Source organism: Rhodococcus sp. 06-235-1A (assembly GCF_002258785.1).
GTDB lineage: Bacteria > Actinomycetota > Actinomycetes > Mycobacteriales > Mycobacteriaceae > Rhodococcoides.
In genome coordinates this window covers 1-54,874 of the sequence record NZ_NOYI01000027.1, presented here as the reverse complement: position 1 = coordinate 54,874, position 54,874 = coordinate 1, and the positions used below count along the sequence as shown (strand labels likewise).

The following is a 54,874-nucleotide window of genomic DNA, read 5'->3' as shown; positions in this document are numbered from 1 at the left end:
CCTTGGCATCGGCGCGAATGAGCAGCATGACGACGACATTGGCCGCGAGACCGGCTGTCGCAGTGAGGATGAGCGGTACGCCGGGGATTTCGGGAGCATCGCCGATGCGAGAGACCGCCTCGTACATGATGAACGCCGCGACACCCAGCAGTAGAACTGCATTCGCGATGGCAGTGAGCACCTCGGCCCGGTGCCAACCGAAAGTCCTTGCCGCGGCGGCACTTCCCTTGCGGGCCAGCAGAAGCGCGACCAACCCCATGGACATGCCGAGCACGTCGGTGAGCATGTGGCCTGCATCGGCGAGCAGACCGAGCGAACCGATGGCCACGGCCACGGTGGCCTCGACGACGAGGAACACCACCAGAATCGCCAACGCCACGACCATCTTGCGAATGCGGGCCTTGGGCGGCCCCACACCTGTGGACGAGTGACCGCCCACCCCGTGACTGTGCCCGTGACCCGCGCCCATGACTCCCCCTCGCTACCGATACCGACTTCCGGGAGTCACCATATGCGTACATACGCATATGTGCAATGGTGTGCGCTCAGGTCATTCCTCCGGCGGGACGTGCGGATGCTTCACCGTCGGCGGAAGCGTCGCCAACGCAGAAATACGCTTGAGGCCGGCGACCTGCAGCAAGTCGACGATGATCGACCGCAACTGCGCCAACACCACCGTCGCCGACAGGCCGGCGTTGGAGATCAACTCCGGCTTGGCACCGGCCGCGACCGACCGCAGCACTCGTGCTGCCTCCGCCGCATCCGGCTTCTGCCCCGGATCGGCGAGAATCATCTGCCGCAACACCTCCACGGCATGCGCCAGCTTCTCCACCTCGTCGACGACGCGCGGATCGAGAATCTCGTCGTCTCGTACCAGCGTCAGCGATCGCCGAGCGAGCACCCGGATGTTGCGGACGGCATTGTCGATCGGATCGGCCGTCGCCGCGAGGGCCGCCAGGCGATTGCGGTGATTCCAGTACATCGGCGAGATCCGGGCAATTTCCCGGCCTCCCTTGAGGTCGGTCCGCAGAGCATCGATACCCGACTGCGTTGCACGCGCCTTACGCAACGCCTCCTCGATCGGTTTGGGATCGTTCGCCACCAAACCGTCGGCTACCTTCTGCAGCACACTTGCAGCCGTCGCCAACACGCTCGCCGCATCCTTGCGTGCACGCCACACCGGATGTGTCGGAATCAACGCCACGATCGCGATGCCCACCAGACCGCCGACCAACGCGTCGACCATGCGGTTGGGGCCACCCATGTTGCCCGGCGGGATCAGGGTCGCCACCAGAACCGCGGACGATCCGGCCTGCATCGCGATGATCGGACCGCCGTCGAGGAACACCGCGGCCGACATCGCCAACACGACCACCAACGCGATCTGCCACGGCCCGCTACCGATCAGCGAGATGAGCAGATCGCCGACGCCGATGCCCACCGTCACTCCGACGACGAGCTCCGCCGATCGGCGCAGGCGAGCTCCGAGCGATACGCCCAGCGAGACGACCGCGGCGATCGGTGCGAAGAACGGGCTCTCGTGACCGACGATGTCCGTCGCGACGAACCACGCCACACCTGCCGCCAACGCGCACTGAATGATGGGCAGCAGCGACAACTTCAACCGAGCACTGCCCGACTTCAGCCGGGTCCGGCCTCGCGCCCGGCTGGCGCGGGCCCGATCAGCCCAGGCCGAGCGCTTCTGCTGCCTTGGGGTCACAGTCTTCGAGGAGGTCGAGGCAGCGGGCGTACTCGTCGTTCTCGTTGATGTCGCGGGCGGCTTTGGCGAGGACTGCGACGCATCGGAGGAATCCGCGGTTGGGCTCATGGCTGTACGGGACCGGCCCGAATCCCTTCCATCCATTACGACGCAACTGGTCCAGACCTCGGTGATATCCGGTGCGCGCATAGGCGTACGCGGTGATGGTGGCGCCCGACTCGAGAGATGCCTCGGCCAGGTAGGCCCAGGCGATCGACGCCGTCGGATGCGCAGCTGCGACCGTCTCGGGAGCCTCGTGGTTCAGCAGCGCGGATTCGGCCTCGTCGTCGCCGGGCAACAGTGTGGGTTGGGGTCCGAGCAGATCACCGAAAGAAGTCATGGCGCTCATTGTGCCCCTACGTCACCGAATCGTGTCCGAACACCCCCGGTGGCGCTCGCGCCGAGCCGCAGTCACGGTGGATAGGCTGCCAGCTGACGAAATCGAGACCACGTGGGTTTTCGGACGATTCGGTGAACGAGGGAGAATGCATGCCGGACGAGAACAAGAAGGCGTCCTCCGAGGCCGATGCAGCCACCGAGGCCGACGCAGCAACCGAGAAGATCGATCTGGGCAAGAAGAAGCAGGTCGACGATTCCGCAGGAATCCAGACGGAGAAAATCGACCTCGACGCCGAACCCCAGCCGAAGGACAAGCCCGAGACAGAGGACGCGGCGACCGAGAAGATCGCCACAGTTCCAACCGAAACGCCTGCAGCTCCGGCCGCGAAACCGGTCGTCTCGCAGACTGCCAAACCTACCGCGGCCCCGCGTCGCATCCCGCCGCGGGGCCCGTCCGATAGTTTTGCGAAACCCGTTGCAGCAGAACAGAAAATACCGGCAGCAGTGCCTCCACCGGTCGGACCTCGGAAAATCGAGCCGCAGCAGGCCGCACCCAAGCAGGCCGCACCCAAGCAGGCCGCACCCAAGCAGGTCGGGCCCCAGCGCATCGGGCCCGCGCCCGCAGGGCCGGGACAGCCGAGTCACAAGAAGTGGTGGGCGGCGCTGGTGGCCGCAATCGTCGTGATCGCGGCGGTGGCCGCCGGGGCATATCTGCTCGTCGACCGGACGAGCGAGGACAACTCACCCGAGGCGCAGATCCGGTCCACGGTCGAATCGTTCACCAGGGCACTGGCCGGCGGTGACCTGGCCACGCTGCGCAGCACCTCGTGTGGGGATCTGGCGACGTTCTACCGCGACATCCCGGACTCCGAATTCGCCGATGTCCACCGCGTCTCGGTGGAACAGGGCAGCATCCCGAATCTCGACAGCATCGACGCCATCCAGGTCGGCGACGACACCACCGCGATCGCTCAAGTCATCGCGCACACCGATGCCAATCCGAACGACAGGTCGCCGCGCACCTTCGACCTGCGCCTGGAAGGCGATCAGTGGAAGGTGTGCAGCTGACGCTGCATGTGCGCAGAAACTCGTAGCAGAGCACGAGTTTCCGCGCACGTGCGGCGAAGCCGCTCTATCCTGCGGATACGCTGCGGCCTGCGGACTTCAGGTCGTTGCACGCCTCGATGACACGGGCGGTCATACCGGCCTCGGCCTTCTTGAGGTAGCTGCGCGGGTCGTAGGCCTTCTTGTTGCCCACCTCGCCGTCGACCTTGAGCACACCGTCGTAGTTGGAGAAGAAGTGTCCGGCGATGGGGCGGCTGAACGCGTACTGGGTGTCGGTGTCGACGTTCATCTTCACGACGCCGTACTCGAGGGCCTCTTCGATTTCGCTCTTCGCCGAGCCCGATCCGCCGTGGAAGACGAAGTCGAACGGCTTGGAACCCGATGCCAGGCCGAGCTTCTCCGAAGCAACCTTCTGGCCGTCAGCGAGCACCGATGGCTTGAGCTTGACGTTGCCCGGCTTGTACACGCCGTGCACGTTGCCGAACGTCGCTGCCAGCAGGTACCGCGAGCCCGCATCACCTGCGCCGAGCGCCTCGACGGTCTTGAGGAAGTCTTCGTTGGAGGTGTAGAGCTTGTCGTTGATCTCGGCCTCGACGCCGTCTTCCTCGCCGCCGACGACGCCGATCTCGACCTCGAGAATGATGTTCGCCGCTGCAGCGCGGGCCAACAGGTCCTTGGCGATCTCGAGGTTCTCGTCGATCGGGATGGCCGAGCCGTCCCACATGTGCGACTGGAACAGCGGGTTCTTTCCTGCGTCGACGCGTTCCTGTGAGATCGCGATCAGCGGTCGAACGTACGTGTCCAGCTTGTCCTTGGGGCAGTGGTCGGTGTGCAACGCGATGGTGACGTCGTACTTGGCGGCGATCACGTGCGCGAACTCGGCCAGCGCCACTGCGCCGACGACCATGTCCTTGATGCCGAGGCCCGATCCGAACTCGGCACCTCCGGTGGAGAACTGGATGATGCCGTCGCTACCCGCGTCGGCGAAGCCCTTGATGGCGGCATTGATGGACTCGGAACCCACACAGTTGATTGCCGGAAAGGCGAACTTGTGTTCCTTCGCCCGGCCCAGCATCTCGGCGTAGACCTCGGGAGTTGCGATAGGCACGGCGTCATTCCTCCATTGAAAGTTCGATTGTGTCCTGTGCAGTATGGCAACCTCCCGGCGCGGTGTCGTGCGTACCCGCATCCCTGAGGTCATTCCACAGGCGCACCGAGAACGACGAACAGGCCATCGCGTTCACAGCCGGGCGACACCATCTATTCAGGACTTACCAGTTTCGGCCGGTAGTGTGGGCGCGGTGAGTCTCCTAGCTGCCTCGGAATCCGTGACGACGAACCTGGCCCTTTTGCCTGGATTCCTCGACCCGGTGAACCTGCTCAACTCTTTCGGTCACTGGGTGCTGATCGGGCTCCTGCTGGTGGTGTTCATCGAGTCCGGACTGCTGTTTCCGCTGCTCCCTGGCGATTCACTGCTCTTCACGGCAGGATTGATCGCGGCGTCGAAGTCCACCGAGATCGAGCCGTTCGCGTCCATCTGGACTCTCGTCATCCTGATTCCGATTGCGGCCATCCTCGGCGATCAGGTCGGCTACCTCATCGGCACCAAGGGTGGCGCGGCCCTGTTCAAGAGCAACGATTCGCGATTCTTCAAGAAGAAGTACATCGACGAATCGCACCTGTTCTTCGAAAAGCACGGTCCGATCACCATCATCCTGGCTCGCTTCGTGCCGATCGTGCGGACGTTCGCGCCGGTCGTCGCCGGTGCGTCGCACATGAAGTACTCACTGTTCCTCACGTACAACGTCGTCGGCGGCATCCTGTGGGGCGCGGGTGTGACGGTACTGGGATACCTGCTCGGGCAGATCGCGTTCATCCGTGAGCACGTCGACATCATCTTCCTGATCATCGTTGCCGTGTCCGTACTGCCCATCGTCATCGAGGTCGGCAAGCGCATGATCAAAGCCCGCAAGACTCCGCTCGGCGAGGCGGCCGACGCACTAGAGGCCGACGCCCCGGACGCCAAGTCCTGACCGAGATCCTCCGAAAGTGATCGAGTCCATGTCGTCGCTTACCACTGCGCTGCCGACCGTCTCCGTTCAGGCAGTCGGCAGCTTCGGCCCGCTGCAGACGGCAGGGCCCCTCGTCGTGTGGATCGTCGTGATGACGTTCGTGTTCATCGAATGCGCCGTGATCATCGGACTGTTCCTGCCCGGCGATTCGATGCTGATCACCGCAGGAATCGTGATGGCGACGCACGCGTCGGGCACCGGTCACATCTGGGCTCTGTCGCTCGGTGCGATGGTCGCCGCAATCGCGGGCAATCAGGTGGGATACATGATCGGCCACCGGACCGGCTCGACACTGGTGGCCCGCAAGAACGGCAAGTACCTCAACACCAAGAACCTGCACAAGGTGAATCTGCTCCTCGAGAAGCACGGATTCTGGGCTGTGCTCGTTGCGCGCTGGATTCCGTGGGTGCGCACTCTGTGCCCGCTCGTCGCGGGTGCCGCGAAGATGGATCACCGCAAGTACACGGTCGCCAGCACCCTCGGCGCAATCATCTGGGCCCCGGTGTTGCTGCTGATCGGGTTCTACTTCGGCTCGTTCATCGAAGGCATACCGTGGCTGATGCCCGTCGTCCTGATCAGCATGATCGTGCTGCTCGTCGTCGGAACCGGGCTCGGCATCTGGCAGTACCGCAAGGAAATGTCGCGCCCCGAGGAGATCATCGAGGTCGACGAGGTAGTCGAGTAGGGCGGAACCTAGTGTCCTGCAGCCGAGACTCGGTAGGCGGCTTCCATCAGCATCCAGCCGCTCAGCTGCACCGATAGGTCTCTCTCGGGTACGTCGGACGGTCGCACCGTGCCTTCGGTGAAGGTGGCGATGTGCAGTCCTTGCCCGGGGAATCGCGCCTCGCGGTTCCAGTCGGCTCCGAACAGCGGGTTGTCCTCCACTTCGAGTCGGTTCTCCCATGCGGCCTCGGCCGAGTTCAGGACGATCGCCGCGGCAAGTTCGCGGGCACGGTCGTCCGCCTCCGAGTCCCCTGGCAGCTCGACCGCGACCACCGCCAGGTAACGCGCGAGGATGGCGTTGAACAGGCCGCCGTCTCCCCCGCCGCCGCCGGTGATGACCAGGTTGCGGGTCAGGTGGTTCTCCACGGCGTCGACCAGCGCGTGGACCCGCTCGGCATGCCTCGGGTGGCCGAGCCGAATCGCGAGTTCGGTTTCGAGACCCAGGGTGACGCCCTGGCAGTAGCTGTAGATCGCGCGTTCGACCTGTCCCGGTTCACCCGCGTCGACGAGTGCGCGGGTGGAGTGCACTCCGTCGATGATCAAGCCGGTTCGGGGGTCCCTCAGGGTGCGGTCCATCCAGTCGGACATCTCCTGGGCCCGCCACAGTCGGCCGGTGCGCGCGAGCATGATCGCGGCAGGACCGTTGGCCGGGGCGTTGTAGAAGTCGGACTTCTTGCGCCACGGGATGCCTCCGCCCTCGGCCGGGGCCCAGGCATCGAACAATTCCATCTCGATCTGCTGGATGCCGCCGCGATTGCCCACGAAATGCTGCCGCTGCGCGCGCTCGAGCGCCAACCCGAGCCACGCCATGTCGTCGTAGTAGTTGTTGGTCCACCCGCTGATGTTGCGGGTTCGGTGCGCTCGGGTGATCTTGTTCAGACGCCGACGACGCTTGGCGGTGAGATCGCGGTCGGCGGCATCGACCGCGCAATCGAGAAGGTGCGCCTGCCACCAGTAGTGCCAACGCAGGAACAGCCGCTCCCGGCGAACCGGTGGCCAGGCGACGACTCCGAGCGTCGTGCCCGGCAGACCCCACAGCCGACGCATGTGCCGCGCGACGACGGCCCCCTCCGCAGCGTCCGCACGCTGCGACCACAACTCCTGCATACCGAGATCCTGCCACTACCGTTGCTGATTCGTTACATGCCGCCCCGGAACGGACGTGGCCTCACCATGCGTCGTCGAGATCTGCGTGCCGCCTGATCCACGAGTGCATGGCAATCCCGGCAGCGACACCAGCATTGATGCTCCGAGTGGATCCGAATTGAGCGATCGATACCGTCATCGACGCCGACTCACGGGCACTCTCGGTGACGCCCGGTCCCTCCTGACCGAAGAGCAGAAGGCAGTCCCGCGGCAGATCGGCCGTCTCGATGGGGACCGACCCAGGAGTGTTGTCGACGGCGACGACGACGAGCCCGTGTTCGGCCGCGAACGCCATCAGCGCCTCCACCGAGTCGTGGTGATGGATGTGCTGGTACCGGTCGGTGACCATCGCACCGCGGCGGTTCCATCGACGTCGCCCGACGATATGCACGGCCTGGGCGGCGAAGGCGTTGGCGGTGCGCACGACGGTGCCGATGTTGGCGTCGTTGGTGAAGTTCTCGATGGCGACGTGCAACGGGTGGCGTCGAGTATCGATGTCGGCAACGATCGCCTCCCGTCGCCAATATCGATAGGCGTCGACGACGTTCCGGCGGTCACCGTCGGCGAGAAGCTCGGGATCCAGCCGCGGATCGTCGGGTGGTGGTTCGGCATGGGTCTCCGCCCACGGTCCGACGCCGTGCGGATTCTCGCCCCACTCGGTCGGGCCGACGTCCTCCGACGGCGAAGCGCTCTCGCCGCTCAATAGATTTCGTTGCTGTCGGCCGCGATGCGGAATCCGTGGCCGGTCGCGTCGTCGACGCACGAGATGCCGTTCTCGGCGGACGTGCAGGTGAAGCCGGCTTCCGCGATGGTCGCGCCCACCGCGAGTGGTGGATCGATCGACTCCCCGCCCGAGGTGTACACCACCCCACCCGCGCACATGAAAGCCGCGGGACCGTCGTTGGTGACTCGAATACCGTTGCCCCAGTTGATCATACAATCGTCGGGTCGCGGCGGCACCGGCGTGGTGGTGCCCTGGCACCCGGCCTCGGTGCGGCTCGCCAACGGCACGATGCCGCACTGGAACAGACCGTCGGGGGAACTGAAGTAGTACGCGCCCCCGATGGCGGCGTAGGTCGTCTGCGGTTCGACCGTGGGCGGCGGTTCCGCCGGAGGCGGAGGAGGCGGTAGCGGCACCTCGGTAGTCGTGATCGGCGGGGCGGTGGTGGGCGCTGCCGTGGTCGTCGTTACCGCGGGCGTGGTGGTCGACGGCGGCGGAGACTGAGCCGCGGATTCACCACTGCATCCGGCGAGAACGAGAGCGGAGGCTGCGGCGATCCCGATCACCCCAGCCCGTACCGAACGAATTTTCCTTGCCCTGCTCGACCCGAACGTGCTCAGCATGAAAAAACCCCGACCCACCTTTCGACACCGACTGCTCGAAGGACCGACGATACCGGCGTCAGGGCCGGCATCGTCCGGCGAGGAGTTCTAGGTGTGGCTCAGGCGCCGGTTGACCTCACGAGTGAGCCATGCGGGCGAGAAGCGCGATCCGAGCGAGAGCGCCTTGGAAGGCAAGCCGACCGGGAAATGCACCTTGTGCAACCGACGCTTCACCGGACGGGTCGCCGCGAAGATCGCGTCGGACACATCTTTCACGGTCAGTTTGATACCCAACGAGCTCGTGGTGCCCGTCGAGACGCCCTGGGTCATCGCCGTCTGGACGAACAGCGGCCACATGGCCTTGACCGAGATGTCGTACTTGCTCCACTCGAGGTCCAACGCCTCGGTGATGCCGCGCACCGCGAACTTGGTTGCGCCGTACGTCACCAACTCGGGCTGACCGTAGATGGCCGACGCGGAGCACAGGTTGACGACCTGCGCGCCCGGTGTGTCCTTCAGGTAAGGGAACGCCGCGAGGGTGCCGTAGATGACCCCGTTGACGTTGATGTCGATCTGACGACGGTGCACCGCGAGCGGCATGTCCTCGAACGCACCCGCGGCCAGAATTCCGGCGTTGTTGATCAGGATGTCGAGTCGACGACCGTCGCCCTCGGCGACGAACTCCTTCAACCGGGTTTCCCACTGATCGGAGTTGGTTACATCCAAGATGCCGGTGACGACGCGGCCGCTGAGCGAGGCAGCTTCCTTGCCGAGCGATGCCAAGCCGGTCTCGTCGATGTCGTAGGCACCGACGAGGTAGCCACTGGCAGCGAACTTGAGAGCCGTCGCGCGGCCGATACCGGCTGCTGCGCCTGAGATGAAGACAGTTGGTCGAGTCACATCGATCACCGTACATGTAACCCTACTTGCCGGTAACCCCCTATCGTCGAATATCGAACAACCGCCGTCGGCGGCTCAGGAGCACCGAAGTGAACAACGCGAGAATCGTGCGATCCGTCGTCATCGTGACGATCGGCTACGGGGTCGTCCTGGCGATCTGGATCGGCTGGCTGCAGCCCCGGACTCCGCCCGGAACGCTTCCGTACCAGCTGGCGGCCCTGGTGGCCGGATTCGGCGCCGCTCTCGGACTGGCGATGATGATCGCCGGACGCCCCACGCGTGAGCAGAAACAACTGATCGAACACGGCGTCGAGGGCTGGGCGACGGTGGACGCCATCCGCCGAATCGACGACGACACCGCCGAGCTCGACCTCGAATTCACGGTTCCGGGATCGGCCAGCTACTTCGGAAAGATCGTCTACGACATACCGAATTCCGACACCTCGCGGTTCGAGCCCGGCACGGTGATCGCCGTCCGCGTCGATCCCGCCCACCGCGAACGGGTCCTGCTCCTACCTCGACCTCAGGGCCTCGACGAGTAGGACCTGCGCCGCCACATAGGTCGAGAGAACGATCGCCTCGGCTGCCCTGCGATGGCTCTCCTCGGTCAGAAACAGACGTCGGAACACGATCAGCGCATCGGAGGCGGTGAACAGCGCTCCGCCGATCATCAGCCGTCGATCGCCGCCCCGCGAGACCGCGCCCGCGGACAGCGTCGCGGTGGTTGCCAACACTGCCCCGTAGGCCGACAGGGTCGGCGCCACCGCTGGCTGCCGTCGGGCCAGGAGCACCGCCGCGGCCGCCCACCCCGCATACCTCGGGATCGCGTCGACCGGTGCGGGACGGGCACCCCGTCGGAGCAGCAGATACGTGTAGCTGCCCTGCATCACCGCGAACGCACGCGCACCCCATTCCAGGGCGGAGTCGTCGTCCGGATCGATCAACAGAACGTCGCCGACGGTAGCGGCCGCAAGGCCTGCCAACAGCACCCGATCACGCGCCGGATCGAGCCCGCTCGCCAGCGCCGGGACGATCAGCGGTTTGACTGCACGCTGCAACGACGAAGATCCCGTCCAAGCACCGACAACGGTCACCGCCCCCGCCGCCACCGCGGCCGCGCGAGCCCGCCGAACCCGACCGACACCCATTCCAGACCTCCACCGAAAAATCTCGTCACAGTGAAAGTCACATGTGACGCTGACCCCTATCGCTTGATACTCGCAGGTCGCGTCGCCATCGTGGAAAAGTCGGTCGGAAAATTTCGAGCAGTGGGGACCATCATGCGCCGCAAACTCACCGGGCAGGCCAGTTCTGCGCGCTCCGATGTCTTCGACCTCCCCAATCCGTTGCTCCGCGACTGCGACCTCCGTCAGGCGCGCATCAAGCGCTGGGTCACCGCCCTGCTCATCGTCATGGTTCCGGTGTCGCTGTGGATCGGTCTCAGCGCGCACGACGATCAGCAACAGCGGCTCGAAAATCAGAGAAACTCGATTCACCAGGTCACTGCGACCACGACCGACGTGGCAGAGACCGCATCGGTCGCATCGACCGAATTCGGATCGTCCGGCGCTGCAGCCGCCACCGCTGTCGACTCCCGCTGGGTATACCGGGGCATCGAACACACCGGACGCGTCAGCGTCGACACCGGTTCTCCGGTCGGGACCACCACCGAGATCTGGGTCGACAACAGCGGCAACCTGAGTTTGCGACCACTGACGTCGTCCGACGTCGCCGCCGCATCCATCTTCAACGCCATCGGTAGCTGGGTGCTGGCCGCGGTAGTTCTCATCGGCTTCTACCACCTGATGTGCTTCCGGTACGACGGTCGACGTAATGCGGAGTGGGATCGCGACATCGCCGATCTCCTGAGCCGACACTGACCGATCCCCTGATTCCTTCGGGATCAGGCCCGCGTTGCGATAGATAGTTAGTGTATGTAACAATAAATCGGTGAGTCACTCCGACGAAGACATCCGGGACCTTCTCTCACAGTTGGTCACCAGCTCATCGCGCTTCGTCCGATTGGCCGCGCGGTTCGGCAGCGACGAATGGCCGCGAGCATGGATGCGAGCCCTGTCGTTGCTCGAGGAATACCAGCCGGTGCGAATCAGCACCTTCGCCGAGCTGGATCGATGCTCCCAACCATCGGCGACGGCGTTGCTCGCCAAGCTGAGCAACGCCGACCTCGTCACCAGACGATCGGACCCCGACGACTCGCGCGCCGTGCTCGTCGAGATGACCGAGGCCGGCCACCGGTGGCTCGCCGACGGTCGACGCCACCTCGTCGACGGACTGGTCCCGTACCTGTCCGACCGTGACCCAGAACAGATCCAGAAACTGACCGACGGCTTGAGCGAGCTACGCAGCATTCTCGAGCCCGTCGATCACGGAATGAGAGGAACTCTTTCGTGACCGCCAGCACCTCCTCCGACAGCCTCTTGAAGCAACCCCGCGCGGTGTGGGCTGTCGCATTCGCCAGCGTCATCGCCTTCATGGGCATCGGCCTCGTGGATCCCATCCTCAAGCCGATCGGTGAGCAACTCGATGCCTCGCCGTCCCAGGTGTCACTGCTCTTCACCAGCTACATGCTCGTCACCGGCGTCGCAATGCTGATCACCGGAGTGGTGTCCAGCCGCTTCGGCCCGAAGCGGACATTGCTGGTGGGCCTGGCGATCATCGTCGTCTTCGCCGCGCTGGCCGGCACGTCCGGATCGGTCGGCGAGATCATCGGCTTCCGCGCCGGCTGGGGACTGGGCAACGCGCTCTTCATCGCCACGGCGCTGTCGACCATTGTCGGTGCCGCGTCGGGTGGAGTCGCGCGGGCGATCATCCTCTACGAGGCCGCGCTGGGTATCGGCATCGCGACCGGTCCCCTCGTCGGCGGCGTCCTGGGTGGATTCAGCTGGCGTGGACCGTTCTTCGGCGTCGCGGCCCTGATGGCCGTCGCGTTCATCCTGCTCATCGTCATGCTCCCCGACACCCCCAAGCCCGCGCACACCACCTCGATCCTCGATCCGTTTCGTGCGCTTCGGCACCGCGGATTGTTGACCGTCGGGATCACTGCTCTGCTCTACAACTACGGCTTCTTCACCCTGCTCGCGTACACGCCGTTCCCACTGGACATGGGCACCTACTCGATCGGATTCATCTTCTTCGGCTGGGGCCTGTGCCTGGCCGTGGCGTCGGTGTTCATCGCACCGAAGCTGCAGCGGGCCTTCGGAACGCTGAACATGATGATGCTCGCGCTCCTGCTGTTCGCCGTCGACCTGGGCGTCATGGCGATGTTCACCGAGAACAAGACCGTCCTGATCGTGGGAACCGTCGTGGCCGGGTTGTTCCTCGGCGTCAACAACACCCTGATCACCGAGACGGTCATGATCTCGGCACCGGTCGAACGGTCGACGGCATCGGCTGCCTACAGCTTCGTTCGCTTCACCGGTGGAGCAGCGGCGCCGTACCTGGCAGGCAAGCTGGGCGAGTCCAACATGCACGTGCCGTTCTGGGTGGGTGCCGCGTGCACCGCGCTGGCGATCGTCGTCCTTGCCACCGGACGGAAGGTGCTCGCTCACGTCGACGACCACGAACCTGCACCTCACAGCATCGACGAGGCCCGGGCTGTGACGGTCGGCGACTGAATTACGTTCATCCGAAAGCCTTTTCGCGACGGTCGAGATCACGGATCTCGGCCGTCGCGTCGCATCTGCGGCCCCTCTCGCCACATGAGCCTCATCCGTAACACTTCCATAACCAAACCACTGTAAAGCTCTTTTCTGTTTGCTGGACCGGACGGTTGGTTTACGGTTCCCCCATCACGGTTGTTCGTGTGACTCACCAACAACACTCGTTCCGCGTGGGAGGACGGGTGCGCGCAGCACGATGCTGCCACTGACCGAAGGGCCACAATCTCCATGTCGCAGAAGTCGATCGCCAGGTCCAAGAAGGCGCGCCTCGCCGCTGCCGGGGCCGCCATGGCGCTGTCCCTCTCCATCGCCGCACCGGGAATTGCCAGTGCGCAGGAACCGACGACCCCCGAAAGTTCCGCCGTCGAGCAGCCGGCCACCGAGGGCGGCACCGAATCCGGGGCCCCCGCCGCCGGAGAAGGCGCAGGCGTGGACGGATCGGCCACAGCCTCCGTCGACGGGCAGCTCCAAGCCCCCGCCCCCGCTGTCACCCCCGAGGATGCGGCCGCGGCCGCATCCTCGGGGGTGACAGCGGGGGCGGGGGCTTGGAGCTGCCCGTCGACGGAGGCTGTGGCCGATCCGTCCACGCCTGCGCCTTCTCCGGCGGCGGGGGCCCCGGATTCGGTGCCGCCCTCGGTGGCCGGCTGCTCGACGGCGGAACTTTCGGGGGTCGTCGGTTCCTGCGCACTGGCAATTCCCGGTGCGGCGATGGAGAGGGACAGCGCCATGGCGGCCCCGGCAGCGGCGAGGCGCGCCTTCTTGGACCTGGCGATCGACTTCTGCGACATGGAGATTGTGGCCCTTCGGTCAGTGGCAGCATCGTGCTGCGCGCACCCGTCCTCCCACGCGGAACGAGTGTTGTTGGTGAGTCACACGAACAACCGTGATGGGGGAACCGTAAACCAACCGTCCGGTCCAGCAAACAGAAAAGAGCTTTACAGTGGTTTGGTTATGGAAGTGTTACGGATGAGGCTCATGTGGCGAGAGGGGCCGCAGATGCGACGCGACGGCCGAGATCCGTGATCTCGACCGTCGCGAAAAGGCTTTCGGATGAACGTAATTCAGTCGCCGACCGTCACAGCCCGGGCCTCGTCGATGCTGTGAGGTGCAGGTTCGTGGTCGTCGACGTGAGCGAGCACCTTCCGTCCGGTGGCAAGGACGACGATCGCCAGCGCGGTGCACGCGGCACCCACCCAGAACGGCACGTGCATGTTGGACTCGCCCAGCTTGCCTGCCAGGTACGGCGCCGCTGCTCCACCGGTGAAGCGAACGAAGCTGTAGGCAGCCGATGCCGTCGACCGTTCGACCGGTGCCGAGATCATGACCGTCTCGGTGATCAGGGTGTTGTTGACGCCGAGGAACAACCCGGCCACGACGGTTCCCACGATCAGGACGGTCTTGTTCTCGGTGAACATCGCCATGACGCCCAGGTCGACGGCGAACAGCAGGAGCGCGAGCATCATCATGTTCAGCGTTCCGAAGGCCCGCTGCAGCTTCGGTGCGATGAACACCGACGCCACGGCCAGGCACAGGCCCCAGCCGAAGAAGATGAATCCGATCGAGTAGGTGCCCATGTCCAGTGGGAACGGCGTGTACGCGAGCAGGGTGAAGAAGCCGTAGTTGTAGAGCAGAGCAGTGATCCCGACGGTCAACAATCCGCGGTGCCGAAGCGCACGAAACGGATCGAGGATCGAGGTGGTGTGCGCGGGCTTGGGGGTGTCGGGGAGCATGACGATGAGCAGGATGAACGCGACGGCCATCAGGGCCGCGACGCCGAAGAACGGTCCACGCCAGCTGAATCCACCCAGGACGCCGCCGACGAGGGGACCGGTCGCGATGCCGATACCCAGCGCGGCCTCGTAGAGGATGATCGCCCGCGCGACTCCACCCGACGCGGCACCGACAATGGTCGACAGCGCCGTGGCGATGAAGAGCGCGTTGCCCAGTCCCCAGCCGGCGCGGAAGCCGATGATCTCGCCGACCGATCCGGACGTGCCGGCCAGCGCGGCGAAGACGACGATGATCGCCAGGCCCACCAGCAATGTCCGCTTCGGGCCGAAGCGGCTGGACACCACTCCGGTGATCAGCATTGCGACGCCGGTGACGAGCATGTAGCTGGTGAAGAGCAGTGACACCTGGGACGGCGAGGCATCGAGTTGCTCACCGATCGGCTTGAGGATGGGATCCACGAGGCCGATGCCCATGAAGGCGATGACGCTGGCGAATGCGACAGCCCACACCGCGCGGGGTTGCTTCAAGAGGCTGTCGGAGGAGGTGCTGGCGGTCACGAAAGAGTTCCTCTCATTCCGTGATCGACGGGCTCGAGAATGCTGCGTAGCTCGCTCAAGCCGTCGGTCAGTTTCTGGATCTGTTCTGGGTCACGGTCGGACAGGTACGGGACCAGTCCGTCGACGAGGTGGCGTCGACCGTCGGCGAGCCACCGGTGGCCGGCCTCGGTCATCTCGACGAGCACGGCGCGCGAGTCGTCGGGGTCCGATCGTCTGGTGACGAGGTCGGCGTTGCTCAGCTTGGCGAGCAACGCCGTCGCCGATGGTTGGGAGCATCGATCCAGCTCGGCGAAGGTGCTGATTCGCACCGGCTGGTATTCCTCGAGCAACGACAGGGCTCGCATCCATGCTCGCGGCCATTCGTCGCTGCCGAACCGCGCGGCCAATCGGACGAAGCGCGATGAGCTGGTGACCAACTGTGAGAGAAGGTCCCGGATGTCTTCGTCGGAGTGACTCACCGATTTATTGTTACATACACTAACTATCTATCGCAACGCGGGCCTGATCCCGAAGGAATCAGGGGATCGGTCAGTGTCGGCTCAGGAGATCGGCGATGTCGCGATCCCACTCCGCATTACGTCGACCGTCGTACCGGAAGCACATCAGGTGGTAGAAGCCGATGAGAACTACCGCGGCCAGCACCCAGCTACCGATGGCGTTGAAGATGGATGCGGCGGCGACGTCGGACGACGTCAGTGGTCGCAAACTCAGGTTGCCGCTGTTGTCGACCCAGATCTCGGTGGTGGTCCCGACCGGAGAACCGGTGTCGACGCTGACGCGTCCGGTGTGTTCGATGCCCCGGTATACCCAGCGGGAGTCGACAGCGGTGGCGGCTGCAGCGCCGGACGATCCGAATTCGGTCGATGCGACCGATGCGGTCTCTGCCACGTCGGTCGTGGTCGCAGTGACCTGGTGAATCGAGTTTCTCTGATTTTCGAGCCGCTGTTGCTGATCGTCGTGCGCGCTGAGACCGATCCACAGCGACACCGGAACCATGACGATGAGCAGGGCGGTGACCCAGCGCTTGATGCGCGCCTGACGGAGGTCGCAGTCGCGGAGCAACGGATTGGGGAGGTCGAAGACATCGGAGCGCGCAGAACTGGCCTGCCCGGTGAGTTTGCGGCGCATGATGGTCCCCACTGCTCGAAATTTTCCGACCGACTTTTCCACGATGGCGACGCGACCTGCGAGTATCAAGCGATAGGGGTCAGCGTCACATGTGACTTTCACTGTGACGAGATTTTTCGGTGGAGGTCTGGAATGGGTGTCGGTCGGGTTCGGCGGGCTCGCGCGGCCGCGGTGGCGGCGGGGGCGGTGACCGTTGTCGGTGCTTGGACGGGATCTTCGTCGTTGCAGCGTGCAGTCAAACCGCTGATCGTCCCGGCGCTGGCGAGCGGGCTCGATCCGGCGCGTGATCGGGTGCTGTTGGCAGGCCTTGCGGCCGCTACCGTCGGCGACGTTCTGTTGATCGATCCGGACGACGACTCCGCCCTGGAATGGGGTGCGCGTGCGTTCGCGGTGATGCAGGGCAGCTACACGTATCTGCTGCTCCGACGGGGTGCCCGTCCCGCACCGGTCGACGCGATCCCGAGGTATGCGGGGTGGGCGGCCGCGGCGGTGCTCCTGGCCCGACGGCAGCCAGCGGTGGCGCCGACCCTGTCGGCCTACGGGGCAGTGTTGGCAACCACCGCGACGCTGTCCGCGGGCGCGGTCTCGCGGGGCGGCGATCGACGGCTGATGATCGGCGGAGCGCTGTTCACCGCCTCCGATGCGCTGATCGTGTTCCGACGTCTGTTTCTGACCGAGGAGAGCCATCGCAGGGCAGCCGAGGCGATCGTTCTCTCGACCTATGTGGCGGCGCAGGTCCTACTCGTCGAGGCCCTGAGGTCGAGGTAGGAGCAGGACCCGTTCGCGGTGGGCGGGATCGACGCGGACGGCGATCACCGTGCCGGGCTCGAACCGCGAGGTGTCGGAATTCGGTATGTCGTAGACGATCTTTCCGAAGTAGCTGGCCGATCCCGGAACCGTGAATTCGAGGTCGAGCTCGGCGGTGTCGTCGTCGATTCGGCGGATGGCGTCCACCGTCGCCCAGCCCTCGACGCCGTGTTCGATCAGTTGTTTCTGCTCACGCGTGGGGCGTCCGGCGATCATCATCGCCAGTCCGAGAGCGGCGCCGAATCCGGCCACCAGGGCCGCCAGCTGGTACGGAAGCGTTCCGGGCGGAGTCCGGGGCTGCAGCCAGCCGATCCAGATCGCCAGGACGACCCCGTAGCCGATCGTCACGATGACGACGGATCGCACGATTCTCGCGTTGTTCACTTCGGTGCTCCTGAGCCGCCGACGGCGGTTGTTCGATATTCGACGATAGGGGGTTACCGGCAAGTAGGGTTACATGTACGGTGATCGATGTGACTCGACCAACTGTCTTCATCTCAGGCGCAGCAGCCGGTATCGGCCGCGCGACGGCTCTCAAGTTCGCTGCCAGTGGCTACCTCGTCGGTGCCTACGACATCGACGAGACCGGCTTGGCATCGCTCGGCAAGGAAGCTGCCTCGCTCAGCGGCCGCGTCGTCACCGGCATCTTGGATGTAACCAACTCCGATCAGTGGGAAACCCGGTTGAAGGAGTTCGTCGCCGAGGGCGACGGTCGTCGACTCGACATCCTGATCAACAACGCCGGAATTCTGGCCGCGGGTGCGTTCGAGGACATGCCGCTCGCGGTGCACCGTCGTCAGATCGACATCAACGTCAACGGGGTCATCTACGGCACCCTCGCGGCGTTCCCTTACCTGAAGGACACACCGGGCGCGCAGGTCGTCAACCTGTGCTCCGCGTCGGCCATCTACGGTCAGCCCGAGTTGGTGACGTACGGCGCAACCAAGTTCGCGGTGCGCGGCATCACCGAGGCGTTGGACCTCGAGTGGAGCAAGTACGACATCTCGGTCAAGGCCATGTGGCCGCTGTTCGTCCAGACGGCGATGACCCAGGGCGTCTCGACGGGCACCACGAGCTCGTTGGGTATCAAACTGACCGTGAAAGATGTGTCCGACGCGATCTTCGCGGCGACCCGTCCGGTGAAGCGTCGGTTGCACAAGGTGCATTTCCCGGTCGGCTTGCCTTCCAAGGCGCTCTCGCTCGGATCGCGCTTCTCGCCCGCATGGCTCACTCGTGAGGTCAACCGGCGCCTGAGCCACACCTAGAACTCCTCGCCGGACGATGCCGGCCCTGACGCCGGTATCGTCGGTCCTTCGAGCAGTCGGTGTCGAAAGGTGGGTCGGGGTTTTTTCATGCTGAGCACGTTCGGGTCGAGCAGGGCAAGGAAAATTCGTTCGGTACGGGCTGGGGTGATCGGGATCGCCGCAGCCTCCGCTCTCGTTCTCGCCGGATGCAGTGGTGAATCCGCGGCTCAGTCTCCGCCGCCGTCGACCACCACGCCCGCGGTAACGACGACCACGGCAGCGCCCACCACCGCCCCGCCGATCACGACTACCGAGGTGCCGCTACCGCCTCCTCCGCCTCCGGCGGAACCGCCGCCCACGGTCGAACCGCAGACGACCTACGCCGCCATCGGGGGCGCGTACTACTTCAGTTCCCCCGACGGTCTGTTCCAGTGCGGCATCGTGCCGTTGGCGAGCCGCACCGAGGCCGGGTGCCAGGGCACCACCACGCCGGTGCCGCCGCGACCCGACGATTGTATGATCAACTGGGGCAACGGTATTCGAGTCACCAACGACGGTCCCGCGGCTTTCATGTGCGCGGGTGGGGTGGTGTACACCTCGGGCGGGGAGTCGATCGATCCACCACTCGCGGTGGGCGCGACCATCGCGGAAGCCGGCTTCACCTGCACGTCCGCCGAGAACGGCATCTCGTGCGTCGACGACGCGACCGGCCACGGATTCCGCATCGCGGCCGACAGCAACGAAATCTATTGAGCGGCGAGAGCGCTTCGCCGTCGGAGGACGTCGGCCCGACCGAGTGGGGCGAGAATCCGCACGGCGTCGGACCGTGGGCGGAGACCCATGCCGAACCACCACCCGACGATCCGCGGCTGGATCCCGAGCTTCTCGCCGACGGTGACCGCCGGAACGTCGTCGACGCCTATCGATATTGGCGACGGGAGGCGATCGTTGCCGACATCGATACTCGACGCCACCCGTTGCACGTCGCCATCGAGAACTTCACCAACGACGCCAACATCGGCACCGTCGTGCGCACCGCCAACGCCTTCGCCGCCCAGGCCGTGCATATCGTCGGGCGACGTCGATGGAACCGCCGCGGTGCGATGGTCACCGACCGGTACCAGCACATCCATCACCACGACTCGGTGGAGGCGCTGATGGCGTTCGCGGCCGAACACGGGCTCGTCGTCGTCGCCGTCGACAACACTCCTGGGTCGGTCCCCATCGAGACGGCCGATCTGCCGCGGGACTGCCTTCTGCTCTTCGGTCAGGAGGGACCGGGCGTCACCGAGAGTGCCCGTGAGTCGGCGTCGATGACGGTATCGATCGCTCAATTCGGATCCACTCGGAGCATCAATGCTGGTGTCGCTGCCGGGATTGCCATGCACTCGTGGATCAGGCGGCACGCAGATCTCGACGACGCATGGTGAGGCCACGTCCGTTCCGGGGCGGCATGTAACGAATCAGCAACGGTAGTGGCAGGATCTCGGTATGCAGGAGTTGTGGTCGCAGCGTGCGGACGCTGCGGAGGGGGCCGTCGTCGCGCGGCACATGCGTCGGCTGTGGGGTCTGCCGGGCACGACGCTCGGAGTCGTCGCCTGGCCACCGGTTCGCCGGGAGCGGCTGTTCCTGCGTTGGCACTACTGGTGGCAGGCGCACCTTCTCGATTGCGCGGTCGATGCCGCCGACCGCGATCTCACCGCCAAGCGTCGTCGGCGTCTGAACAAGATCACCCGAGCGCACCGAACCCGCAACATCAGCGGGTGGACCAACAACTACTACGACGACATGGCGTGGCTCGGGTTGGCGCTCGAGCGCGCGCAGCGGCAGCATTTCGTGGGCAATCGCGGCGGCATCCAGCAGATCGAGATGGAATTGTTCGATGCCTGGGCCCCGGCCGAGGGCGGAGGCATCCCGTGGCGCAAGAAGTCCGACTTCTACAACGCCCCGGCCAACGGTCCTGCCGCGATCATGCTCGCGCGCACCGGCCGACTGTGGCGGGCCCAGGAGATGTCCGACTGGATGGACCGCACCCTGAGGGACCCCCGAACCGGCTTGATCATCGACGGAGTGCACTCCACCCGCGCACTCGTCGACGCGGGTGAACCGGGACAGGTCGAACGCGCGATCTACAGCTACTGCCAGGGCGTCACCCTGGGTCTCGAAACCGAACTCGCGATTCGGCTCGGCCACCCGAGGCATGCCGAGCGGGTCCACGCGCTGGTCGACGCCGTGGAGAACCACCTGACCCGCAACCTGGTCATCACCGGCGGCGGCGGGGGAGACGGCGGCCTGTTCAACGCCATCCTCGCGCGTTACCTGGCGGTGGTCGCGGTCGAGCTGCCAGGGGACTCGGAGGCGGACGACCGTGCCCGCGAACTTGCCGCGGCGATCGTCCTGAACTCGGCCGAGGCCGCATGGGAGAACCGACTCGAAGTGGAGGACAACCCGCTGTTCGGAGCCGACTGGAACCGCGAGGCGCGATTCCCCGGGCAAGGACTGCACATCGCCACCTTCACCGAAGGCACGGTGCGACCGTCCGACGTACCCGAGAGAGACCTATCGGTGCAGCTGAGCGGCTGGATGCTGATGGAAGCCGCCTACCGAGTCTCGGCTGCAGGACACTAGGTTCCGCCCTACTCGACTACCTCGTCGACCTCGATGATCTCCTCGGGGCGCGACATTTCCTTGCGGTACTGCCAGATGCCGAGCCCGGTTCCGACGACGAGCAGCACGATCATGCTGATCAGGACGACGGGCATCAGCCACGGTATGCCTTCGATGAACGAGCCGAAGTAGAACCCGATCAGCAGCAACACCGGGGCCCAGATGATTGCGCCGAGGGTGCTGGCGACCGTGTACTTGCGGTGATCCATCTTCGCGGCACCCGCGACGAGCGGGCACAGAGTGCGCACCCACGGAATCCAGCGCGCAACGAGCACAGCCCAGAATCCGTGCTTCTCGAGGAGCAGATTCACCTTGTGCAGGTTCTTGGTGTTGAGGTACTTGCCGTTCTTGCGGGCCACCAGTGTCGAGCCGGTCCGGTGGCCGATCATGTATCCCACCTGATTGCCCGCGATTGCGGCGACCATCGCACCGAGCGACAGAGCCCAGATGTGACCGGTGCCCGACGCGTGCGTCGCCATCACGATTCCTGCGGTGATCAGCATCGAATCGCCGGGCAGGAACAGTCCGATGATCACGGCGCATTCGATGAACACGAACGTCATCACGACGATCCACACGACGAGGGGCCCTGCCGTCTGCAGCGGGCCGAAGCTGCCGACTGCCTGAACGGAGACGGTCGGCAGCGCAGTGGTAAGCGACGACATGGACTCGATCACTTTCGGAGGATCTCGGTCAGGACTTGGCGTCCGGGGCGTCGGCCTCTAGTGCGTCGGCCGCCTCGCCGAGCGGAGTCTTGCGGGCTTTGATCATGCGCTTGCCGACCTCGATGACGATGGGCAGTACGGACACGGCAACGATGATCAGGAAGATGATGTCGACGTGCTCACGGATGAACGCGATCTGCCCGAGCAGGTATCCCAGTACCGTCACACCCGCGCCCCACAGGATGCCGCCGACGACGTTGTACGTGAGGAACAGTGAGTACTTCATGTGCGACGCACCGGCGACGACCGGCGCGAACGTCCGCACGATCGGCACGAAGCGAGCCAGGATGATGGTGATCGGACCGTGCTTTTCGAAGAACAGGTGCGATTCGTCGATGTACTTCTTCTTGAAGAATCGCGAATCGTTGCTCTTGAACAGGGCCGCGCCACCCTTGGTGCCGATGAGGTAGCCGACCTGATCGCCGAGGATGGCCGCAATCGGAATCAGGATGACGAGAGTCCAGATGGACGCGAACGGCTCGATCTCGGTGGACTTCGACGCCGCGATCAATCCTGCCGTGAAGAGCAGTGAATCGCCAGGGAGCAGCGGAAACAGCAGTCCGGACTCGATGAACACCACCAGCAGGAGCCCGATCAGCACCCAGTGACCGAAAGAGTTGAGCAGGTTCACCGGGTCGAGGAATCCAGGCAAAAGGGCCAGGTTCGTCGTCACGGATTCCGAGGCAGCTAGGAGACTCACCGCGCCCACACTACCGGCCGAAACTGGTAAGTCCTGAATAGATGGTGTCGCCCGGCTGTGAACGCGATGGCCTGTTCGTCGTTCTCGGTGCGCCTGTGGAATGACCTCAGGGATGCGGGTACGCACGACACCGCGCCGGGAGGTTGCCATACTGCACAGGACACAATCGAACTTTCAATGGAGGAATGACGCCGTGCCTATCGCAACTCCCGAGGTCTACGCCGAGATGCTGGGCCGGGCGAAGGAACACAAGTTCGCCTTTCCGGCAATCAACTGTGTGGGTTCCGAGTCCATCAATGCCGCCATCAAGGGCTTCGCCGACGCGGGTAGCGACGGCATCATCCAGTTCTCCACCGGAGGTGCCGAGTTCGGATCGGGCCTCGGCATCAAGGACATGGTCGTCGGCGCAGTGGCGCTGGCCGAGTTCGCGCACGTGATCGCCGCCAAGTACGACGTCACCATCGCGTTGCACACCGACCACTGCCCCAAGGACAAGCTGGACACGTACGTTCGACCGCTGATCGCGATCTCACAGGAACGCGTCGACGCAGGAAAGAACCCGCTGTTCCAGTCGCACATGTGGGACGGCTCGGCCATCCCGATCGACGAGAACCTCGAGATCGCCAAGGACCTGTTGGCCCGCGCTGCAGCGGCGAACATCATTCTCGAGGTCGAGATCGGCGTCGTCGGCGGCGAGGAAGACGGCGTCGAGGCCGAGATCAACGACAAGCTCTACACCTCCAACGAAGACTTCCTCAAGACCGTCGAGGCGCTCGGCGCAGGTGATGCGGGCTCGCGGTACCTGCTGGCAGCGACGTTCGGCAACGTGCACGGCGTGTACAAGCCGGGCAACGTCAAGCTCAAGCCATCGGTGCTCGCTGACGGCCAGAAGGTTGCTTCGGAGAAGCTCGGCCTGGCATCGGGTTCCAAGCCGTTCGACTTCGTCTTCCACGGCGGATCGGGCTCGGCGAAGAGCGAAATCGAAGAGGCCCTCGAGTACGGCGTCGTGAAGATGAACGTCGACACCGACACCCAGTACGCGTTCAGCCGCCCCATCGCCGGACACTTCTTCTCCAACTACGACGGTGTGCTCAAGGTCGACGGCGAGGTGGGCAACAAGAAGGCCTACGACCCGCGCAGCTACCTCAAGAAGGCCGAGGCCGGTATGACCGCCCGTGTCATCGAGGCGTGCAACGACCTGAAGTCCGCAGGCCGCAGCGTATCCGCAGGATAGAGCGGCTTCGCCGCACGTGCGCGGAAACTCGTGCTCTGCTACGAGTTTCTGCGCACATGCAGCGTCAGCTGCACACCTTCCACTGATCGCCTTCCAGGCGCAGGTCGAAGGTGCGCGGCGACCTGTCGTTCGGATTGGCATCGGTGTGCGCGATGACTTGAGCGATCGCGGTGGTGTCGTCGCCGACCTGGATGGCGTCGATGCTGTCGAGATTCGGGATGCTGCCCTGTTCCACCGAGACGCGGTGGACATCGGCGAATTCGGAGTCCGGGATGTCGCGGTAGAACGTCGCCAGATCCCCACACGAGGTGCTGCGCAGCGTGGCCAGGTCACCGCCGGCCAGTGCCCTGGTGAACGATTCGACCGTGGACCGGATCTGCGCCTCGGGTGAGTTGTCCTCGCTCGTCCGGTCGACGAGCAGATATGCCCCGGCGGCCACCGCCGCGATCACGACGATTGCGGCCACCAGCGCCGCCCACCACTTCTTGTGACTCGGCTGTCCCGGCCCTGCGGGCGCGGGCCCGATGCGCTGGGGCCCGACCTGCTTGGGTGCGGCCTGCTTGGGTGCGGCCTGCTTGGGTGCGGCCTGCTGCGGCTCGATTTTCCGAGGTCCGACCGGTGGAGGCACTGCTGCCGGTATTTTCTGTTCTGCTGCAACGGGTTTCGCAAAACTATCGGACGGGCCCCGCGGCGGGATGCGACGCGGGGCCGCGGTAGGTTTGGCAGTCTGCGAGACGACCGGTTTCGCGGCCGGAGCTGCAGGCGTTTCGGTTGGAACTGTGGCGATCTTCTCGGTCGCCGCGTCCTCTGTCTCGGGCTTGTCCTTCGGCTGGGGTTCGGCGTCGAGGTCGATTTTCTCCGTCTGGATTCCTGCGGAATCGTCGACCTGCTTCTTCTTGCCCAGATCGATCTTCTCGGTTGCTGCGTCGGCCTCGGTGGCTGCATCGGCCTCGGAGGACGCCTTCTTGTTCTCGTCCGGCATGCATTCTCCCTCGTTCACCGAATCGTCCGAAAACCCACGTGGTCTCGATTTCGTCAGCTGGCAGCCTATCCACCGTGACTGCGGCTCGGCGCGAGCGCCACCGGGGGTGTTCGGACACGATTCGGTGACGTAGGGGCACAATGAGCGCCATGACTTCTTTCGGTGATCTGCTCGGACCCCAACCCACACTGTTGCCCGGCGACGACGAGGCCGAATCCGCGCTGCTGAACCACGAGGCTCCCGAGACGGTCGCAGCTGCGCATCCGACGGCGTCGATCGCCTGGGCCTACCTGGCCGAGGCATCTCTCGAGTCGGGCGCCACCATCACCGCGTACGCCTATGCGCGCACCGGATATCACCGAGGTCTGGACCAGTTGCGTCGTAATGGATGGAAGGGATTCGGGCCGGTCCCGTACAGCCATGAGCCCAACCGCGGATTCCTCCGATGCGTCGCAGTCCTCGCCAAAGCCGCCCGCGACATCAACGAGAACGACGAGTACGCCCGCTGCCTCGACCTCCTCGAAGACTGTGACCCCAAGGCAGCAGAAGCGCTCGGCCTGGGCTGATCGGGCCCGCGCCAGCCGGGCGCGAGGCCGGACCCGGCTGAAGTCGGGCAGTGCTCGGTTGAAGTTGTCGCTGCTGCCCATCATTCAGTGCGCGTTGGCGGCAGGTGTGGCGTGGTTCGTCGCGACGGACATCGTCGGTCACGAGAGCCCGTTCTTCGCACCGATCGCCGCGGTCGTCTCGCTGGGCGTATCGCTCGGAGCTCGCCTGCGCCGATCGGCGGAGCTCGTCGTCGGAGTGACGGTGGGCATCGGCGTCGGCGATCTGCTCATCTCGCTGATCGGTAGCGGGCCGTGGCAGATCGCGTTGGTGGTCGTGTTGGCGATGTCGGCCGCGGTGTTCCTCGACGGCGGTCCGATCATCGCGATGCAGGCCGGATCGTCCGCGGTTCTGGTGGCGACCCTGATCCCGCCGGGCAACATGGGTGGCCCCAACCGCATGGTCGACGCGTTGGTCGGCGGTCTGGTGGGCATCGCGATCGTGGCGTTGATTCCGACACATCCGGTGTGGCGTGCACGCAAGGATGCGGCGAGCGTGTTGGCGACGGCTGCAAGTGTGCTGCAGAAGGTAGCCGACGGTTTGGTGGCGAACGATCCCAAACCGATCGAGGAGGCGTTGCGTAAGGCGCGTGCAACGCAGTCGGGTATCGATGCTCTGCGGACCGACCTCAAGGGAGGCCGGGAAATTGCCCGGATCTCGCCGATGTACTGGAATCACCGCAATCGCCTGGCGGCCCTCGCGGCGACGGCCGATCCGATCGACAATGCCGTCCGCAACATCCGGGTGCTCGCTCGGCGATCGCTGACGCTGGTACGAGACGACGAGATTCTCGATCCGCGCGTCGTCGACGAGGTGGAGAAGCTGGCGCATGCCGTGGAGGTGTTGCGGCAGATGATTCTCGCCGATCCGGGGCAGAAGCCGGATGCGGCGGAGGCAGCACGAGTGCTGCGGTCGGTCGCGGCCGGTGCCAAGCCGGAGTTGATCTCCAACGCCGGCCTGTCGGCGACGGTGGTGTTGGCGCAGTTGCGGTCGATCATCGTCGACTTGCTGCAGGTCGCCGGCCTCAAGCGTATTTCTGCGTTGGCGACGCTTCCGCCGACGGTGAAGCATCCGCACGTCCCGCCGGAGGAATGACCTGAGCGCACACCATTGCACATATGCGTATGTACGCATATGGTGACTCCCGGAAGTCGGTATCGGTAGCGAGGGGGAGTCATGGGCGCGGGTCACGGGCACAGTCACGGGGTGGGCGGTCACTCGTCCACAGGTGTGGGGCCGCCCAAGGCCCGCATTCGCAAGATGGTCGTGGCGTTGGCGATTCTGGTGGTGTTCCTCGTCGTCGAGGCCACCGTGGCCGTGGCCATCGGTTCGCTCGGTCTGCTCGCCGATGCAGGCCACATGCTCACCGACGTGCTCGGCATGTCCATGGGGTTGGTCGCGCTTCTGCTGGCCCGCAAGGGAAGTGCCGCCGCGGCAAGGACTTTCGGTTGGCACCGGGCCGAGGTGCTCACTGCCATCGCGAATGCAGTTCTACTGCTGGGTGTCGCGGCGTTCATCATGTACGAGGCGGTCTCTCGCATCGGCGATGCTCCCGAAATCCCCGGCGTACCGCTCATCCTCACTGCGACAGCCGGTCTCGCGGCCAATGTCGTCGTCATGCTGCTCATTCGCGCCGATGCCAAGGACTCCCTGGCAGTGCGCGGTGCCTACATGGAAGTTCTGGCCGACGCAGTCGGCAGTGTCGGGGTGCTCGTCGCAGGCGTTCTGATGGTCGTGTTTCAGTGGACCTGGGCCGACATCGTCGTCGGTGTCCTGATCTCCCTGTGGGTGATCCCGCGCGCAATCAAGCTCGCCGGCTCGGCTCTGCGCATTCTCACTCAGGCGAGTCCAGGGCACGTCGACGTCGATGCGTTGACCGGCGACCTGACGGCGCTACCGGGGGTGACGGGGGTGCACGACCTGCACGTGTGGACGCTGACCACCGGAATGGACGTGGCCACTGTGCATCTCGAATGCGATGGGTCGTCGTCGATGGTGCTCGACCGGGCCAGATCTCTGTTGTCCACCTACGGCCTCGACCACGCCACGGTTCAGGTCGAACCGACCGCGCACGGCCGGACCTGCAAGGAAGAGCTCACCTGGTGACCGTGCGTATCTCGAAGCCCGGACGCCACACGTCGATCTGCATGTGATCGTCCACCAGTGACGTCAGGACGACCTCGGTGATGTCGAGATCGAACACGTGATACGGCACCAGTTCGCCCGGTGCAGCGTCGAATATCGGTTGCAGCGCAGCCGGATCGGTGATTTCGACGGCTCGACCGCCGATCTTCGCATCCCCGCCCTCCATCGAGTGATGCCCTGGATTGCTGTGCAGCGCGAATCGTCCGTCGCGCTGCAGATCCCGTGCCTTGACGGCACCGAGCATCGAACCGAGGCGCAGGACGCCACTGTCGTCGAACTCGACCTCGGTGCCGCTCACCCGCGGTGAGCCGTCCGCGCGGAGCGTCGCGAGCACATGGTGTTTGTGAGCGGTGAATCTGGCCTGTACGGCCGATGCGAGGTTCGGGGCGGTTGTCGAGAAGTCTTTCCACGTCGTCATGTTGCGAGTATCGACCCCCATCACTGACATCGTGTGTCAGTAATATCGGGCAGATGCGTTCCGCACGGTTGCTTCGGATCATGTTGTTGCTCCAAGAGGGGCGACAGGCGACCGCGCAGTCCCTTGCGGACGAGGTCGAGGTATCGGTACGCACGATCTACCGCGACATCGGCGCGCTCGGGGCCGCGGGCGTGCCGCTGTGGACCGAACCCGGCCCCGGCGGCGGCATCCGATTGCTCGACGGGTGGCAGTCGAAACTGACCGGCATGACCGGTACCGAAACGTCGGCGCTGATGCTGCTCGGTATGCCGTCGGTTGCGGCCGACCTCGGCTTGTCCGACGCCACCGCCGCTGCCGAGAGCAAGCTCCTCGGCGCGCTGCCGGTCTCGCTCCGGGCGAGCGCGCAGCTGTGGCGTGAGCGTGTGCACGTCGATGTTCCCGGTTGGTTCACCGCGCCCGTTGCGAACGAGTTGGTGCCCGTCTTGGCGCGGACGGTGCTCGGTGGTCGGGAGATCGAGATCCGTTACCGCGGGGGGAGCCGGGTCGTCGGGCCACTCGGCCTGGTGGTGAAGGCGTCGGTCTGGTACTTGGTGGCCACTCGCGGTGCGCGCATCCTGTCGTTTCGGGTCGACCGGATCGAGAGCGTGGTGGAGCAGGCTACCGACGTGCTTCGGCCGGTCGGGTTCGACCTCGCGCAGTGGTGGGATGCGTCGATGGTGGAGTTCGATCGGTCGTTGCTGAGGTTCCCCTGTCGAGTCCGATTGTCCGACAACGCAGTGCGTGCCCTGCCTCGGGTGATCGGAGTCGCGGCCACGCCGGATCTGGGCACGGCCGACAGTGACGGCTGGACCGAGGTGGAGTTGATGCTCGAGAGCGAGGAGGTCGCACTCGCTCAGCTGATCGCGCTCGGCGGGGGAGTCAGTGTGCTGGGGCCGGCTTCGCTGCGACGATCGCTGCGTGATGTCGCGGCGAGCATCGTGAGCGAGAACAGTTGAGTCACAGCCAGAATCGCATCAGGAAGTTACCGTTGCCGGCGAAGAACTCGGGAACACCGGACAATCCGAAGAGGGTGTAGATCGCCCCGAAGAATGCCGAATTGACTGCCGGCACGAACAGCAATGCCACGAGAACGAGGATTCCGTAGCCCTTGAACTGGTTCATCGATGCACGGGTGGCGGGCGAGAGCGAGGGTTCGAGTGCGGCGTATCCGTCGAGTCCCGGCACCGGAATCAGGTTGAGGATCGTGGCCATGATCTGCAGGAAGGCCAGGAAGCTGAGCCCGTACCAGAAGGCCTGATGGGTCCCGTCCGTGCCGAACACGCGAATGACGATCAGAAGTAACACGGCGAGAACGGCATTGGCGAACGGACCGGCGAGGGCGATGCGCCGCTGCGTCGATGCCGAGAACTGGCCGGTGCGCAGATATACGGCACCGCCCGGCAGTCCGATTCCGCCGATCGCGATGAATACGACCGGCAAGACGATCGAGAGCAACGGGTGGGTGTACTTCAGCGGGTTGAGCGTCAGGTAGCCGCGGAGCTCGACCTCGCGATCCCCGGCGCGAAACGCGGTGAACGCGTGACCGAATTCGTGCAGGCACACCGAGGCGATCCAGCCGGCCAGTACCAGAACGAACACCCCGAGGCGTGCAGCGGTGGACGTGACGTCCTCGGCTGTCCACGCCACTGCGCCGCCCACTCCTGCGACGGCGAGAACGGCGACGAAGACCGGGCTCGGCAGGACGGGACTGCGACGCAAGGGAACGGTCATCGGACCAGCAACCACTCCTGATGGTGCCGGTAGAACGTCGATCTCTTCACCGTTCGGTCGCCGGCGATGCCGTCGCGCATCAGGTTCGCGGCAGGGGAACCGAGTTGCATTGCGCGCCCGCTCACCCAGCGGCGGGGTAGAAGACGTCGTCGGCTGATCACGCGCGCACGAAGGCCGGGCAGTTCCGCGGTCGGTGCCACCTCGACGCCGGGTACGACGCCGGAGAACAGGCGAGTGTCGTCGACGTAGGCCTCGCCCTCGAGTTCGGCTCCGTCGGCCCCGCCGAGAAGTGCCCGGCCGACCACCGCCTTGCCCGCGTCGTCGCGAATGAGGGGAGTGCCCGACGCCGAGCCTGTCAGTGCCACTTTCGCGGCGCGTGATCCGGTGCCGAGTTTGTAGATGTGCGCTGCGTCGGTGGCCGTGTCGGGCACGAAAGCGAGTTCGACGTGCAGGCGGTCGGTGCGCATCAGTCGGGTCAGCACGGCGGCCAGGGAGGCATCGTCGCCCAGGACGATGATGCGGGGGGCAGGGACCGATTCGATGTCGGAGAAGATCCCGCTGCAGTCGTCGTCGGTCGGTACGGCGTCGGCGCTGCGCAGTGGGACGTCGGTCAGCGTGATCGGCAGCGGCGGGTTCCCGCAGTGCAGAACGAACGGTGTCACGGCGCTCCTAGATCTTCGTCGAACCCTCAGGCGACCATAGTGCCCTCGTTTCGACTCCACCGTAGCGGCATGCGGGCCAGCTCACCGGCTCGGCTAGACTGTTCTCCCGGCCACTGTCGCGCCTGCGACAAATGGTGACTGCTGCGTCCGTTCGAGCAAATCTGCAGCACGTCCTCGCACGAATGCAACGTAGGAGAGCACATGCCGGCGATAGTCCTGATCGGCGCCCAGTGGGGCGACGAGGGCAAAGGCAAAGCCACCGACCTTTTCGGCGAACGACTTCAGTGGGTGGTGCGCTACCAGGGCGGTAACAATGCCGGCCACACCGTGGTCCTGCCGAACGGCGACAAGTTCGCTCTGCACCTGATCCCGTCGGGAATCCTCACGCCGGGCGTGAAGAACGTCATCGGCAATGGCGTCGTCGTCGATCCGGGAGTGCTCCTCACCGAGCTCGACGGCCTCGAGAAGCGCGGCGTGGACACCTCGAACCTGCTGCTCAGTGCCGATGCGCACCTGATCATGCCGTACCACGTAGCCATCGACAAGGTGACCGAGCGTTTCCTCGGGGCCAAGAAGATCGGTACCACCGGGCGCGGAATCGGGCCGTGCTACCAGGACAAGATCGCCCGTGTCGGTGTTCGGGCCGCGGATGTGCTCGACGAGAAGATCCTGACCCAAAAGGTCGAGGCCGCACTGGAATTCAAGAACCAGGTGCTCTCGAAGATCTACAACCGGCGCGCACTGGATTCGCAGCAGGTGGTCGACGAGGTGCTCGAGCAGGCCGAGGGCTTCAAGCATCGCATCACCGATACCAGGCTGCAGTTGAACCTGGCGCTCGAGCGCGGCGAGACGATTCTGCTCGAGGGCTCGCAGGGCACACTGCTCGACGTCGACCACGGCACGTACCCCTACGTCACGTCCTCGAACCCGACGGCGGGCGGCGCGTCGGTCGGTTCCGGCATCGGCCCCAACAAGATCGGGACCGTCCTCGGCATCCTGAAGGCGTACACGACGCGTGTCGGCTCGGGACCGTTCCCGACGGAGCTGTTCGACAATCACGGCGAGTACCTGGCCAAGCAGGGCGGCGAGGTGGGCGTGACGACCGGGCGTGCACGGCGCACCGGCTGGTTCGACGCCGTCATCGCGCGATACGCCACGCGCGTCAACGGCATCACCGACTACTTCCTGACCAAACTCGACGTCCTGTCCAGCCTGGACACGGTGCCGATCTGTGTCGCGTACGACGTCGACGGCGTTCGGCACGACGAGATGCCGATGACGCAGACCGGTTTCCATCACGCGAAGCCGATCTACGAAGAGATGCCCGGTTGGTGGGAAGACATCTCCGGCGCCCGCACGTTCGAGGAACTGCCCATCAACGCGCAGAACTACGTCCTGCGTCTCGAAGAGCTCTCGGGCGCGTACATGTCGTGCATCGGCGTCGGACCGGGTCGCGACGAAACCATCGTTCGACGGGACATCCTGCGGTAGGAAATCTGCGGTACGCAACTTGCCACATGCGAAAGCCCCGAGGCGTCCAGCCTCGGGGCTTTCGCATGTGTGTGAGGCCTGGTCGAGACAGAGCGAATTCTGCGGCATCCCACATATATGTCCGAATCGAGCTGCATATCTGCTCGCCGACGTGGATAATCGGTTCAGGTAAAGCGACGGAGGTTCCAGCGATGACCGAAAATTACAACGGGTTGGAAGTTTTCAGCTACCAATACGATCGGTTCACTTACGAACATCCCTGGATCGGCGCTCAAGCCGGTGAATTCATGCTCGGTCCCGAGGGCGGCGGAATGCTCGAATTCACCCATGCCACTGTGTTCGCTCTTCCCGAAGGTGGCGCGCACGAGGTGCACGGTCCCATACTCGATTGGTACCTCGGTCACGGCGGACCCTATGGGGCACTTGGCTATCCGATCAGCAACGAGCGTCCGACGCCGACGGGCTCCGGCAGATACAACCTTTTCCAGCGCGGGGCCATCGGATGGCTGCCCGATGTGGGTGCGTTCACCATCGGTGGTCGGGGCGAGGAATCGGATGTCAGCCCCGGTCCGGAAGCTGTATCGGTCTCGGCGGTCGACGGTCCTATTTCCGAACTGGGAATTTCGGCCTGAAATACAATTCTGCTCCCTGTTTTCGGCGGTTTATTCGGTCGAACGGTCGGAATAAACGCCGCGCTCTGATTCAGAACAATGTGGGCTCGTCGAATCCCGGTACGCCTTCTATGCCAAGAATTCGTTGTTTGGTGTTCGCTCCACCCGGCGCGGAGAAGCCGCCGACTTCGCTGCCTGCACCGAGCACACGGTGGCACGGAACGATGATCGGCACCGGGTTGCGGCCGAGTGCACCGCCGACCGCTTGCGCCGCACCGGGATGGCCGAGTCTGCGAGCGATGTCGCCGTAGGTGAGTGTCGCGCCCCGAGGGATGTCGCTGCACACGGTGTACACCGACGCATCGAACTCCGAAACGTCGAGCACCAGCGGTATCGGCCTCAAGTCGACGGCACGGCCGTCGAGGAGTCCGGTGATCCGGTCGATGGCATCGGCGGCCAGTGCGTCGACCGGCCCTTCTGCCGCACCGAAGCCGGTCAGGTAGTCGATCATTGCCTCGTCCGACGGTTCGGGCAGCGCAACCGCGGCTACTCCGTCGTCGGTCCAGGCGATACCGCAGCGACCGATGGCGGTGTCGAAGAGCGTGCAGCTCGGCATGGGTCCAGTATCCACCCGAGGTCGGGGAGCAGTCCAGTAGACGACCGAATGGACTTGAATGTTCGATGCCAGTGGGCCAATACTGGAGAACATGGCCTCGAGAGTTCTCAACGCAACGTCACTGGCCCGCGATCTCGGTAGCTGGCGCGCTGACGCCTCCTCCGATGGACCCGGCCGGCGCAAGGCGTCGCGTCCGACGTATCGCGCGTTGGCGGACGGCGTTCGACTCCTCATTCACGACGGTCGGATTCCGTTGGGTGTCGGTCTGCCCAGTGAGCGCGATCTGTCGGCCGCACTCGATTTGAGCCGCACCACCATCACCTCCTCCTATTCGGTGCTGCGTGACGAGGGCTATCTGATCAGCAAGCAGGGTTCGCGCAGTACCGTCGCGCTGCCTGCGGCCCCCACCCCGAACGGACTGCTGATCCAGTCGACGTCGACGTCGGGTCCGGTGGTGGACATGTCTCACGCTGCCATGTCGGCCGCCGACGGAACCATGACGGCCGCGTACGAGTCTGCACTGCAAGCACTTCCGACGTACCTGCCGACGCACGGAATGGAGCCCATCGGCTTGGCGGTGTTGCGGGAGGCCATCGCGCAGCGATTCGTCGAGCGTGGCCTACCGACGACCGCGGATCAGATCATGGTCACATCCGGTGCGCAGCAAGCAGTTCGGCTCTTGCTGGGCACGTTGACGTCACCCGGTGATCGGGTGCTGATCGATCACCCGACCTATCCCAACGCGCTCGAGGCCATCCGACGCGTCGGCGCGCGGCCGGTGCCGGTGCCGGTTCGTCCCGCGGACGGCGACTGGGATCTCGACGGAATTCGCAGTGCCGCACGGCAAACGGCCGCCAAGGTCGCGTACCTGATTCCGGACTTTCACAATCCGACCGGGCAGGTGCTGGACGCCGAGGGCCGGGCCGAACTCGCGCGCATCACCCGTGACACTCGCATGACGCTCATCGTCGACGAGACGATGGTGGACCTGTGGCTCGACGCCCCGCCGCCACCACCGGTCGCGTCGTTCGGACGGGTCTCGGGCTCCGACATCGTCACGATCGGCTCGGCGTCCAAGTCGTTCTGGGGCGGACTGCGCATCGGGTGGATCAGGGCGCACCCGTCGCTGGTATCCCAGCTCGCAGGTTCGCGGGCGGCGCACGACCTCGGCACGTCGATCATGGATCAGTTGGCGTCGTCGTTCTTGCTGCAGGACGCCGAACCCGCACTCGAGCTCCGCCGATCGCAACTGCGTGAACGTCGTGACGTACTCGAGGACGCTCTGGCCGAGCATCTTCCGGACTGGCGCTATCGCCGCTCCGAGGGCGGTATGTCGCTGTGGTTGCAGCTGCCTGCACCGGTGTCGAGTGCACTCGCCGCCACCGCTCCGGCATTCGGAGCGGTGCTGGCGGCAGGACCGCGATTCGGCGTCGAGGGTGCGTTCGAGCGCTATCTCAGGTTGCCGTACACCCGTGAGCCGCAAGAGCTTCGGGCCGCTGTCGCCGCAACGGCCGGGGCGTACCGAGCACTCGCCCCCAGCGCCGAATCGGAACAGCCGGCTCTGGTGTTCTGACGCGCAGGCGGTTACACCCAGACCGACGCGATGTCGGTGGCGGTGGACGGCGGTGGCGTCGGAACTCCGTTTTCGGTGCGGGAGAATCGCGGTGCCGGACGGTGTTGCGTGACGCCGCCGACGTCGATGAGTGAGTCGCGATCCTTCATGTGCGGGTGGTTCGGAGCTTCGGCGAAGGTGAGGACCGGCGATACGCAGGCGTCGGTGCCGTCGAAGATCGCGGCCCATTCGTCGCGGGTCTTCGACAGGAATGTCGAGGTGAACTTCTCGCGCAGTTCCGGCCAACGCGACTTGTCCATCTGCGATGGCAGATCCGTATCGGAGAGGCCGAGTCCGGTGAGCAGCTGAGCGTAGAACTGCGGCTCGAGCGAGCCGACTGCCATGTACTGGCCGTCGGAGGTCTCGTAGGTGTCGTAGAACGGCGCGCCGGTGTCGAGCAGGTTGGTGCCGCGGTCGTCGCTCCACGCTCCGACTCCGCGCCACGACCAGATCATGTGCGAGAGTGCGGCCGTGCCGTCGACCATGGCCGCGTCGACCACCTGGCCCTGCCCGGAGTTCTGTCGCTCGTAGAGCGCCGCCATGATGCCGAAGACGAGGAACATCGAGCCGCCACCGAAGTCGCCGACCATGTTCAGCGGCGGCACCGGGCGCTCTCCCGCACGGCCGATGGCGTTGAGGACGCCGGTGACGGAGATGTAGTTGATGTCGTGGCCTGCGGTCTGTGCCCAGGGGCCTTCCTGGCCCCAGCCGGTCATGCGGCCGTAGACCAAGCGCGGGTTGCGGGCCAAGGCGTCGTCGGGTCCGAGTCCGAGTCGCTCGGTGACACCGGGGCGGAATCCCTCGATCAGCACGTCGGCGCGCTCGACGAGGCCGAGAACCTTCTCGATGTCGGCGGGGTCCTTGAGGTTCGCCTCGACGATGGTGCGACTGCGCAGTTGATGGTCGTGCGGAGAGACCTGCCCGGCGCGTTGGATGCGAACGACGTCCGCGCCGAGGTCGGCCAGGAGCAGTGCGGCGTGCGGGCCGGGCCCGATGCCTGCGAGTTCGACGACGCGGAGCCCTGCGAGCGGTCCACCAGTGTTCGACACGTAATTTGCCTCGTTCCGACGTTGTGCGCTGCGATTGTGACAGGAGACTAACCTGTACTAGGTCGTCCAAGTAATGTGGGTGTGGATAATAAGGCTGTGACTGCCCCAGAACCCGTCCGTATCGGTACTCCGCTCACTCCAGGGGCGACCCGGGTGATGCTGCTCGGCTCGGGTGAGCTGGGCAAAGAGGTGATCATCGCGTTCCAGCGCCTCGGCGTCGAGGTGATCGCCGTCGATCGCTACGACAATGCCCCTGGCCACCAGGTGGCGCATCATGCATTCACGATCGACATGAGCAACCCCGAAGAGCTTCTGGCGCTGATCGATTCGCAGCAGCCGGACTTCGTTGTCCCGGAGATCGAGGCCATTGCGACGGACGCGTTGGCCGAGGTGGAAGCCAGGGGCCGGACGGTGATCATTCCGACGGCACGGGCGACGCAGTTGACGATGAACCGTGAGGGCATCAGGCGTCTGGCTGCCGAGGAGCTCGGGCTGCCGACGTCGCCCTATGCCTTTGCCGATTCGCTGGGCCAGGTTCGAGAAGCATTGTCCACCATTGGTTTCCCTGCCGTCATCAAGCCCGTCATGTCGTCGTCGGGCAAAGGGCAGTCCGTCGTGCGCAGCGAGGACGATGTCGAGGCCGCGTGGGAGTACGCGTTGAAGGGTGGCCGCGTCGATCTCGGCCGTGTCATCGTCGAGGGATTCGTCGATTTCGATTACGAGATAACTCTTCTGACTGTGCGCGGGGTGGATGGAACAGCGTTCTGCGAGCCGATCGGCCACCTGCAGGAGTCCGGTGACTACGTCGAATCCTGGCAGCCGCAACCGATGTCCGACGCGGCCCTGGCCGGTGCGCGCGATGTTGCCGAGCGAATCACGACGGCACTGGGTGGGAGCGGATTGTTCGGCGTCGAGCTGTTCGTCCAGGGCGACAACGTGTATTTCTCCGAGGTCAGTCCGCGGCCACACGATACCGGCCTGGTAACGCTTCGTACGCAACGGTTCTCGGAGTTCGAGCTCCATGCCCGCGCCGTGCTCGGTCTGCCGATCGACACGGCGCTGCTCTCACCCGGTGCGTCGGCGGTGATCTACGGCGGCGTGGATGCGGACGGCGTTTCCTTCGAAGGCGTCGCCGATGCGTTGGCGGTTGCCGAGACCGACCTGCGCCTGTTCGGCAAGCCGACGAGCTTCGTCAGGCGTCGGATGGGCGTCGCGGTGTCGACGGCGTCGGACATCGAGACGGCACGAAGCCGAGCACGCGAGGCAGCAGGAAAGGTTCGTCCTGTCGTCTGACCCGGCACAGGGCACACTGAGCTCATGAGCGCGCTCGGAGAAATACTGGTCGGCCTGGTGATTCTGGTCGGCCTCGTCGGTATCGTCGTTCCCATTCTGCCCGGCACCATCCTGATCTTCGCTGCCGTCGCTGTCTGGGCGTGGCTCACCGGTGGAGCAGCCGCCTGGACGGTGTTCGCGGTCGCGACGGTGCTGCTGGTACTCAGCGGCGTCGTGAAGTACACGTGGCCGGGTCGGCGCATGCGGGAAGCGGGTGTGCCGATGCGATCGCTGATGATCGGCGGTCTACTCGGCATCGTCGGATTTTTCGTCATCCCCGTCGTCGGGCTGTTCATCGGGTTCATCGCAGGGGTCTACGTCGCCGAAGTACCCAGGCACCGAAACCATTCCGAGGCCTGGCGATCGACCGTGCACGCCACCAAGGCCGCCGGGCTCTCCATACTGGTGGAACTGTTCGGTGCGTTGCTCGCCTCGGCGGTGTGGCTCGGGGGAGCCGTGCTCGTATAGATCAGGAGACGCGATACCAAGCCCGGGCATTGCCGTCGAGCACGGCAGGGAGGTCGCCACCGACAGCGTGGGTGATGATGTCGAGGTCGGTCTCCGAGAACGGACGTGGGGCTCGGGTGCCCGGTAGATCGGTGCCGAACATCAACGCCGCGGGGTTGACTCGATGGATCTGCTGCAGCGTGTCGGCGATGTCGAGATCCACTCGACCGAATCCGGTTGCCTTGACGCGTACTCCGCGGTCGACGAGGTTCAGAAGGTACGGCAACCCCTGAGTGGACAAGCCCAGGTGATCGATGCTGACCGCCGGCAACTTCGCGAGGATGGGTTCGAGCGAGAGCAGCAGGGACGCATCGACGTACAGCTCGGCGTGCCATCCGACCAATTCGTGCACGCGACGTGCCTGCGTGGTGAGCATCTGAACGTCGGTCTCGCCGCGCTTGAGGTTGAATCGCATTCCGCGTACGCCTGCGTCGTGCAGCGCGACGATGTCCTCGTCGGAGCATTCCGGATCGATCTGAGTCACGCCCACCCAGCCGCGTCCCAGAGTCTCCAGTGCTGCCATCAGATAGGTCTGATCGGTGCCCTGGAACGATCCCGAGATCACCGCGCCGCCGGTGATGCCGAGCCCGTCGACGTCGTAGAGGTAGTTCGAGACGGTGTACGGATCGGGCAGGAAACCGTGGTTCTCGATGAGCGGAAACTTCGGGTCGATGATGTGTAGGTGGGCGTCGAACACGGCTCCCAGCATGCCAGCTCACGCATTCGGCGTCGCGGCCACCGTGCTCGGTGTTTGAATTCGAAACATGAAACCGGAGACCACTGTCGTTCTCGACGGATACACCTACTTCGAATGTCCACGTTGGCACGAGGGGAGGGTCTGGGTATCGGACTTCTACTCCCACCGTGTCCTGTCCGCTCTCGAGGACGGGTCCGATGTGCGAGTCGAAGCCGAGGTACCCAATCAGCCGTCGGGCCTGGGTTGGTTGCCCGACGGCCGACTGCTGATCGTGTCGATGCGCGACCACAAGCTGCTGCTGCGCGAGCACGACGGCTCGCTGACGGTGCATGCCGATCTGTCGACGTACGTGTCCGCGAACCTCAACGACATGCTCGTGGACGCGCAGGGCCGCGCGTACATCGGGAACTTCGGGTTCGATCTGATGAACTTCGCCCCCGTCGAGACGGCCGATCTTATTCGCGTGGACCCCGACGGTTCTGCGCACGTCGTGGCCTCGGATCTGTACTTCCCCAACGGGATGGCATTCACCGCGTCGGGCGAACTGCTGGTGGACGAGACGGTCGGCAACCGGGTCAGTGCCTTCGACATCGCCGAGGACGGTTCTCTGGGGGAGCGGCGTGACTGGGCGACGTTCGGCGAACTACCGTCGTCGACAGATATGGCGACGGCCCTGGGCGAGGTGAAGGTGGCCGCCGACGGATGCTGCATCGACACCGACGGCACGATGTGGATCGCCGACGCGCTCGGGCAGCGAGTGCTGCACGTTGCACAGGGCGGGGAGATCCTCCAGCAGCTCGATTTCGATCTCGGGGTCTTCGCCTGCGGACTCGGCGGATCCGACGGCCGCACGCTGTTCGTCTGCGCTGCACCGGATTTCAACGAGCATCAACGCAAAATCGAGACAGAGGGCAAGTTGTTGTCTGTTCGGGTGTAGAGCGCTTCGCGCATGTGCACGAAACTTCGTAGTGGGCTACGAAGTTTCGTGCACATGCGGCGCAGCCGCTCAGGCCTTGTCGGGCTCGGAAGCCTTCAGCATGTCCTCACGCTCGACGACCTTCACGCGCTCGCGGCCCTCGGGCTCACCGAGTGAACGCTCGTGCGCGTCGAGGCGGTACCAGCCGTCCCAGGTGGTGAAGGGAACCTGCTTGCCTTCGAGGAACGATGTGACGGCATCCAGATCAGGCTCGGCCGCACCGACGAAGCTCGGTGCATCCTCGAGCAGGTTGGCGACCGTCTCGTTCGCGTCGCCCTTGGTGTGACCGATGAGGCCGACGGGTCCGCGCTTGATCCAGCCGGTGACGTACGTGGCGGGAACGGGGGTGGTCGAGGACGGGGATTCGACGACGCGTCCGGCCTCGTTGGGGATGGTGCCTGCCTGCTCGTCGAACGGGAGCTGGCTGATGTTCTGGCTGAGGTAGCCGACGGCGCGGTAGACGGCCTGGACGTCCCAGTCGTTGTACTTGCCGGTGCCCTTGACGTTGCCGGTGCCGTCGAGCTCGGTGCGCTCGGTGCGCAGACCCACGACCTTGCCGTCCTCACCGAGTACCTCGCTTGGCGACTCGAAGAAGTGCAGGAACAGCTTGTGCGGGCGGCTGCCGACGTCGCGGATGGCCCAGTCCTGCAGGGTGTTGGCAACCATGTCGATCTGCTTGGAGCTGCGGCGGGCCTGCTCCGAGCCCTCGTCGTAGTCGATGTCCTCGGGGGAGACGATGACCTCGATGTTGGGGGAATGGTCGAGCTCGCGTAGCTCCAACGGGGTGAACTTTGCCTGAGCCGGTCCGCGGCGGCCGAACACGTGCACCTCGATGGCCTTGTTCGCCTTGAGGCCCTCGTAGACGTTGGCCGGGATTTCGGTGGGCAGCAGTTCGTCGCCGGTCTTGGCGAGGACGCGTGCGACGTCGAGAGCGACGTTTCCGACGCCGAGGACGGCGACCTTCTCGGCCTCGAGCGGCCAGGTGCGCGGCACGTCCGGGTGGCCGTCGTACCAGGACACGAAGTCGGCGGCGCCGTAGCTGCCCTCGAGGTCGATGCCGGGGATGTTCAGCGCGCGGTCCGCGTTGGCACCGGTGGAGAAGATGACGGCGTCGTAGAAGCGGCGCAGGTCGTCGAGGGTGATGTCGGTGCCGTAGTCGATGTTGCCGAGCAGGCGAACCTGCGGCTTGTCGAGCACCTTGTGCAGTGCGGTGATGATGCCCTTGATGCGCGGGTGGTCCGGGGCCACGCCGTAGCGGATCAGCCCGAACGGTGCAGGCATGCGCTCGAAGAGGTCGATGCTCACGCCCGGTCCGCTGACATTGTGGTCGGACTTCATGAGCGCGTCGGCGGCATAGATGCCGGCCGGTCCGGCACCGACGATGGCGACGCGGAGTGGACGAGTCTGATCAGTCATGTGCAGCGAGCTACCTTCTTCGAGGGAAGTGCGGACACCCCAGCATAAATTAAGGACAACCTGAGCTGGGGCAGTGGGCAAACTTGCCGGATTTCCCGGTTTCCGGTAGGAATTGCTCTGTGCGCACGACATACCTGGTTCGACGGTTCACCGTCGACTTCTGTCGTACCTGCACCAACATGTGTTGTCGGTGACCTGACCCGACGCCCTTCCCCTCCCTGAACAGGACGGGACCCCTCTCTCGACGGCAGCGTTGCCGCAGATCAGCGCCCTGCCGTGCACGGATTCGAGGACACATGACCACCCTGGAACAGACCGCCACTCTCACGCTCGACAAGCTCGGCCCGTCGTTCGGAGCCGAGGTCATCGGGCTCGACGTCGCGTCGGCGTCCGATGCTCAGATTCATGCCGTACGCCGAGCGCTCGTCGACCACAAGGTTCTGGTGCTGCGCGGGCAGACGCTCGACGACGCGGCACACGTCGAATTCGGCCGTCGTCTCGGCGACCTCACGGCCGGCCACCCGGTACACGACAGCGGCCACGTCGCTCCCGAGGTCTACGCGCTCGACAGTCAGGACAACGGTTTCGCCGACGTCTGGCACACCGACGTCACGTTCATGGAACGTCCGCCGATGGGCTCGATCCTGCGGCCCGTCGTCCTGCCACCGCACGGCGGCGACACCAACTGGGCCGACAGTCAGCTCGCCTACGAGTCGCTGTCCGCACCCGTTCGCCGAATGATCGACGGGCTGACGGCGATTCACGACGGCAACCGCGAATTCGGTTACTACCTCGCGCAGAAGCGCGGCGGAAAAGGGAATGTGTGGGACGGCAAGGAAGTCACCGCGCTGGTTCCCGTCGAACATCCCGTCGTGCGGGTCCATCCGGAAACCGGCCGCAAGGGGCTCTTCGTCAATCCGGGTTTCACCTCGCACATCGTGGGGGTGTCGGAGGCCGAGAGTCGCGGCATCCTGGATCTGCTGTACGCGCACCTGACCAAGCCCGAACACATCGTGCGGCACCGCTGGCGGCTGGGCGATCTGGTGCTGTGGGACAACCGCAGCACCTCGCACTACGCCAATCGCGACTACGGCACCGAGCATCGCAAGATGCACCGCATCACGTTGCGAGGAGACATTCCCGTCGGACCCCGATAGTGCCCGGCCCGTCGGATCGAGGAAGATTGGCCGCATGGCGTCGTGGAGTGAACGTAGGCAGCAGTGGGTCGACAGTCGTGAGGAAGCGCGAAACAACGCGTCGAAGGCCGCTGCCGACTCCGGTGAGCAGCGTCCACCGAACGCGTGGCCGTTCATCATCGCCGCGGGCATCGTCGTGGTTCTGCTCGTCGGCATCTTCGCAGCGTCGAAGTTCGCCCCCGCCGAGAACAACGTGACGCAGGCGCAGCTGCTCACCGACGCCGTCGACGGATTCCTCGAAGCACAGAACACCGGCGATGCGGATCTGTTGCGCGAGAACACCTGCTTCGACCAGGTTGCGCTCCTCGTTCCCGGCGACGACGCGCAGTACCGAACCGATCGAGCAGGCGAGGTCGAGCGCAACGGCGAGACGTCCATCGACGGGGTGCCGTCGGAGTACGAGGTCAACGGCGACCGCGGTGTGGTGAAGGTCCCGCTGAAGGAAGAGAAATCCGGAGTGCAGACCGACGATCAGTGGAAGTTCGTCCGCGTCGACGACAAGTGGCTGGTGTGCAATGTGTGATGGCGTGTGTGATGTCGAAACAGCGAGTGACGGAAGGCTGATCAAGTGACCTACGCAGGTGACATAACCCCGGAAGCTGCCTGGGAGTTGTTGCAGAGCAACCCCGAGGCCGTGCTCGTGGACGTTCGGACGCGCGCCGAGTGGCAGTACGTCGGAGTGCCTGACACGTCCGGAATCGACCGCCCCACGCACTTGATCGAATGGGTCAGCTTCCCCGACGGTGCCCGGAACACGAACTTCGTCGAGGACTTGAAAGCCGCAGGCGTGGATGGCGATCGACCGGTGGTGTTCCTGTGCCGCTCCGGTCAGCGATCCATCGGTGCTGCCGAAGCCGCGACGGCTGCAGGAATCGGTCCGTCCTACAACGTGCTCGACGGTTTCGAAGGTGCCACCGATGCCGACGGTCATCGCGGAGCCACGGGTTGGCGTGCGGTCGGGTTGCCGTGGAGGCAGTCGTGACGAACATTCCGAAAGGCGGCGGATTCGACAAGCCCTTGCCCGAGGGTGTGGGTCAGGGAACGCTGGGAGTTCGCGGCGGTCTGATGCGATCCGGGTTCGACGAGAACGCCGAAGCACTCTATCTCTCTTCGGGTTTCGTGTACGAGAGTGCCGGAGCGGCCGAGCAGGCGTTCACCGGCGACATCGATCATTTCGTGTACTCGCGCTACGGCAACCCGACGGTCAAGATGTTCGAGGAGCGGCTGCGGCTGATCGAGGGTGCCGAGGCATGCTTCGGGACGTCGAGCGGAATGTCGGCGGTGTTCACCGCATTGGGCGCACTGCTGAAGGCCGGTGACCGATTGGTCGCTGCGCGTAGCCTTTTCGGCTCCTGCTTCGTGGTCTGCAACGAGATTCTGCCGCGGTGGGGCGTCGAGACCGTCTTCGTCGACGGCGAAGACCTCGAGCAGTGGGAGCAGGCGCTGTCGGTGCCGACGACGGCGGTGTTCTTCGAGACCCCGTCCAACCCGATGCAGTCGTTGGTCGATGTCCGGCGCGTCTCCGAGCTGGCACATGCTGCCGGAGCAACGGTGGTGCTGGACAACGTCTTCGCGACGCCGTTGCTGCAGCGCAGCCTGGAACTCGGGGCCGACGTGGTCGTGTACTCGGGCACCAAGCACATCGACGGCCAGGGTCGGGTACTCGGCGGGGCGATCCTGGGCTCGAAGGAATACATCGAAGGCCCGGTGCAGACTCTGATGCGGCACACCGGCCCGGCACTGAGCCCGTTCAATGCCTGGACGCTGCTCAAAGGGCTCGAGACGATGCCGGTGCGGGTGCGGCATTCGGTGAATTCCGCGCTGCGGATCGCCGAGTTCCTCGAAGCTCACCCTGCGGTGCGCTGGGTGAAATACCCGTTCCTGCAATCACATCCGCAGTACGCACTGGCGAAGTCGCAGATGTCGGGCGGCGGTACCGTCGTGACCTTCGAACTCGAAGCACCGGAGGGGGAGGGCAAGAAGCGCGCCTTCGAGGTGCTGGACGCGTTGCGTATCGTCGACATCTCCAACAACCTCGGCGACTCCAAGACACTGATCACTCATCCGGCCACCACCACGCACCGCGCGATGGGCCCGGAAGGCCGTGCGGCAGTGGGCATCACCGACGGTGTGGTGCGCATTTCCATCGGCCTCGAGGACACCGAGGATCTGATCGGAGATCTGGACCAGGCTCTGAAGTAGTCGGTGTCAGAGCGTCACCGGTAGCGGCTTGTCGATGAGGGAGTAGTGCGCCGCGTCGCCTGCGACCACCCGGCTCTTCTCTCCGTTGGGGTGTACCGGCACGTCGCCGGCCAAGGTGATGCGTTCGAGGCGGCGGTACTGATCGTCCCAGTCTGCGACGGCGTAGTGCTGGGTGGCGCGGTTGTCCCAGATGGCCACGTCGCCCAGGCTCCAGGTCCAGCGAACAGTGTTCTCCAGCTTGGTCACTCGATTCTGTAGGAGATCGAACAGGGTCTGCGACTCCTTGGTCGACAATCCGATGAAGTTCTTGACGAAGTGACCGAGCAGCAGAGTCTTCTCACCGGTTTCGGGGTGCACGCGGACGACTGGGTGCTCGGTCTCGAAGTAAGTGGACTGGAACTCCTTTCGGTACTCCTCGGTCTTGTCGTTCCGAATCTTCTCTGCAGCAGTCGCCGAGTAGTCGTAGTTGTTCGAGTGCGTGGCCCAGAGGTTGTCCACCAACGCCTTCAACGAATCCGGCAACTGCGCGTAGGCGGCGGTCTGTGAGGCCCACGTGGTGTTCCCGCCGTATTCCGGGAGGCTGACCGCACGCAGGATGGAGGCCTTCGGGATTCGGTCGACGAAGGTCACATCCGAATGCCAGCTGTTGGCCTTGCCGTATTCGGAGTCGATGGCCAGTGTTCTGGTGCCACGTGAGGTGACAGTGGGGTGCGGGGTGGTCGGCGACCCGAGCAATTCGGCGAACGCATACTGGCTTTCGTCGTCGAGGTGGTGCTGGCCGCTGAAGAAGATGACCTTGTGCTCGAGCAGAGCGCGCCGAACGAACTCGACAGTGTTCGCATCGAGATCGCCGCCGAGTCGCACGCCTTCGATGCGGGCACCGAGGTTGCCACCGATCTTGATCGCACGCAGAGCTGTCGTATTCTCGACAAGAGTGTCCACCGACATGTCGATACCTTTCGCTGGTCGAAGACTGCCCGAATTGCACCGGTGCAGTGCGGAATTCAACAAGCTGACCATTGTCGATCGGTCATGTACACAGTTCGATTCACCGTGATCTCAACGCCGCAATCGATCGGTAGCAGTGTCCGTATCTGCGTCAGGGCTCGAAGACGCTGAGCACGGTTCTGAACTTGGCCGTGGTTTCGTTCAGTTCGGCGTCGGGGTCGGAATCTGCGACGATGCCGCCGCCGGCGGTGGCCGTTCCGGACAGTCCGTCCGCCGCGAGTTCGATGCAGCGGATCGTGACCATCCATTCGCCGTCGCCGCTGCCGTCGGTCCACCCGACGGCTCCGGCGTAGAAGCCACGGGAGCCCTCGACGTCTGCGATCGCAGCCATGGCCGCGGCGCGGGGAACCCCGGCGACGGCGGCCGTGGGATGCAGCGCCAGTGCGAGATCGAGCGCCGAGGTCGCGGGATCGGCCAGGGTGCCGACGATCGGCGTCGACAGGTGCCACAGCTGCGGAGTGCTGCTCAGCTGGGGTGACTCGGGCACCTCCAGCGACTCGCAGAACGGCGTCAACGCAGCACGGATCTCGTCGACGACGAATCGGTGTTCGGCCTGATCCTTGGCGCTGGCCGCCAACGCCGCGGAGATGCGTGCTTCTTCGTCGGGATCGGTGGAACGCGCAGCCGTCCCGGCAAACGGATGGCAGCTGACGATGTTGCCGCGCTTACGAACCAACAGTTCCGGGCTCGCGCCGACGATGTGCGTGCCGGTCTTACCTGCGGGCGACAGATTCGCCAGAAAGCCGTTGCCCATCGGATCGCGGGAGACCAACGCGCTCAACACCGAGACAGGCTCGATCGGCGATTCCGCGGTCACCTCGATGGCCCGCGCGAGCACGATCTTCTCGGCTGCACCGGCTTTCAATTGCTCGACGACATCTCGCACTCGCTGCACGTGGACGTCCGGATCGGGAATCTGTCGTGCGACGGTTGCCGCCGGTAGCGGCGGCAGGGTATCGGTTGTCATCCAGGGCCCGTCGAGTCGGTAGAACTCCTCCGGTTCGATCAGGGCGGTGGCGTCGGACATGTCGAAAGGGAGTGCGCCGACGACATTTCGGCCTTCCCGGACCGCGGCCACCGCGTCGGCGACGTCGGGAAAAGCGTGCCGGACACCCAGTCCGACGACGTGGTGATCCTGCCGGGACAGAACGAATTCGAGAGTCATCAGAACGGGTTCTGAGTGCGGCCCACCAGGTCTGCGACGGAATCGAGAACTTTGGTCGGTCGGTACGGGTACTGCTCGACGGACTGGACCGTCGAGATCCCGGTGAGGACCAGGATGGTCTGCAGTCCGGCTTCGAGGCCCGAGAGCACGTCGGTGTCCATCCGGTCGCCGATCATCAGCGTGTTCTCGGAATGCCCGCCGATCGCGCGCAGTGCCGACCGCATCATCAATGCGTTGGGCTTGCCCACGTAGTACGGCTCCTTGCCGGTGGCCTTCGTGATCAACGCTGCCACCGAACCGGTCGCGGGCAGTGAACCCTCACGGGAGGGGCCGGTGGCGTCGGGGTTGGTGGCGATGAAGCGCGAGCCCTTCTCGACGAGGCGAATGGCGGTGGTGATTGCCTCGAACGAATACGTCCGGGTCTCGCCGAGCACCACGTAATCCGGGCTCGAGTCGGTGAGCGTGTAGCCGATGTCGTGCAGGGCGGTGGTCAAGCCGGACTCGCCGACGACATAGGCGCTGCCACCGGGTCGTTGATTGCCGAGGAAGGTCGCGGTGGCCAGAGCCGAGGTCCAGATCGACTTCTCCGGAATGTCCAGACCGGTGAATGCGAGACGTGCGCGCAGGTCACGGGGGGTACGAATCGAATTGTTGGTCAGTACGATGAACGGGATTTCGTTGGCCTGCAGTTCGGCGAGGAACGTGTCGGCACCGGGGATCAGGTGATCCTCGTGGACGAGCACGCCGTCCATGTCCATCAGGTACGTCCACTGCTGAGGCTTCTCGGTTTCGCTCACCCGTCCATTGTGAACTATCGGGTCGTTCCGCTGGCTTCACTCCTGAACTATCGGGTCGTTCCGCAAGCTTCACTCCTGCTGCTAACTCGCCTGCAGTTCCTCGGCACGTCGGGAGTTGGCCCGGTGCTGTTGTCGCTCGCGGGCAGTCGTTCCGCCCCAGACTCCGAACGGTTCGTTGGCGGCCAGTGCGAATCGTCGGCACTCTTCGATGACCCGGCAGCCAGCGCACACCTGCTTCGCGCGGTCCTCCCGTACGCGGCGGGCCGAGCGGCCCTCGCCGGACGGGGAGAAGAAGATCTCCGAGTCCTGGCCGCGGCAGAGTGCGTCGACCTGCCAGCCCCAGGATTCGGCGGCGGAGGAGATTCTGCGTTCGATCATGGCGATTGCGGTGTTGTTCGACGTGGTAGAGCTGTTCGGCATCGTGGCGACCCATTCCTTTCGTCGACGCTGCGCGAGACCCAGCCCGCACAGAACGATTCGCTACCGAAAAGGCTCGCCGCGTCGAGGGTGCGACGCAATGGTTGAAATCAGGGTGATTCGAGGGTCCTGTTCAGGACACGTCGGGGGTGTACCGAAAGAGCGCGTTCAATCGATCGTCCAGCATCAAGAGCGGAAGCAATGCCGCCTGGATCGCGCCGACCGCCGCGGGGAGGTACTCGCCTGCGACGACACACATGAGACTGCCGAGAGCGAACAGTATCAGCGTCATTCGGGGGAGTAGCCACGTCGGCTTCATCGCAGTGTGCCTGACCCCGTGGATAATTGCCGCCACGACCGCCACGAGAATGGTCGCGTGCGCGGTCAGACGTACCAGATCGGACGTGTCGGCTGCTTGGAATGTGCCGATCACGACCAGCGAACCGAGAGAAACGACACTCGCTGCGTTCAGTTGCTGATAGCGCGGCATGTCGCGAAACAAGCCTTACCTCCTCGGTTGCGTGCAGTCGATGGTACCGGCGGGTCAGCTGTTCATCGCAAAGCTCTAGGTCTTCAGGCGATTTCGTAGGTATCGGCTACGCGGTCGGCAACAGCCGATAGTGGACTGCCGCGTCGTGTGTATTCGTGGCATGGTGGCGGTATGACTCGGCCGCTCAGGTTCTCCGCATTCGTCATGAACACCACGTCTCATATCGTGCACGGTGCGTGGCGCAAGCCGGAGGCGGAGCAGACCGATTTCTCCTCGTTGGAGCATTGGGTGTCGTTGGCGAAAGAACTCGAGCGCGGCAAGTTCGATTTCATATTCTTTGCCGATGTCGTGGGACTGTACGACGACTATCAGGGTTCGTGGGAGAAGTTCGTCGAATCCGGATTGCAGATTCCCAGCAACGATCCCACCGTGATCGCGTCGGCGATCGCTTATGCGACAGAGCATCTCGGTATCGCGTTGACGTCGTCGATTCTGCAGGAGCATCCGTTCAACTTCGCGCGAAAGATGTCCACGCTCGATCACGCGTCGGACGGCCGCATCGCCTGGAACATCGTGACGAGTCTGTCGCCGAACGCCTGGCGCAACTTCGGCTTCGGAGATATGGCTCTCCACGAGGATCGATATGCCTGGGCGGACGAGTACGTCGATGTTGTGTACAAGCTGTGGGAAGGGTCGTGGGACGACGGAGCGCTGTTGCAGGACAAAGCATCCGGTCGGCACAGCGATTTCTCGAAGGTGCACAAGATCGATCACGTCGGCGCGCGCTACAGCGTCGAGGGCCCGCATCTCGTGGCTCCATCGCCGCAGCGGACGCCGTTGTTGTTCCAGGCCGGTTCATCTCCGACGGGCCGACGCTTCGCCGCGCGTAACGCCGAGGCCCAATTCATTGCGTCTCCGACACCCGAGGCCGCGCGCTCGCTCATCGCCGACACGCGCCGTCTGGTCATCGAGGCCGGTAGGTCCGTGGGGGACCTCGAATTCTTCCAGGGTCTGTCGTTCGTCATCGGGAGCACCGAGAGCGAAGCTCGACGCAGAGAAGCGGAGTTGGACGAATACGTCGACGACGAGGCGATGATCGCGCACGCTGCGGGTGGGATCGGCATAGATCTGGGCTCCTACGATCTGGACACCCCGATCGGTCAGGTGCAGGGAGAAGGCTCCCAGAGCACGTTGGCGTGGCTCCGCGAGGCGATCACCGATCGAGAACCCACCGTTCGGGATCTGGCGCACATGCGGACTCGGAGCGGGCGGGTGGTGGGAACGCCGGAGTCCATCGCCGATCGTCTCGAACAGTGGCGCGACGCCGGCGTCGACGGGATCAACGTCATCAACTCGACGATCCCGGGCAGCTACGTGGAATTCATCGAACATCTGATGCCGGTTCTTCAGCAGCGCGGGCTGGCGCAACGGGAGTACGGCCGGGGCACCGTCCGACGCAAACTCACCGGCCGGGACAGACTGCCCGCGTCGCATCCGGCTGCCCGATACCGGGGCGCCTTCAGCTGACACCAGGCAGTTCGGAAACGTGGCAAGGGTTGAAATCATCGTGATTTCAACCCGAAAGACCACGCGCACTTGACTTTTCAATCTGAAGTTCTATACATTCCTGTCACCATCCAGAGCGACCGAGAGACCTTGGCTCTACGACGTCGCAGCAACCCCGCCCTCGGGCGTGTGGGTGCTACCGCCAGGACCGATGGAGGAACTGCTGATGAACACCTGTATCCGTACGCCCGCCTGACCGGTTCGCGTACTCACAGTCCACCCTTTCGAAAGGCACCACAGCGATGATCGCTGCCCATCCGCACCGGCGGCTCCGGTGACGCAACTACAGACCTCGCCGAAATCCACCGGTTCGAGCGACACCGCAGAACTGCCGGACGAGCAACTCGTCGTCGCCAGGAAGTGGCATCCGTGGCGTTGGGTGATCAGCATCGCCACCCTGGTCGTGGTCGCTCAGTTCCTGCACGGCTTCGCCACCAATCCGGGATGGGACTGGGGCACGTTCGCCCAGTACTTCACCGCACAATCGGTGCTCTCGGCCCTGTGGCTCACCATCCAGCTCACGTTCTGGGGAACCCTGATCGGCTTCGCTCTCGGTATCGCGCTTGCGGTAGCGAGGCTGTCGAACAACCCAGTGCTGCAGGTGATCTCGTGGTTCTATATCTGGGCGTTCCGGTCCATTCCCCTGATCGTGCAGCTGCTGTTCTGGTTCAACATCGCGTATCTCTACCAAACCCTGTCGGTGGGAATTCCGTTCGGACCCAGCTTCTTCGAGTTCGACGTCAACAACGTCATCAGCGGCTCGACGGCAGCGATCATCGGGCTCGCTCTGCATCAGGCCGCATACTCCGCTGAGATCGTCCGCGCCGGTATCATCTCGGTAGATCATGGACAGCTGGAAGCGTCTGCAGCACTGGGTATTCCGAAAAGTCGAGAGTTCTTCAAGATCATTCTTCCGCAGGCGATGCGGGGGATCTTGCCCAATGCGGCCAACGAGGTGATCAGCCTGTTCAAAGGCACGTCGATCGTCTCCGTCATGGCCATCGCCGAGCTGTTCTACCAGGTTCAGGTCATCTACGGCCGAAGCGGCCGAGTGGTGCCGCTGCTGATGGTGGCCACTGTCTGGTACATCATTCTCACCTCGATTCTCTCGGTGGTGCAGTACTACGTGGAGCGGCACTATGCCAAGGGGGCAGTGCGCACAATCGAACTCACTCCCGTCCAGAAGCTGCGCAAGAAGCTGGCCGAGATCACCCTCGCCCCGCGAGGAGCAACACGATGACCACTCTCGACGCCACCACGTCCACTTCAGAGACCGAGTTTGCAGTGGAGGTTCGTGGAGTGCACAAGTCCTACGGTCCCCTCGAGGTGCTCAAAGGAGTGGACCTCACCGTCCGCCCCGGCGAGGTCACCGCGATCATCGGCCCGTCCGGATCCGGCAAATCGACCCTGTTGCGCATCATCAATCACCTCGAGAAAGTCGAACAGGGGACCGTGCGGGTGGACGGCGATCTGGTGGGCTACAAACGCAGAGGTACCAAGCTGCACGAGCTGAGCAACCGTGAGATTCTGCGTCAGCGTTCGCAGATCGGGTTCGTGTTCCAGAACTTCAACCTGTTTCCGCACCTGACGGTACTCGAGAACGTCATCGAGGCACCGATTTCGGCGCAGAAGCGCAAGCGTGCGGATGTGGAGCCCGAAGCGCTGGCGCTGCTCGAGCGGGTCGGCGTTGCCGCGAAAGCGCACGATTACCCGCGTCGGCTCTCCGGGGGCCAGCAACAGCGAGTCGCGATCGCGCGGGCACTGGCGCTGCGCCCCAAAGTGATTCTGTTCGACGAGCCCACCTCGGCGCTCGATCCGGAGCTCGTCGGCGAGGTGCTCGAAGTCATTCGCGGACTTGCACGCGATGGTGCCACGCTGGTGATCGTCACGCACGAAGTGGGCTTCGCGCGCGAGATCGCCGACACCGTCGTATTCATGGATTCCGGCGTCGTCGTCGAACAGGGATCTCCTGCAACTCTTCTCGATTCGCCGCACCACGAGCGGACCAAAGCTTTCCTCTCCCACGTTCTGTAAACCACCTCACTTCAGCGAAAGACGGACAACACTCATGTCGAAACCATCACGCAGGCTGACGGTCATGGCCGCAGCATTGGCCATCGTGGCGCTCACCGCGACTGCCTGCAGCGAACCGGAGGCCGAGTCGCAGGTCGTCACCGAGGACGGGCAAAGCTTCGACCTCACTCCCGAGCAGACCGAACGAGTGCGAGTCGACAAAGTCGACGAGATCGCAGCGAAAGTGCCACAGGCCATTCGAGACCGAGGAACGCTGATCGTCACCGGCTCGGGCGGGACCGCGCCGCCGCTGCGCTTCTACGCCACCGACGACACCACCATCGTCGGATCCGAGGTCGACTTCTCCTACCTCGTCGGCGACATTCTCGGGCTGGACGTCGATCTGCAAGTTGCCGACTGGTCGCAGAACTTCGTCAAGATCGACTCCGGTGAGAACGACGTGTTCATCTCCAACGTCACGGTCACCGAGGAGCGCAAGGACAAGTACGACTTCGCCACGTACCGGCTCGACAACCTCGCATTCGAGACCCAGAAAGACACCGATTGGAAGGTCGAGAAGCGTCAGGACATCGCAGGCAAGAAGATCGGCGTCGGGTCCGGCACCAACCAGGAGCAGCTGTTGGTGGACTGGAACGAGGCGAACGTGGCCGAAGGTCTTCAGCCGGCGGAGCTGGCCTACTACCAGAACACCTCCGATTACTACCTGGCACTGGGATCCAAGCGCATCGACGGCTATCTGGGCCCGAACCCCTCTGCCGTCTACCACGCAGCAACCAGTGGGGAATCGAAGGTCGTCGGGACGTTCTCCGGAGCCGGTGATGCGTTGCAGGGAGAGATCGCGGTGCTGACAAAGAAGGACAACGGTCTCATCGAGGCCATCCACGAGGCACTACAACATGCCATCGACGATGGCAGCTACCAGCGGGTCATCGATCGGTGGGGCCTGCAGTCCGAGGCTGTATCCGACTCCGTCGTCAACCCGCCCGGGCTGCCTCGTAAGCCCGCGGCGTAGGAACACGGTGAAAGTCGTAGTCGTCGGTGGCGGCATCATAGGAGCGTCGTCGGCGTGGCAGATCGCAGGACGCGGGCACGATGTCACCCTGCTCGAGCAGTTCGGGCCGGGACACAAGAACGGTGCCTCGCACGGCAGTTCACGGATCTTTCGGCATGCTTACGCCGACGACTACTACGTATCACTGGCCGCTCGGGCACACTCGCTCTGGCGCGATCTCGAAACCGCGACCGACACAGCATTGTTGGCTGTCACGGGAGCAGTCGATCATGGAGATCCGGCGACGGTGAATCCGAGGATCGACGCACTGAAGCGGGCTGGGCTCGAGTTCGAGGTTCTCGAACCTGTTGCTGCGCAGCAGCGGTGGCCCGGACTTCGATTCGACACCACAGTGCTGTTCCACGCTGCGGCCGGGCGACTTCACGCCGATCGCAGCGTTGCCGCAGCGATCGAAGCAGCTCGCTCGGGCGGTGCGACCGTCGAATACGAGACGCCGGTGCGTGAGATCTCCGGCTCCGACGTGGTGACGGACACCCGCACCTATGTTGCCGACGTGGTCGTTCTCGCTGCTGGGGCGTGGACATCCGAGTTCGTGCCGCAGGAAGTGATTCCGCCGCTGGTCACCACCCAGGAACAGCCGGCGCATTTCGTACCGTTGCGCCCAGAAATGCAGTGGCCGAGCTTCATTCACCATCCCGGTGCACTTCTCGATACTGCCGGCATCTATGGATTGTCTTCGCCCGACGGTATCAAGATCGGCGAGCATGCCACGGGGCCGGTCGTGAGTCCTCGTACCCGTGGCTTCGTGCCGAACCCGGATGGTGTGCAGCGATTGATCGACTACGCCGGGAAGTGGCTGCCGGGAGTGGACGCGAAATCCGCGGACCCATCGACGTGTCTGTACACCAGTACGCCGGACTCCAACTTCGCTATCACGCGCAGCGGTAACACTGTAGTAGCGGCAGGATTCTCGGGCCATGGCTTCAAATTCGCGCCCGCCGTCGGTGAGGTGGTGGCCGATCTCGTCGACGGATCACGAAGGCAGGGGAGAGCATGAGTGCGACGTTCGAAGTCAATGCCCGCGTCACCGGTGCCGATGATGCACGCCTCCAGTTCGTCAGGATCGGGCAGGACGATCCCCTTGCAACGCCGTTGCTGCAGGAACTGGCGCTCGAATACGCGTCACGATACGGCCGGTCCCCTGGGGAGCAGTATCAGGAGTTGAAGTCGTATCCCGGTCACGAGTTCGAGCCACCCGGTGGGGTTCTGCTCGTGGCCCTGTACGACGGCGTTCCTGTTGCAGGCGGCGCGTATCGGCAGTACGCCGAGGACACTGCCGAGCTCAAACGAATTTGGACGGCGCAATCACAGCGGGGTCGAGGCTTCGGCAAGCGTGTCGTGGCCGAGCTGGAACGCAGCGCACGCGAGCGTGGATATAGCCGGGTCTATCTCACGACGGGCTGGAATCAGCCGGAAGCCGTAGCCCTGTACCTGGCAGCCGGATACACCCCGCTGTACGACCGGAGCTTGCCGTCCAAGACTGTCGGATCGCACCCCTTCGAGAAGAGTCTCGAATGAGATCGCTGCTGTGAGTGCCCCGCCTGCGCCGTCGCTGGGTTCGGGTAGTACGAGGAGCGTTTGCAGAGGCTGTCAGTCGGCTCGGTTGCAGTTGTATTCGAGCGCGGCGGCGACCCAGAATTCCAGTGCTTTCTCGCTTGTCAGCGCATCTGCGTCGACGGTGATCCACCCTCGGCCCATCGAGCGGTCTCGACCCATCACAGCGTGGTGCGCTCCGTCGCGCTGGAGGTATTCGGGTTCATGGACCCCATCCACACGAACCAGCAGCGCACGGTCGTCGGTGCCGACACACACCACCATTTTGTCTCGCACCATGAATGCGAGCCCGCCGAACATCTTCTGCTCGCGCAGACTCTCCTGCTCCGAGAGGATGTCGCGAACGCGGTCTGCAAGAAGTTCGTCGTACGCCATGTCCTCGTACCCCTCCGATGGTCGTTGCCCTCATCGAAGACTTGATCGGGATTGGGCGCAACCGGGATCTCCCTCTGCGCGGCATTCCTTTGGCTTCAGCGCAGGGTCGACCGCAGACAGGGCTGTGCCCTGACGCTGGTGCGGACCGTCATGCGGGTTGTCGTGGTTCCTCGTCGCCGGTGTCGTCGGGTGGGTACAGCACTTCCTCGGGGTGGTGGGCGTGATTGATCAGCCCACGCCGGCGTGGGTCCATTCCGGTGGGTGGATGCCAGAGGGTGCGGCCCGGATATCGATGTCCTGCTGTGGTTTTG

63 protein-coding genes and 1 riboswitch (1 of these 64 cut by a window edge) are annotated in these 54,874 nt (G+C 64.6%); of the genes, 33 read left to right on the top strand and 30 right to left on the bottom strand.

Annotated elements, in window-relative coordinates:
* From CH275_RS23830 to CH275_RS23820, 3 genes are all read right to left on the bottom strand, one after another.
* Positions 1-469, bottom strand: partial view of a cation diffusion facilitator family transporter gene (locus tag CH275_RS23830; RefSeq protein WP_094680664.1) — the 5' portion only. The gene continues 461 nt to the left of window position 1, outside the view; 469 of the gene's 930 nt are visible here — the first part of the coding sequence; its start codon is at positions 467-469; its stop codon lies off the left edge, out of view.
* An 81-nt stretch (positions 470-550) separates the two neighbouring features.
* Positions 551-1,618, bottom strand: coding sequence for an FUSC family protein (locus CH275_RS23825; protein WP_179276367.1), 1,068 nt, complete (start codon positions 1,616-1,618; stop codon positions 551-553).
* A 64-nt stretch (positions 1,619-1,682) separates the two neighbouring features.
* Positions 1,683-2,099, bottom strand: a complete 417-nt coding sequence (locus CH275_RS23820) for a DUF3151 domain-containing protein (RefSeq protein ID WP_094680677.1) — start codon at positions 2,097-2,099, stop codon at positions 1,683-1,685.
* Positions 2,100-2,248: 149 nt separating this feature from the next.
* Here CH275_RS23820 and CH275_RS23815 point away from each other — a divergent pair, with 149 nt between their 5' ends.
* Complete coding sequence (locus CH275_RS23815; RefSeq protein ID WP_143546866.1) at positions 2,249-3,166, top strand: Rv0361 family membrane protein; 918 nt, start codon at positions 2,249-2,251, stop codon at positions 3,164-3,166.
* 64 nt (positions 3,167-3,230) lie between these two features.
* Here the strand turns inward: CH275_RS23815 and fbaA (CH275_RS23810) are convergent, their stop codons facing one another.
* Positions 3,231-4,271, bottom strand: coding sequence for a class II fructose-bisphosphate aldolase (gene fbaA, locus CH275_RS23810; protein ID WP_094680666.1), 1,041 nt, complete (start codon positions 4,269-4,271; stop codon positions 3,231-3,233).
* A 184-nt stretch (positions 4,272-4,455) separates the two neighbouring features.
* Here fbaA (CH275_RS23810) and CH275_RS23805 point away from each other — a divergent pair, with 184 nt between their 5' ends.
* Together CH275_RS23805 and CH275_RS23800 are read left to right on the top strand one after the other, a co-directional pair.
* On the top strand, positions 4,456-5,196 hold the full coding sequence (locus CH275_RS23805; RefSeq protein WP_373453739.1) for a VTT domain-containing protein: 741 nt from the start codon (positions 4,456-4,458) through the stop codon (positions 5,194-5,196).
* 28 nt (positions 5,197-5,224) lie between these two features.
* Positions 5,225-5,920: a DedA family protein gene (locus tag CH275_RS23800; protein ID WP_094681090.1), complete on the top strand. Its 696-nt coding sequence runs from the start codon at positions 5,225-5,227 to the stop codon at positions 5,918-5,920.
* Between the two features lie 8 nt (positions 5,921-5,928).
* Here the strand turns inward: CH275_RS23800 and CH275_RS23795 are convergent, their stop codons facing one another.
* The 4 genes from CH275_RS23795 to CH275_RS23780 form a co-directional block, all read right to left on the bottom strand.
* Positions 5,929-7,065, bottom strand: coding sequence for a glycoside hydrolase family 76 protein (locus tag CH275_RS23795; RefSeq protein ID WP_094680668.1), 1,137 nt, complete (start codon positions 7,063-7,065; stop codon positions 5,929-5,931).
* A 61-nt stretch (positions 7,066-7,126) separates the two neighbouring features.
* On the bottom strand, positions 7,127-7,807 hold the full coding sequence (locus tag CH275_RS23790) for a TrmH family RNA methyltransferase (RefSeq protein ID WP_094680669.1): 681 nt from the start codon (positions 7,805-7,807) through the stop codon (positions 7,127-7,129).
* Positions 7,804-8,448 (bottom strand): DUF6636 domain-containing protein, encoded by a 645-nt coding sequence (locus tag CH275_RS23785; RefSeq protein WP_179276315.1) that lies wholly within the window; start codon positions 8,446-8,448, stop codon positions 7,804-7,806. Before CH275_RS23785 ends, CH275_RS23790 begins: the two co-directional genes overlap by 4 nt.
* An 87-nt stretch (positions 8,449-8,535) precedes the next feature.
* Complete coding sequence (locus CH275_RS23780) at positions 8,536-9,327, bottom strand: SDR family oxidoreductase (protein WP_256991189.1); 792 nt, start codon at positions 9,325-9,327, stop codon at positions 8,536-8,538.
* Positions 9,328-9,416: 89 nt separating this feature from the next.
* On the opposite strand from CH275_RS23780, the gene CH275_RS23775 reads away from it, so the two are divergent.
* A complete protein-coding gene (locus CH275_RS23775; RefSeq protein WP_094680671.1) occupies positions 9,417-9,869 on the top strand; it encodes a hypothetical protein in 453 nt (150 codons plus the stop codon).
* On the opposite strand, the gene CH275_RS23770 is transcribed toward CH275_RS23775, so the two are convergent.
* Positions 9,840-10,475 (bottom strand): lysoplasmalogenase family protein, encoded by a 636-nt coding sequence (locus CH275_RS23770; protein WP_094680672.1) that lies wholly within the window; start codon positions 10,473-10,475, stop codon positions 9,840-9,842. The two genes, CH275_RS23775 and CH275_RS23770, sit on opposite strands and share 30 nt — an antisense overlap.
* Before the next feature lie 30 nt (positions 10,476-10,505).
* On the opposite strand from CH275_RS23770, the gene CH275_RS23765 reads away from it, so the two are divergent.
* From CH275_RS23765 to CH275_RS23755, 3 genes are all read left to right on the top strand, one after another.
* Complete coding sequence (locus CH275_RS23765; RefSeq protein ID WP_094680673.1) at positions 10,506-11,207, top strand: Rv1733c family protein; 702 nt, start codon at positions 10,506-10,508, stop codon at positions 11,205-11,207.
* Between the two features lie 70 nt (positions 11,208-11,277).
* A complete protein-coding gene (locus CH275_RS23760) occupies positions 11,278-11,739 on the top strand; it encodes a MarR family winged helix-turn-helix transcriptional regulator (protein ID WP_094680674.1) in 462 nt (153 codons plus the stop codon).
* A complete protein-coding gene (locus tag CH275_RS23755) occupies positions 11,736-12,962 on the top strand; it encodes an MFS transporter (RefSeq protein ID WP_094680675.1) in 1,227 nt (408 codons plus the stop codon). Before CH275_RS23760 ends, CH275_RS23755 begins: the two co-directional genes overlap by 4 nt.
* A gap of 38 nt (positions 12,963-13,000) precedes the next feature.
* On the opposite strand, the gene CH275_RS23750 is transcribed toward CH275_RS23755, so the two are convergent.
* From CH275_RS23750 to CH275_RS23735, 4 genes are all read right to left on the bottom strand, one after another.
* The gene (locus tag CH275_RS23750) at positions 13,001-13,795 is read right to left on the bottom strand and encodes a hypothetical protein (protein ID WP_094680676.1); all 795 of its coding nucleotides are present in this window, start codon (positions 13,793-13,795) and stop codon (positions 13,001-13,003) included.
* A 273-nt stretch (positions 13,796-14,068) separates the two neighbouring features.
* Positions 14,069-15,295, bottom strand: a complete 1,227-nt coding sequence (locus tag CH275_RS23745) for an MFS transporter (RefSeq protein ID WP_094680675.1) — start codon at positions 15,293-15,295, stop codon at positions 14,069-14,071.
* Positions 15,292-15,753: a MarR family winged helix-turn-helix transcriptional regulator gene (locus CH275_RS23740; RefSeq protein WP_094680674.1), complete on the bottom strand. Its 462-nt coding sequence runs from the start codon at positions 15,751-15,753 to the stop codon at positions 15,292-15,294. The genes CH275_RS23745 and CH275_RS23740 overlap by 4 nt, the downstream gene beginning before the upstream one ends.
* A gap of 70 nt (positions 15,754-15,823) precedes the next feature.
* Complete coding sequence (locus CH275_RS23735) at positions 15,824-16,525, bottom strand: Rv1733c family protein (protein ID WP_094680673.1); 702 nt, start codon at positions 16,523-16,525, stop codon at positions 15,824-15,826.
* Between the two features lie 30 nt (positions 16,526-16,555).
* On the opposite strand from CH275_RS23735, the gene CH275_RS23730 reads away from it, so the two are divergent.
* A complete protein-coding gene (locus tag CH275_RS23730) occupies positions 16,556-17,191 on the top strand; it encodes a lysoplasmalogenase family protein (RefSeq protein ID WP_094680672.1) in 636 nt (211 codons plus the stop codon).
* Here CH275_RS23730 and CH275_RS23725 read toward each other — a convergent pair.
* The gene (locus CH275_RS23725; protein WP_094680671.1) at positions 17,162-17,614 is read right to left on the bottom strand and encodes a hypothetical protein; all 453 of its coding nucleotides are present in this window, start codon (positions 17,612-17,614) and stop codon (positions 17,162-17,164) included. The genes CH275_RS23730 and CH275_RS23725 overlap by 30 nt on opposite strands.
* Positions 17,615-17,703: 89 nt before the next feature.
* Here CH275_RS23725 and CH275_RS23720 point away from each other — a divergent pair, with 89 nt between their 5' ends.
* The 4 genes from CH275_RS23720 (at position 17,704) to CH275_RS23705 (ending at position 21,102) form a co-directional block, all read left to right on the top strand.
* Entirely contained in the window at positions 17,704-18,495 is a 792-nt protein-coding gene (locus CH275_RS23720; RefSeq protein WP_256991189.1) for an SDR family oxidoreductase, read from the top strand.
* An 87-nt stretch (positions 18,496-18,582) separates the two neighbouring features.
* On the top strand, positions 18,583-19,227 hold the full coding sequence (locus CH275_RS23715; protein ID WP_179276315.1) for a DUF6636 domain-containing protein: 645 nt from the start codon (positions 18,583-18,585) through the stop codon (positions 19,225-19,227).
* Positions 19,224-19,904, top strand: a complete 681-nt coding sequence (locus tag CH275_RS23710; protein ID WP_094680669.1) for a TrmH family RNA methyltransferase — start codon at positions 19,224-19,226, stop codon at positions 19,902-19,904. The genes CH275_RS23715 and CH275_RS23710 overlap by 4 nt, the downstream gene beginning before the upstream one ends.
* Before the next feature lie 61 nt (positions 19,905-19,965).
* Positions 19,966-21,102, top strand: coding sequence for a glycoside hydrolase family 76 protein (locus CH275_RS23705; RefSeq protein WP_094680668.1), 1,137 nt, complete (start codon positions 19,966-19,968; stop codon positions 21,100-21,102).
* Positions 21,103-21,110: 8 nt separating this feature from the next.
* On the opposite strand, the gene CH275_RS23700 is transcribed toward CH275_RS23705, so the two are convergent.
* Both CH275_RS23700 and CH275_RS23695 read right to left on the bottom strand, forming a co-directional pair.
* The gene (locus CH275_RS23700) at positions 21,111-21,806 is read right to left on the bottom strand and encodes a DedA family protein (protein ID WP_094681090.1); all 696 of its coding nucleotides are present in this window, start codon (positions 21,804-21,806) and stop codon (positions 21,111-21,113) included.
* Between the two features lie 28 nt (positions 21,807-21,834).
* On the bottom strand, positions 21,835-22,575 hold the full coding sequence (locus CH275_RS23695) for a VTT domain-containing protein (protein ID WP_373453739.1): 741 nt from the start codon (positions 22,573-22,575) through the stop codon (positions 21,835-21,837).
* A gap of 184 nt (positions 22,576-22,759) precedes the next feature.
* On the opposite strand from CH275_RS23695, the gene fbaA (CH275_RS23690) reads away from it, so the two are divergent.
* Positions 22,760-23,800, top strand: coding sequence for a class II fructose-bisphosphate aldolase (fbaA, locus tag CH275_RS23690; RefSeq protein WP_094680666.1), 1,041 nt, complete (start codon positions 22,760-22,762; stop codon positions 23,798-23,800).
* Positions 23,801-23,864: 64 nt separating this feature from the next.
* On the opposite strand, the gene CH275_RS23685 is transcribed toward fbaA (CH275_RS23690), so the two are convergent.
* A complete protein-coding gene (locus CH275_RS23685) occupies positions 23,865-24,782 on the bottom strand; it encodes an Rv0361 family membrane protein (protein ID WP_143546866.1) in 918 nt (305 codons plus the stop codon).
* Between the two features lie 149 nt (positions 24,783-24,931).
* Here CH275_RS23685 and CH275_RS23680 point away from each other — a divergent pair, with 149 nt between their 5' ends.
* The 3 genes from CH275_RS23680 to CH275_RS23670 all read left to right on the top strand — a co-directional run bounded on the left by CH275_RS23680 (position 24,932) and on the right by CH275_RS23670 (position 27,491).
* The gene (locus tag CH275_RS23680) at positions 24,932-25,348 is read left to right on the top strand and encodes a DUF3151 domain-containing protein (protein ID WP_094680677.1); all 417 of its coding nucleotides are present in this window, start codon (positions 24,932-24,934) and stop codon (positions 25,346-25,348) included.
* Positions 25,349-25,412: 64 nt separating this feature from the next.
* A complete protein-coding gene (locus CH275_RS23675; protein WP_179276367.1) occupies positions 25,413-26,480 on the top strand; it encodes an FUSC family protein in 1,068 nt (355 codons plus the stop codon).
* Between the two features lie 81 nt (positions 26,481-26,561).
* Positions 26,562-27,491, top strand: coding sequence for a cation diffusion facilitator family transporter (locus CH275_RS23670; protein WP_094680664.1), 930 nt, complete (start codon positions 26,562-26,564; stop codon positions 27,489-27,491).
* Here CH275_RS23670 and CH275_RS23665 read toward each other — a convergent pair.
* A complete protein-coding gene (locus CH275_RS23665; RefSeq protein WP_094680678.1) occupies positions 27,481-27,948 on the bottom strand; it encodes a pyridoxamine 5'-phosphate oxidase family protein in 468 nt (155 codons plus the stop codon). The genes CH275_RS23670 and CH275_RS23665 overlap by 11 nt on opposite strands.
* Before the next feature lie 53 nt (positions 27,949-28,001).
* On the opposite strand from CH275_RS23665, the gene CH275_RS23660 reads away from it, so the two are divergent.
* Positions 28,002-28,943 carry a helix-turn-helix transcriptional regulator gene (locus tag CH275_RS23660; protein WP_094680663.1) on the top strand — a complete coding sequence of 314 codons (942 nt, stop codon included), beginning with the start codon at positions 28,002-28,004 and terminating at the stop codon, positions 28,941-28,943.
* A 1-nt stretch (position 28,944) separates the two neighbouring features.
* On the opposite strand, the gene CH275_RS23655 is transcribed toward CH275_RS23660, so the two are convergent.
* Positions 28,945-29,718, bottom strand: a complete 774-nt coding sequence (locus CH275_RS23655) for a site-2 protease family protein (protein WP_094681087.1) — start codon at positions 29,716-29,718, stop codon at positions 28,945-28,947.
* The gene (locus CH275_RS23650; RefSeq protein WP_179276314.1) at positions 29,715-30,380 is read right to left on the bottom strand and encodes a hypothetical protein; all 666 of its coding nucleotides are present in this window, start codon (positions 30,378-30,380) and stop codon (positions 29,715-29,717) included. Before CH275_RS23650 ends, CH275_RS23655 begins: the two co-directional genes overlap by 4 nt.
* Before the next feature lie 201 nt (positions 30,381-30,581).
* On the opposite strand from CH275_RS23650, the gene CH275_RS23645 reads away from it, so the two are divergent.
* A complete protein-coding gene (locus tag CH275_RS23645) occupies positions 30,582-31,871 on the top strand; it encodes an adenylosuccinate synthase (RefSeq protein ID WP_094680662.1) in 1,290 nt (429 codons plus the stop codon).
* Positions 31,872-32,062: 191 nt separating this feature from the next.
* Positions 32,063-32,503, top strand: coding sequence for an LGFP repeat-containing protein (locus tag CH275_RS23640; RefSeq protein WP_094680661.1), 441 nt, complete (start codon positions 32,063-32,065; stop codon positions 32,501-32,503).
* 70 nt (positions 32,504-32,573) lie between these two features.
* Here the strand turns inward: CH275_RS23640 and CH275_RS23635 are convergent, their stop codons facing one another.
* Entirely contained in the window at positions 32,574-33,098 is a 525-nt protein-coding gene (locus tag CH275_RS23635; protein WP_094680660.1) for a methylated-DNA--[protein]-cysteine S-methyltransferase, read from the bottom strand.
* A 91-nt stretch (positions 33,099-33,189) separates the two neighbouring features.
* Between CH275_RS23635 and yczR the strand changes: the two genes are divergently transcribed.
* Positions 33,190-34,671, top strand: coding sequence for a MocR-like transcription factor YczR (yczR, locus tag CH275_RS23630; protein ID WP_094680659.1), 1,482 nt, complete (start codon positions 33,190-33,192; stop codon positions 34,669-34,671).
* Positions 34,672-34,682: 11 nt separating this feature from the next.
* Here yczR and CH275_RS23625 read toward each other — a convergent pair whose 3' ends face one another.
* Positions 34,683-35,759: a CaiB/BaiF CoA transferase family protein gene (locus CH275_RS23625; protein ID WP_094680658.1), complete on the bottom strand. Its 1,077-nt coding sequence runs from the start codon at positions 35,757-35,759 to the stop codon at positions 34,683-34,685.
* A 96-nt stretch (positions 35,760-35,855) separates the two neighbouring features.
* Between CH275_RS23625 and purT the strand changes: the two genes are divergently transcribed.
* Positions 35,856-37,052, top strand: coding sequence for a formate-dependent phosphoribosylglycinamide formyltransferase (gene purT, locus CH275_RS23620; protein WP_094680657.1), 1,197 nt, complete (start codon positions 35,856-35,858; stop codon positions 37,050-37,052).
* A 24-nt stretch (positions 37,053-37,076) separates the two neighbouring features.
* Positions 37,077-37,559, top strand: coding sequence for a DUF456 domain-containing protein (locus CH275_RS23615; RefSeq protein ID WP_094680656.1), 483 nt, complete (start codon positions 37,077-37,079; stop codon positions 37,557-37,559).
* Position 37,560: 1 nt separating this feature from the next.
* Here the strand turns inward: CH275_RS23615 and CH275_RS23610 are convergent, their stop codons facing one another.
* A complete protein-coding gene (locus CH275_RS23610; protein ID WP_094680655.1) occupies positions 37,561-38,307 on the bottom strand; it encodes an amidohydrolase family protein in 747 nt (248 codons plus the stop codon).
* 55 nt (positions 38,308-38,362) lie between these two features.
* On the opposite strand from CH275_RS23610, the gene CH275_RS23605 reads away from it, so the two are divergent.
* Entirely contained in the window at positions 38,363-39,232 is an 870-nt protein-coding gene (locus tag CH275_RS23605; protein ID WP_179276313.1) for an SMP-30/gluconolactonase/LRE family protein, read from the top strand.
* 69 nt (positions 39,233-39,301) lie between these two features.
* Here the strand turns inward: CH275_RS23605 and CH275_RS23600 are convergent, their stop codons facing one another.
* Complete coding sequence (locus CH275_RS23600) at positions 39,302-40,687, bottom strand: FAD-dependent oxidoreductase (RefSeq protein WP_094680653.1); 1,386 nt, start codon at positions 40,685-40,687, stop codon at positions 39,302-39,304.
* A 296-nt stretch (positions 40,688-40,983) separates the two neighbouring features.
* Between CH275_RS23600 and CH275_RS23595 the strand changes: the two genes are divergently transcribed.
* Genes CH275_RS23595 through CH275_RS23580 form a run of 4 tightly spaced genes read left to right on the top strand, consistent with a single transcriptional unit; the run spans position 40,984 to position 44,085 of the window.
* Positions 40,984-41,844 (top strand): TauD/TfdA dioxygenase family protein, encoded by an 861-nt coding sequence (locus CH275_RS23595; protein ID WP_094680652.1) that lies wholly within the window; start codon positions 40,984-40,986, stop codon positions 41,842-41,844.
* Between the two features lie 34 nt (positions 41,845-41,878).
* Positions 41,879-42,406, top strand: coding sequence for an Rv0361 family membrane protein (locus CH275_RS23590; RefSeq protein ID WP_094617789.1), 528 nt, complete (start codon positions 41,879-41,881; stop codon positions 42,404-42,406).
* A gap of 45 nt (positions 42,407-42,451) precedes the next feature.
* A complete protein-coding gene (locus CH275_RS23585; protein WP_094680651.1) occupies positions 42,452-42,865 on the top strand; it encodes a rhodanese-like domain-containing protein in 414 nt (137 codons plus the stop codon).
* Positions 42,862-44,085, top strand: coding sequence for an O-succinylhomoserine sulfhydrylase (locus tag CH275_RS23580; RefSeq protein WP_179276312.1), 1,224 nt, complete (start codon positions 42,862-42,864; stop codon positions 44,083-44,085). The genes CH275_RS23585 and CH275_RS23580 overlap by 4 nt, the downstream gene beginning before the upstream one ends.
* Positions 44,086-44,091: 6 nt before the next feature.
* Here CH275_RS23580 and CH275_RS23575 read toward each other — a convergent pair whose 3' ends face one another.
* From CH275_RS23575 to CH275_RS23555, 5 genes are all read right to left on the bottom strand, one after another.
* Positions 44,092-45,033, bottom strand: coding sequence for a TauD/TfdA dioxygenase family protein (locus CH275_RS23575; protein WP_179276311.1), 942 nt, complete (start codon positions 45,031-45,033; stop codon positions 44,092-44,094).
* Positions 45,034-45,184: 151 nt separating this feature from the next.
* Positions 45,185-46,258, bottom strand: coding sequence for an isochorismate synthase (locus tag CH275_RS23570; RefSeq protein ID WP_094680650.1), 1,074 nt, complete (start codon positions 46,256-46,258; stop codon positions 45,185-45,187).
* Positions 46,258-47,016 carry an HAD-IIA family hydrolase gene (locus CH275_RS23565; RefSeq protein ID WP_068053998.1) on the bottom strand — a complete coding sequence of 253 codons (759 nt, stop codon included), beginning with the start codon at positions 47,014-47,016 and terminating at the stop codon, positions 46,258-46,260. The genes CH275_RS23570 and CH275_RS23565 overlap by 1 nt, the downstream gene beginning before the upstream one ends.
* 120 nt (positions 47,017-47,136) lie before the next feature.
* On the bottom strand, positions 47,137-47,475 hold the full coding sequence (locus tag CH275_RS23560; protein ID WP_373453738.1) for a WhiB family transcriptional regulator: 339 nt from the start codon (positions 47,473-47,475) through the stop codon (positions 47,137-47,139).
* A gap of 130 nt (positions 47,476-47,605) precedes the next feature.
* Positions 47,606-47,974 (bottom strand): hypothetical protein, encoded by a 369-nt coding sequence (locus CH275_RS23555; protein ID WP_094680649.1) that lies wholly within the window; start codon positions 47,972-47,974, stop codon positions 47,606-47,608.
* Between the two features lie 159 nt (positions 47,975-48,133).
* On the opposite strand from CH275_RS23555, the gene CH275_RS23550 reads away from it, so the two are divergent.
* The 6 genes from CH275_RS23550 (at position 48,134) to CH275_RS23525 (ending at position 54,152) form a co-directional block, all read left to right on the top strand.
* Complete coding sequence (locus CH275_RS23550) at positions 48,134-49,489, top strand: LLM class flavin-dependent oxidoreductase (protein WP_094680648.1); 1,356 nt, start codon at positions 48,134-48,136, stop codon at positions 49,487-49,489.
* Between the two features lie 103 nt (positions 49,490-49,592).
* Positions 49,593-49,686, top strand: a riboswitch (SAM riboswitch).
* 116 nt (positions 49,687-49,802) lie between these two features.
* Positions 49,803-50,768, top strand: coding sequence for an amino acid ABC transporter permease (locus CH275_RS23545; protein WP_094680647.1), 966 nt, complete (start codon positions 49,803-49,805; stop codon positions 50,766-50,768).
* Positions 50,765-51,562 carry an amino acid ABC transporter ATP-binding protein gene (locus tag CH275_RS23540; protein ID WP_094680646.1) on the top strand — a complete coding sequence of 266 codons (798 nt, stop codon included), beginning with the start codon at positions 50,765-50,767 and terminating at the stop codon, positions 51,560-51,562. The genes CH275_RS23545 and CH275_RS23540 overlap by 4 nt, the downstream gene beginning before the upstream one ends.
* 34 nt (positions 51,563-51,596) lie before the next feature.
* Positions 51,597-52,574 (top strand): ABC transporter substrate-binding protein, encoded by a 978-nt coding sequence (locus CH275_RS23535; RefSeq protein ID WP_094680645.1) that lies wholly within the window; start codon positions 51,597-51,599, stop codon positions 52,572-52,574.
* A 7-nt stretch (positions 52,575-52,581) separates the two neighbouring features.
* Positions 52,582-53,631 carry an FAD-dependent oxidoreductase gene (locus CH275_RS23530; protein WP_094680644.1) on the top strand — a complete coding sequence of 350 codons (1,050 nt, stop codon included), beginning with the start codon at positions 52,582-52,584 and terminating at the stop codon, positions 53,629-53,631.
* Positions 53,628-54,152: a GNAT family N-acetyltransferase gene (locus CH275_RS23525; RefSeq protein ID WP_094680643.1), complete on the top strand. Its 525-nt coding sequence runs from the start codon at positions 53,628-53,630 to the stop codon at positions 54,150-54,152. The genes CH275_RS23530 and CH275_RS23525 overlap by 4 nt, the downstream gene beginning before the upstream one ends.
* Before the next feature lie 72 nt (positions 54,153-54,224).
* On the opposite strand, the gene CH275_RS23520 is transcribed toward CH275_RS23525, so the two are convergent.
* On the bottom strand, positions 54,225-54,563 hold the full coding sequence (locus CH275_RS23520) for a TfoX/Sxy family protein (RefSeq protein WP_094680642.1): 339 nt from the start codon (positions 54,561-54,563) through the stop codon (positions 54,225-54,227).
* Between the last annotated feature and the right edge of the window lie 311 nt (positions 54,564-54,874).

What these genes read in the sequence shown, in the direction of transcription:
- CH275_RS23600 (WP_094680653.1), bottom strand. Translation starts at nt 40,687, where the DNA reads ATGACTGATCAGACTCGTCCACTCCGCGTCGCCATCGTCGGTGCCGGA.
- CH275_RS23605 (WP_179276313.1), top strand. Translation starts at nt 38,363, where the DNA reads ATGAAACCGGAGACCACTGTCGTTCTCGACGGATACACCTACTTCGAA.
- CH275_RS23540 (WP_094680646.1), top strand. Translation starts at nt 50,765, where the DNA reads ATGACCACTCTCGACGCCACCACGTCCACTTCAGAGACCGAGTTTGCA.
- CH275_RS23575 (WP_179276311.1), bottom strand. Translation starts at nt 45,033, where the DNA reads ATGTCGGTGGACACTCTTGTCGAGAATACGACAGCTCTGCGTGCGATC.
- CH275_RS23680 (WP_094680677.1), top strand. Translation starts at nt 24,932, where the DNA reads ATGACTTCTTTCGGTGATCTGCTCGGACCCCAACCCACACTGTTGCCC.
- CH275_RS23560 (WP_373453738.1), bottom strand. Translation starts at nt 47,475, where the DNA reads ATGCCGAACAGCTCTACCACGTCGAACAACACCGCAATCGCCATGATC.
- CH275_RS23565 (WP_068053998.1), bottom strand. Translation starts at nt 47,016, where the DNA reads ATGGACATGGACGGCGTGCTCGTCCACGAGGATCACCTGATCCCCGGT.
- CH275_RS23715 (WP_179276315.1), top strand. Translation starts at nt 18,583, where the DNA reads ATGCTGAGCACGTTCGGGTCGAGCAGGGCAAGGAAAATTCGTTCGGTA.
- CH275_RS23705 (WP_094680668.1), top strand. Translation starts at nt 19,966, where the DNA reads ATGCAGGAGTTGTGGTCGCAGCGTGCGGACGCTGCGGAGGGGGCCGTC.
- CH275_RS23525 (WP_094680643.1), top strand. Translation starts at nt 53,628, where the DNA reads ATGAGTGCGACGTTCGAAGTCAATGCCCGCGTCACCGGTGCCGATGAT.
- yczR (WP_094680659.1), top strand. Translation starts at nt 33,190, where the DNA reads ATGGCCTCGAGAGTTCTCAACGCAACGTCACTGGCCCGCGATCTCGGT.
- CH275_RS23595 (WP_094680652.1), top strand. Translation starts at nt 40,984, where the DNA reads ATGACCACCCTGGAACAGACCGCCACTCTCACGCTCGACAAGCTCGGC.
- CH275_RS23730 (WP_094680672.1), top strand. Translation starts at nt 16,556, where the DNA reads ATGGGTGTCGGTCGGGTTCGGCGGGCTCGCGCGGCCGCGGTGGCGGCG.
- CH275_RS23645 (WP_094680662.1), top strand. Translation starts at nt 30,582, where the DNA reads ATGCCGGCGATAGTCCTGATCGGCGCCCAGTGGGGCGACGAGGGCAAA.
- CH275_RS23820 (WP_094680677.1), bottom strand. Translation starts at nt 2,099, where the DNA reads ATGACTTCTTTCGGTGATCTGCTCGGACCCCAACCCACACTGTTGCCC.
- CH275_RS23685 (WP_143546866.1), bottom strand. Translation starts at nt 24,782, where the DNA reads ATGCCGGACGAGAACAAGAAGGCGTCCTCCGAGGCCGATGCAGCCACC.
- CH275_RS23795 (WP_094680668.1), bottom strand. Translation starts at nt 7,065, where the DNA reads ATGCAGGAGTTGTGGTCGCAGCGTGCGGACGCTGCGGAGGGGGCCGTC.
- CH275_RS23800 (WP_094681090.1), top strand. Translation starts at nt 5,225, where the DNA reads ATGTCGTCGCTTACCACTGCGCTGCCGACCGTCTCCGTTCAGGCAGTC.
- CH275_RS23750 (WP_094680676.1), bottom strand. Translation starts at nt 13,795, where the DNA reads ATGTCGCAGAAGTCGATCGCCAGGTCCAAGAAGGCGCGCCTCGCCGCT.
- CH275_RS23700 (WP_094681090.1), bottom strand. Translation starts at nt 21,806, where the DNA reads ATGTCGTCGCTTACCACTGCGCTGCCGACCGTCTCCGTTCAGGCAGTC.
- CH275_RS23660 (WP_094680663.1), top strand. Translation starts at nt 28,002, where the DNA reads ATGCGTTCCGCACGGTTGCTTCGGATCATGTTGTTGCTCCAAGAGGGG.
- CH275_RS23570 (WP_094680650.1), bottom strand. Translation starts at nt 46,258, where the DNA reads ATGACTCTCGAATTCGTTCTGTCCCGGCAGGATCACCACGTCGTCGGA.
- CH275_RS23640 (WP_094680661.1), top strand. Translation starts at nt 32,063, where the DNA reads ATGACCGAAAATTACAACGGGTTGGAAGTTTTCAGCTACCAATACGAT.
- CH275_RS23615 (WP_094680656.1), top strand. Translation starts at nt 37,077, where the DNA reads ATGAGCGCGCTCGGAGAAATACTGGTCGGCCTGGTGATTCTGGTCGGC.
- CH275_RS23590 (WP_094617789.1), top strand. Translation starts at nt 41,879, where the DNA reads ATGGCGTCGTGGAGTGAACGTAGGCAGCAGTGGGTCGACAGTCGTGAG.
- CH275_RS23535 (WP_094680645.1), top strand. Translation starts at nt 51,597, where the DNA reads ATGTCGAAACCATCACGCAGGCTGACGGTCATGGCCGCAGCATTGGCC.
- CH275_RS23520 (WP_094680642.1), bottom strand. Translation starts at nt 54,563, where the DNA reads ATGGCGTACGACGAACTTCTTGCAGACCGCGTTCGCGACATCCTCTCG.
- CH275_RS23785 (WP_179276315.1), bottom strand. Translation starts at nt 8,448, where the DNA reads ATGCTGAGCACGTTCGGGTCGAGCAGGGCAAGGAAAATTCGTTCGGTA.
- CH275_RS23665 (WP_094680678.1), bottom strand. Translation starts at nt 27,948, where the DNA reads ATGACGACGTGGAAAGACTTCTCGACAACCGCCCCGAACCTCGCATCG.
- CH275_RS23655 (WP_094681087.1), bottom strand. Translation starts at nt 29,718, where the DNA reads ATGACCGTTCCCTTGCGTCGCAGTCCCGTCCTGCCGAGCCCGGTCTTC.
- CH275_RS23635 (WP_094680660.1), bottom strand. Translation starts at nt 33,098, where the DNA reads ATGCCGAGCTGCACGCTCTTCGACACCGCCATCGGTCGCTGCGGTATC.
- CH275_RS23815 (WP_143546866.1), top strand. Translation starts at nt 2,249, where the DNA reads ATGCCGGACGAGAACAAGAAGGCGTCCTCCGAGGCCGATGCAGCCACC.
- CH275_RS23550 (WP_094680648.1), top strand. Translation starts at nt 48,134, where the DNA reads ATGACTCGGCCGCTCAGGTTCTCCGCATTCGTCATGAACACCACGTCT.
- CH275_RS23610 (WP_094680655.1), bottom strand. Translation starts at nt 38,307, where the DNA reads ATGCTGGGAGCCGTGTTCGACGCCCACCTACACATCATCGACCCGAAG.
- CH275_RS23770 (WP_094680672.1), bottom strand. Translation starts at nt 10,475, where the DNA reads ATGGGTGTCGGTCGGGTTCGGCGGGCTCGCGCGGCCGCGGTGGCGGCG.
- CH275_RS23670 (WP_094680664.1), top strand. Translation starts at nt 26,562, where the DNA reads ATGGGCGCGGGTCACGGGCACAGTCACGGGGTGGGCGGTCACTCGTCC.